The organism is Bacillus sp. BPN334, from assembly GCF_008368885.1.
Lineage (GTDB): Bacteria > Bacillota > Bacilli > Bacillales > Bacillaceae_G > Bacillus_A > Bacillus_A wiedmannii.
Genome location: NZ_QOZW01000004.1, coordinates 1 through 57,370, shown reverse-complemented (window position 1 = coordinate 57,370; position 57,370 = coordinate 1). Strand labels below are relative to the sequence as shown.

The following is a 57,370-nucleotide window of genomic DNA, read 5'->3' as shown; positions in this document are numbered from 1 at the left end:
GAAAGTACTTTCAGTCATTTTATATAGAAAGAGAGGGTGTTTCAATGCAAAAAGGTATACCGAAAGGATGGATCTTAAGTGGAAGTCATCCTGCTGAATATGAGATGGGTTTAGATTATGAAGTTGCCCATCAAGGAAAAGTATCTGCATACATAAAAGCAAAAGAGAATGTTACGCACGGAGGATTTTCAACATTAATGCAAATGTTCCGAGCCGATAGATATGTAGGTAAAAGATTACGTTTAACAGCATTTGTTAAGAGTGAGAACGTAAGAGATTGGGCAGGATTGTGGATGCGAGTAGACGGAAAAGATACAGAACCACTCGCTATGGATAACATGCAAAATCGCCCAATTAAAAATACGAATAACTGGCAATCGTATTCGGTTGTATTAGATATAAAAGAAGGAGCGCTTGGTATTGCATTTGGTGTCTTATTAGCAGGAGAAGGTTGTGTGTGGCTAGATAGTATTCGATTTGATGAAGTGGATGAAAAAATTCCTTCAACAGATTTGGCTGAAAACTTTTATGAAACACTCCTAGAAGAGCCGGTAAATCTGCAATTTGAAGAGATAGAAAAGTAAGGAGAAAAGATATGCTCAAATATGTAAAACTAATAAGTATTAGTTTAGTAGTATCGTCTTGTATTATGGGAATTAACTATTTCATTAGCTATCTTTGGTCAGGGCATATACCCTCTTTGACGTGGAGAACATATTTGATGTTTGTGTTTATATTTATGATGAGTTTTGGTTCAATGCAAAAAGAAGGGGAAGAGGATTATTAAAAATAGTCTTCTTCCCCTTTCTTTCATTAACACAAATGTTCATAATTGTTTTCGGAAATGCAGGTATGATCTTTAATATAATTTCACTATCGTTACAACTTGTAAGTTCGGGTGTAATTGTACCACACGAGATGCTTTCTAAAACATATGAAACAATCGGCGAATTATTTCCCGCAACATATGCAGCGAATGGCTATTATACAATAATATTTGGGGGAGTTAGTTTAGAAAAAAATATTATTTCATTATTAGTCATTATATTAGTTACACAATTGGTAGCAGTAATTACTGTATCTATAAAAGGAATAGTAAAGAGAAGAAGTCATGTAGTTAAAGAAGTATAAAATAAAAAAGGTATCCTGCGATTGGATACCTTTTTTATTTTAATATTTTGCAACTTCTGTCCACTTGTAGTTAAATTCACCGCCGAAGTCAGTTGTTACAAGCCCTTTAATAAATCCGCGTTGTAGGTAAGAACGACCTTGTTGGTATAAAGGAGCGACAGCACCGTCTTGTAATAGGATTTTTTCAGCTTGCTTCATTGCTTCAAAGCGAGCCTTTTCATCGCCAGCTAAATCTGTTTTCACTTTATGAATGAGCGCATCGTACTCTTTGTTAGAGTATTTATCGAAGTTATAAGCGCTATCTGTTGTAAATAAATCTAAGAATGTAATTGGATCAGCGAAGTCAGGGCCCCAGCCATCAATACCGATTTCATAGTCACCACTTAATAGTAGTTTCAGCTGTTGTTTACGTGGTTGTGGTTTTAACGTCACTGTTAATCCATCTAGATTCTTTTCTAGTTCACCTTTTAAATATTCACCAGTCTTTTTAGCTAAAGCATTATCACTTGTTAATAGTTCGATTGTTACTTTGTCAGTACCAAGTTCTTGTTTCGCTTTTCTCCAGTTTTCTTTTGCTGTTTTCACATCATCTTTGACTAGGTTTCCATTTTCTTTACGGAAGTCAGTGCCTTCTGGACTTTTCGCGAATTTCGTAGGAACCATTCCTTCAGCTGGAACAGCACCATTATTTAAAATTGTTTCTACGTATGCTTTTTTATTCATTGCTCCGTTAATAGCAAGCCGTGCATGTTGATTTTTTAATGTTTCATTTTTTTGATTGAGTCGTAAGAATTGAATACCAACTTCAGCGCGGTCCTTGAAGTTTGGATCGCCCTTATATTTATCAACAAACTCTGCAGTTAAAGCAACACGATCGATTTGTCCTGAATCGTATAAGTTAACTTCTGTAGACTTATCTTTAACGACATTGAAGTTGATTTCTTCTAATTTTACAGTTTTGGCATCCCAATAGTTAGGGTTCTTCTTCAATTGGAAGCTTTGCTCGTGTTTCCAGTTATCTAATGTGAAAGCACCGTTGTAAATTAAATGATTTGTTTCTAAACCATATTTATCGCCCTGAGATTTTAAGTAATCTTCATTAATTGGTAAGAATGTTGAGAATGTCGTTAAGCTTAAGAAGTAGGGAACAGGACGGTCTAGTTGTACTTCTAACGTTTTATCATCAAGAGCTTTGACCCCTAGTTGATCAATTGGTAATTGTTTCTGGCTTATTTGTTTCGCATTCTGTATATCGAAGAATAAGAATGCATATTCAGCTGCTGTATCAGGATTTACGGCACGTTGCCAAGCGAAGACAAAGTCCTTTGCTGTAACTGGAGTACCGTTTGACCATTTTGAATCACGCAGGTGGAATGTATATTTTGTTTTATCAGGACTAAGGTCAACCGACTCAGCAACACCAGGAATTGGTTTGTTATCTTCTCCCATTGCATATAAACCTTCAAAAACATTGCGCATTACGCTCATGGATTCCCCATCCGTTGCTTTTGCAACATCCATTGTTGGAATTTCTGAAGCGAATGATAAGTTAATTGCCTGCTTATCAGGTGCTTTATCATTTGCTTTCGCTCCGCTTGCATGATCTTTATTTCCCCCGCAAGCAGTTAGTAATAGACTTGCCCCTAAAACAGATGCAACAACAGGTACAACTTTTTTCTTCATTGTTCGTTCCTCCCTAAAAGTGTTGTTCGTAACGTCGTAATTTCCAAGTTTTGAAGTGTAGCTATAGAAGAAGAGAAAACCTATTATAGATATGTGTATGTAGTTAATCAGGTGTTCTATATGTATATACATGTTGAACTATAATCTATCGTTATATGTTTCAACGTAGTAGACGTTATATTTTGATGGTGAAATATTTCGTTTCTTTGATTATTTAGAATATTAACACTGGAAATAACTATATGTCAATAATAAAAATAGATTGTTAATTTCTTAGAATAATATATTAAAAAAGCAGATTTCCTCGTATTAGGGAATCTGCTTTTCATATGTTTTGCTAAAAAAATAATTGGTGTGGGCTAATAATCAGTGGAGGATGAAGAAAAACCCACTGATTAAAGTTGCGCTTTATTTTTCAATTTTTGCCCATTTGAAGTTTAATTGACCTGCAAAGTCTACTTGCACAATTCCTTTCACATAAGAACGTTCTAAATAAGATTCGCCTTTTTGGTAAAGAGGAGCGATAACAGAGTCTTTAAATAATATTTTCTCGGATGCTAGTAATGCTTCCCAGCGAGCTTTTTCATCACCGGCTAAAGTCGTTTTCACTTTTGCTATTGTTTCATCAAACTCCTTATTAGAGTAATGATCTAAGTTGTAAGGGTTATTCGTTGTAAATAGCTCAAGGAATGTAATTGGATCCGCAAAGTCAGGGCTCCAGCCGTCAATTCCAATTTCGTAGTCACCTTTTAATAAAAGTGAAACTTGTTGTTTACGTGGTTGCGGCTTTATATTTACTGTTAATCCGTCTAAATTCTTTTCTAGTTGTCCTTTTAAGAATTCACCAGTTTTCTTTTCAAGGTCACCGTCACTTGTTAATAGTTCTAACGTTATTTTTTCAGACCCAAGTTCTTGTTTTGCTTTTTTCCATAATTCTTGAGCAGATTTTGTATCAACCTTTGTTAAATCGCCGTTTGCAGCACGGAAGTCTGTTCCGTCAGGTCCTTTTGCAAAGTTTTTCGGCACGAGACTAGAGGTTGGGGTAGAGCCGTCATTTAATAACGTATTTACAAAGGATTTTCGATCAATTGTTTGATCGATTGCTTGGCGTGCAGAAACGTTTTGAAGTACTTTGTTTTGTTGATTCATACGTAGAAACTGTACCCCTACGTTTGGCCGTTCTTTAAAGTTAGCATCCTTTTTATATTTATCAACGAAGTCAGATGTTAGTTTGATACGATCTAATTGTTTTGACTCGAATAAATTTACTTCTGTAGATTTTTCTTTTACGACGTTAAAATTGATTTCTTCCAGTTTGACAGTATCTTTATCCCAATAGGTAGGGTTTTTCTTAAATTTAAAGCTTTGCTCATGCTTCCAATCGCTTAGTGTAAAAGCTCCGTTGTACAAGATTGTATTGTCTTCTAAAGCGTACTTATCACCTTGTGATTTAAAGAATTCCTCGTTAATTGGTAGAAATGTTGGGAACGCTGTTAAGCTAATAAAGTACGGAACAGGACGTTCTAATTCTACCTCAAACGTATGGTCATCAATTGCTTTTACACCAAGTTGATCGGCTGGAAGTTCTTTGTTGTTAATTTTTGTTGCGTTTTTAATATCAAAGAATAGAAATGCATATTCAGAGGCTGTTGCTGGATCGACAGCTCTTTGCCAAGCAAAGACAAAATCTTTCGCTGTGACAGGAGTGCCGTTTGACCATTTTGAATCTCGTAAATGGAATGTGTATTTCGTTTTATCGCCACTTACTTCATGAGATTTTGCAACGCCAGGGACAGGTTTGTTGCCTTCACCAAGATTATACAAACCTTCAAATACGTTTCTCATTACTTGACCAGAATCAGTATCTGTAGCACGGGCTGTATCCATTGTTCGTATTTCAGTAGGTGAAGATAAGTTTAAAACCTGTTTACTAGGTGCCTCGTCTTTTGCATTTGCTTCGTTTTTATAACTACCGCAACCAGTTAATAAAATACTTACTCCTACAACTGATGCAATACCGGGTACAAACTTCTTTTTCATTTGATTTTCCTCCTAAATAATTAAGTTTGGATGATGATGAGGGAAATGAAAAATAAAAAATCCCTCTTTTCATATTGAGAAAGAGGGATTTTTACGTACAAGTTATGCACCCGTATATAAACGAAGTCCCTCATTCTATCTTTCAAGCACAAAGCTTGCAGGAAGTGGCACAGTGTTCAAAATGAACCTGTTGCCGAGGTTTCAAAGGGCCAGTCCCTCCACCTCTCTTGATACAATGAGTAAACGAATGAATTTTATTAATTTTTGTGTTTCTTTGATAATTCAAAATCTTACACCTTGGATAATGAAGTGTCAACCAATTGAAATATAGTTTAAATTTTCAGTTTTATTAAGTGAAAAAAACCACTGCATATGGCAGTGGTTTTTCTACTAGAAGTTAAAGTTATCTGGATCTGGACCAACGCGACGCTCTTCATTTAGAGCTTGAATTGCTTTCATGTCATCAGCACTTAATTCAAAATCGAATATATTTGCATTTTCAATAATGCGATGTTCTTTAATAGATTTAGGGATTGTTACAACTTCATTTTGTAAATCCCAGCGTAAAATAATTTGTGCAGTTGATTTATTATATTTTGTCGCAATGTCTTTTAATGTTGAATTATCCAGTAGTTGTCCCTGCATTAATGGTGACCAAGCTTCAAGCTGGATGTTATGTTCTTTACAGAAAGCGTGTAGCTCTTCTTGTGCTAAACGTGGGTGGTATTCCACTTGGTTGACCATTGGCTTAATCTCAGCGATTTCAAATACGTCTTGTAAGTGGTGAATGTGGAAATTACTCACACCGATAGCACGAACACGGCCATCTTTATAAAGTTTTTCTAACGCTTTCCATGATTCAGTATATTTCCCTTTTACAGGCCAATGTACTAAATATAAATCTAAATATTCTAGACCTAATTTCTCTAATGTAGTTTCAAATGCTTGAAGTGTTGTTTCATATCCTTGATCGCTATTCCATACTTTTGATGTAACAAATAATTCTTCACGTGAAACACCTGATTCACGAATCGCTTGTCCAACGCCTTCTTCGTTTTGATAAATTGCTGCAGTATCAATGCTGCGATAGCCATTTTTAATTGCTGCTTTTACAGATTCAATTACTTCTGAACCATCTTCTACTTTAAAAACACCTAAACCGAACCAAGGCATTTTTACACCGTTATGTAATGTTGTATAGTCTTTTAAACTTGTTAAATTCATATTATTTCCCCCTAGCTTTTTTGTTTGTTGCTTCTACTGCTTTTTGAATTGCCTCTGAAAAATTATATTCATATAAAGCTTTGAGACCCTCAGCTGTGGAACCACCTGGTGTTGTCACTTGTTCGCGGAGGTTAGCTGGATCTTGCGTTTGTTCAAGCATAGAAGCAGAGCCGGAAATCATTTGAATGACAAGGTGTTTTGCGGTTGCTTCATCGACTCCATAACTTTTTGTTGCTTCAATTAAGCTTTCAGCAAAGTAATAAAGGAAAGCTGGTGCACTTCCAGTAACTGCAGTAAGCTGATGAACTTCTTCTTCAGTGCAAAGTTGCGAAGTGCCAATGCCTCTTAAAAGCAGTTGCAGGGTTTCTTGATGCATCTCGTTTACTGATCGTCCCATTGTATATAAGGAGATAGACTTTCCAATTTCAGCAGCTGTATTTGGCATAATCCAAGCGACAGGTGTTCCCCCGGGAAGTTTTTCTTCTAAATAAGATGGGCCAATGCCAGCAGCTACCGTTACGACAAGTTGATTCGATAGTAACGGAGATAATTCTGCTAATAATTCTTCATGTGCAGAAGGTGGCATTGCTAAAACAATCGTATCAACAGATGTAACATGCTGCTTCCAATCTGTTGTGATAGACACATTATATCGCGCTCGTAATTGTTCTAGCTTTTCTACGTTGCTGCGGTTAGAAACGATAATTTCTTCGATGTATTCTTTGCTTGTTTTAAGTAATCCGGAAAATATAGCTTCTGCCATACGACCAGCACCAATAAATAGAATTCGATGTTTAGTTAGCATATCCTTTATTCCTTTCTAGTGAAGATATGTTATAAAAAACGATACCATTTTTAAGAGAATTTTGTAAAAAGAAAAGACTTATCGTGAAAAGGATGAAAATGGAGGGAGGAGGGTTAATACAAATACGGTTATAAAAATTATTATACTTAAAAAATAGTTGTAATAAAAAATCCCTGAAGCATAATTGCTTCAGGGATTAATAGATTATAAGTTTATGCTTTTGTCATACCTAACAATACAGCGCCGCCGATAATTAAAACACTACCTAGTGCAATAAAGATCAATTGACGTTTTGTTTTCTTTTCACCTAAGAAGACAATCGCACCGAATGTTGAGATAACGATTCCAGTTTGAGATAATGGGAAGCTTGTTGCTACTCCGACACGTGGTAATGAAAGAAGTAAGAATAAGTTTCCAGTTCCCCATAGTAAACCAGATAAAGCATTACGGATTGCATATTTGTTAAATGGTTTATGTTTAGATGTCAATACAACCGCACCGACAAACATACCAACTGCTTGTGGTAAAATAGCAGACCAACCATCGATATTATACCAACGAATAATAATTACATATACAAGGTAACCGAAAGTAGAAACAATTAAAGTAAGAAGTCCTTTTTTCAATTGTCCTGGTGGCTGTGCATTTTCTTTGTCATCTAGTGATGTGAATACAACACCAACTACGATTAATAGGATTGCAATCGTTCCCAGAACAATCGTTGTTGTAGTAGTCCACTCACGGAAAGCGATAACTCCAAAGATAGAAGTTGCAACAAGTTGCATACCAGTAGAAATTGTTACGGTAGTTGAAACACCTAGTTTTTCAACTGTTTTTAATTGGTTTACTTGTCCTAAAGCCCAGAATAAACCTGAAATAAAACCAACAATCAAGACTGTCATTGTTAAAGCTGGTTGAGTAAATACATACATAATTGTTGCGAAGAATAGAGCACCGATTGTCATACCTACCGTTTGGCTATATGCACCACCACCCATTTTTACGCTTACTAATAAGATGTTTCCCCATGCAATTGCAGGAAGAAGCGCTAATAAAATGTCCATTACAAGACTCCCTTCGATTTCCTATACCAATATAATTACATATCGTTCTAACGATCGGTAATGCCCCACTAATAGAGTAGAAGATTACCGATCGCTAAAACAGGATGAAGAATTCACGATATAAATGCGTTTTCATTTCTTCATTTTTTGAAACACCTCCATATAATAACAGGAAATTGCCTATTTTAGAAAGTGAATTCAAATAAAATGTATATTTTAATAAAATATAAAATTCAGTTATTTCCCATTGGTATATTTTATTTCCTAAGAAATAATGAAGCAGCTTCGACAAAAGCTGCTTTAAGGGTTAGTAATTCTTTTATTAATAAGCTGAATACATAGCAGAAATAGGAGTGACATACTAATAGTGATAACTACTAGTGTCCAAGCGAGTTGCATATTACTTGCATCAATCGCCATATAAATTGCAGTTGGGATTGTCTGTGTTTTACCAGGAATATTTCCAGCAAACATGAGCGTAGCACCAAATTCCCCTAGTGCACGAACAAAGCTTAAAATCATTCCGCTTAGTAAGGCCGGAAATGCAAGCGGAAGTGTGACGTGTAGAAAAACTTGATATTCACTTGCACCAAGATCACGAGCGCTTTCTTCAATTTGTACATTTGCGATAGAAAATCCTGTTTTTGCTGATTGGTACATAAGCGGAAATGCAACAACTGTAGAAGCAATGATCGCAGCAGTAGATGTGAACATAATAGACTGCTGAAATATTGATTCTACCCACGTTCCAATGGGACTATTATTTCCAAAAATGATAATGAGAAAAAAGCCGATTACGGTTGGCGGAAGTACCATTGGTAATAAGAAAATAGTTTCTAATATTACTTTATATCTCCATGAGGAGCGTGCTAGCGCTCGTCCGATTATCGTTCCTAAAATTGTAACGATAATGGTGGCGCATGCAGCTACTCGTAAAGATAGAAAGATCGGTGACAAAATGGCATCAAAGCTCATGGCAATTATGATAGGACTGTAAATCCATATTTCTTAAAGATAGATTGTGCATCTTTTGACTGCAAATACTCATAAAATGAAGTCGCCTCTTTCTTATGCTTAGATTCCTTTATAACACCTAAAGGATAGTGGATTGGCTCATGCGAAGTCGCTGCTGCTGTCTCGCCAATCTTTACTTTGTTTGAAATAAGAGCATCGGTTTTGTATACAATACCAGCATCAACATTACCTGTTTCTACATATGTTAACACTTGGCGAACATCTTTTGTAAATACGATTTTATTTTGAATGTCATTCCATAGATTTTCATGTGTGAGAGAAGCCTTTGCGTATTTTCCCGCAGGTACTGATTCAGGTGTACCAAGTGCGATTTTCTTAATTTTTTCATCTTTTAAATCTTGAATTTTTGTAAGAGAACTATCTTTTGGGACAACTAGAACGAGTTCATTTCCAAGAAGATTTTTCCCTTCTTTTTCATTAATAAATCCTTTTTTAACAAGGGTTTGAAATTTATCTTCGGCTGCTGAGAAGAATAAATCAGCAGGCGCGCCTTGTTCAATTTGTTGTTGAAGTGCACCAGAAGCACCGAAGTTAAAAGAAAGTTTAATATTAGGTTCTTTTTCTTTATATTTTGTTTCAATTTCTTTTAGTGCATCTTGTAAGCTTGCAGCAGCTGATATAGTAAGTTCAACTGCTTTTCCTTCTTTAGCAGTTGATTTTTCTTTCTTTTCGCCGCTTGTACATGCAGCACTAAATATAAGAAGAAAAGAAAGTATAAGTGCTCCGATGGATCGTAATGTAAACTTGTTCATAAAAAAATCCCCTTTCGTTTTGACATATTTAATTATAACTAATTATAACTAGATATAACTAGTTATAATTGAATATAATTTGAACGATATAGTTGTTTTTTAATATAGGAGAAATATTCTTTTCTTTGTTACAATGAAGAAAGAAAGTGAGGAATCGTCTATGGATCATCATTCCTACACAACGGAAGAAGTAGCGAAGCGATTAAAAGTATCAAAATTAACTGTATACGATCTAATTAAAAAAGGGGAACTGCCTTCTTATAGAATCGGTAGACAGATGCGCATTGATGCAACGGATTTAGAACAATATATAAAGCAAATGAAAACAGGGAAAATAAAGGGAACTCCTGTAAAGAGTGAAGATAGTAGGGGCTTGGATACATGTATTATTAGCGGACAAGAACTAACGTTAGATATGTTGGCAAAACGTATAGAAAATCGCTTGCCAAGTTCAAATGTATTAAGGGCATATCAAGGTAGTTTAACGAGTTTAGTAAAGATGTATCAAGGAGAAGGAAGTATCGTTAGTCTGCATTTGTTTGATGGCGAAACGGGTACATATAATGTTCCGTATGTAAAACGTATTTTAGTTGGACAACCATGTACGATGATTAATTTATTAGCAAGGAACGTTGGGTTTTATGTGCAAAAGGGAAATCCAAAAAATATAAAAACATGGGCTGATTTATCTCAATCATCTATACGATTTGTAAATCGAGAAAAAGGTTCTGGCATTAGGGTGTTAGTGGATGAACAATTGCACATTCAAAAATTAAATAAAGAGCGTATTAGTGGATATGAATGGGAAGAGTCGAATCATCTTGGTGTTGCCACGCAAGTCGCAAATGGAAAAGCTGACGTAGGAGTAGGGTCAGAAAAGTTTTCACAGATTGTAAACGTAGACTTTATTCCAATCATGAAAGAACAGTATGATTTAGTGATTTTGAAGAATAAAGAAAATGAAGAGCTGATCGAAGTTGTGAAAGATATTCTGCAATCGGAAGAATTTCGTAATGAATTAAAAGCGATTGGCGGATACGATATGACGAAAACAGGTCAAATTATATATGAAATAAACTAAAAAGCTGCTTGTCTATAAGACAAGCAGCTTTTTCTATATATAAAGGGGTTTGGGGAAACAAAGTATTAAACAAGACTTTGAGCAAGTGTATAAATGAAGGCCGTAAGAAGAGTAGCTCCACTTGCAAGTCCGATAAAGTCTGATTTGTTGAAAGTAATGTTGTTCATTATAATCTCTCCTTATTTGTTTAATGTAGTTGCAACGGCTTTTGCATCGACAAGTGCGGATAGCACCATGCCCATTGTATTTAAAAATTTGTTTAATTTCATTTTGTTCATCATGCGTATCCGCTCCTTTTCGAATTGTTGTTGCCCTGCTTTATGTCTTAATTATAGGAAATATGATTGCCTGCAACTATCGAATTAGCTTACGGGAGACTTACATTTTTGTAAGAAAAAAAGACATTCATGTAAGAATGTCCGTTAAAGCATATTGATATGATGATGCTCTTCAATTGTTTTTAAAAAGCTGCGCATTGAATTTGTCATGTAGCTATCTTTACGGCGTATGAAAACCGTTGAAATACTACCGTATTTTTCAGGAATTGCATGACAATGTACCTTACCTGCTTTAGAAAGATGATGGACAGCAGACTGTGGTACGAGTGTAATTCCAAGGCCGAGTGCAACACTGTTTAATATTGTCTCTAATATATTAAATTCCATAATTCTTTTTGGGAGCAAACCTTCATCTTTAAGCCATCGTTCTAGTTTGGAACGGTATCCACATCCGTGGTTAAAAACGAGTAGGGGCGTTGTTGTAAATTCTTCTATATGAAAAGCTTTATTTTGTGTTACAAGCATTAATTTTTCTGTACTAACATCGTATTGTTCAATTAGTGGATGTTTAATAGGCCCTGATATAAAGGCGCCATCTAATTGATGATCAAGTACTTCTCTAATCAATGCTTCTGTTAGACCCGCTTGTAATGATAAATCGACATTCGGATAGCGTTTATAGTAAGAAGATAAAATGGTAGGTAATGTACTTACTGTTTCGACTGTACCGATTTTTAATATGCCAGAGGGAGTTTCACTATCTAAAAATACTTGTTTTAGCTCGTCAACATCTTGCAAAATTTTATTAACATAAACGAGCATTTTTCTTCCTTCAGCTGTTAAAGTCATGCCTCGTTTATGACGATAAAAGAGCGGTGTTTTTAGCTCGTTTTCCAGTTGTTTAATACGAGCAGTTACATTTGATTGTACGTAGTTTAATTCCTTTGCTGCACCGCTTACACTACCGCGGTCGGCAACGCTTTGGAAGATTTGTAAGTCTCTTAATTCCATAGTATGATCCTCCTTGATGTTAACTATCATTATAAATGATAGTTAACATCATTTTGAATCATTTTACGTGATATATTTTTTCTTTTACAATTCTCTTTGTGCAAATAGAAAGAAGTGGGGGAATTGTGTTGAGAAAAGGTCAAATGATAGTAGGGGCTTTAGCATGTTTAATTGCAAGTATGTCATGGGGGGCGATGTTTCCGGTTGCTGATCATGCGCTAGAATACATAGATCCATTTTATTTTTCGCTTATTCGCTATGGAGCGGTGGCGATCGTACTGATTGTATTGTTGTTAATGAAAGAAGGAAAGCAGGCATTTCGTTTAGAGGGAAGAGGAAAGTTACTCGTCTTTTTCGGAACGATGGCGTTTACTGTATATAATGTACTTATATTTTTAGGTCAAATGTTAATGGGGAAATCAGGCGTGATGGTTGCTTCTATTATGGAAGCACTGATGCCGATGATTTCTATTTGTATTCTATGGGGATATAAGCATGTAAAACCGAAAAAGTATATGATAACGAGCATGATGATTGCTTTTGTAGGAGCTGTATTCGTTATTACGAAAGGTGATATGAGTTTCTTTTTAACATTGAAAGATAACATGTTTTCGCTGGCCTTTATATTTGTTGGTGTTGTAGGTTGGGTTATTTATACGATGGGTGGTCAAACATGTAGCGATTGGTCAACATTACGTTATTCTACGTTGACGTGTGTATTTGGTACGACTGTCACAGCGATTATAACTGTCATCATTACATCGTTTGGATACGTATCGGTTCCGAGTATGGGAACGATTTCTATCGTGAAATATGATTTATTGTTTATGATGACATTACCAGGTATCGTAGCGTTACTTGCTTGGAACTATGGTGTGAAAATTTTATCGTCCATTAATGGGATTTTATTTATTAATTTTGTACCAATCACGACTTTAGTTATTATGATGATGCAAGGATATCGAATAACAATGTTTGATATTATAGGGACTTTACTTGTTATTGCATCACTTATTCGCAATAACGTTTGTCAGAGAAAAGAAGAAAATATAAACAAGCGAATTTTACAAGAAGAGCAATTACGTCAAGCTGTTTAATAGGCAATTGGAGGATTTCACATGTTAGAAAGTTTATTGTTTTTCTTCGCCGTCGGAGTTGCCTGCGAGCTTGCAGCAATTAACCGAAATGGTCGTAAAAAGATAAAACAACAAGCTGAGCTGATACAGCTTTTAAAAGAATTAAAAGAAAGAAAAATGTAAAAAGACGACCGGGCATAGACGGTCGTCTTTTTCTATATAAAGGGGAAAGGGGACACAAAGTTATACAAGCGTAGCAGCGTAAATAAAAGCAGTAAGAAGAAGAGAGCCGCTAGCTAATCCTAAAAAATCTAATTTGTTAAAAGTGATGTTATTCATGATGCATTCTCCTTACTTGTTTAATGTAGAAGCAACAGCTTTTGCGTCGATTAGAGCGGAAAATACCATGCCCATTGTATTTAAGAAATTGTTCGTTTTCATTTTGTTCATCATATTGATCCGCTCCTTTTCGAATAGTTGTTGTTTCTTTCTGACTTAATTGTATGAAATATTTTGGGAAGTAACTATCGAATTAGCTTACAAGAAAATTACACTTTTGTAAGAATTGAAATGTAACAATTAATACTTAAATTTATTACCAACTCCTAAAACTTAGTGTTATAATCGTTGTAAGAGAATGATTATAATTCGGATGTTCAGAAAGGAACGAAACAAATGTATAAACCAATTACATTTTTGTTGAAATATATATTTAAAACAGCTGGGAAAGTAGAAGTGCAAGGAAGAGAAAAGTTACCAGAAGGCGGCCCGTATGTTGTTGCGTGTACACATACAAGTTTTATGGATGTATTAATGTTAGCTACAGGGATGTATCCGACCCAAATTCATTACATGGCCAAAAAAGAATTATTTGAAGGGAAATTCAAAAATTGGTTCTTTAAAAATGTAAATGCATTCCCTGTAGATCGTGCGAATCCAGGACCGAGTACACTTAAAATTCCGTCACGCCTATTAAAAGAAGGGAAAGTAGTAGGGATCTTCCCGAGTGGTACGAGATCAACAGAAGACGTGTCATTAAAAGCTGGGGCTGTTACGATTGCACTGCGTTCTAATGTCCCGTTAGTACCGGCAGCTTATGTTGGTCCATCAAGTGTAAAAGAATTAATAAAAGGGAAAAAGGCACAATTAATTTTTGGCGACCCAATTCAAATTGATGCTGAAGAACAAATCGATCGAAAAACAGCTATGAAAATGATGACAGATCAATTAAATGAGAAGTTTGAGGAGCTAAAGGAAACTTTGCAATCAAATCAAAAATAAGAAAAGACGACCGGGCATAGACGGTCGTCTTTTCTATTACTATTTATAATAAAGGGGAAAGGGGACACAAAAGTTATACAAGCGTAGCGGCGTAAATAAAAGCAGTAAGAAGAACTGATCCGCTAGCTAGTCCTAAAAAATCTAATTTGTTAAAAGTGATATTGTTCATAATGAATTCTCCTTACTTGTTTAATGTGGAAGCAACAGCTTTAGCATCGATTAGAACGGAAAATACCATGCCCATTGTATTTGAAAAATTGTTTGATTTTATTTTGTTCATCATATGAATCCGCTCCTTTTCGAATAATTGTTGCCCTGTTTCTGACTTAATTGTATGAAAAAAAGCGGAGAGTAACTATCGAATTAGCTTACAGGAAAATTACACTTTTGTAAGAAAAACGAATGGAGATGTAATAATGAGAAGGTTTGACATATGTTCATGGAATTCATTAAGTTAAAAGTAGAGGTGAGTGTATGGCTAATATTAAAGATATTGCAAAAATGGCGGGAGTTTCAGTTACGACTGTTTCGAGAGTATTGAATGATCATCCGTATGTAAGTGAAGAAAAAAGGAAAGCGGTTATGGAGATAGTTGAGAAGTTGAATTACTCACAAAACGCAAATGCCGTTCATTTATCAAAAGGGAAAACGAATATTGTTGGTGTAATTTTACCGTATATTAATCATCCATGTTTTGATGCGATGGTGGGCGGGATGATGGAGGTGGCGTTAGCCCATAATTACAGAGTGCTACTTTGCCAAACGAATTATAATAAAAAAGAAGAAATGAAAAGTTTACATATGTTAAAAACAAAACAATTGGATGGCCTTATTATTTGTTCTCGTGCGAATGATTGGGAAACGATAGAGCCGTATGCTTCCTATGGGACAATCGTTGCTTGTGAAGATAATGATATTTCAAATATCTCAAGTGTATATACGAATCATTCGGCAGCTTTTCAATTAGGAATGGATTATTTGATTGAGAAAAGTTATAAAAAAATTGGTTATTGTACGGGAAGGAAATTAGGTCCGAGTAGTCAAAAACGTTTTGATGTTTATAAACAGCAATTGCAATCTATAGATGAAGAAGTGAAGGAAGAATGGATTTTCACAGAATGTTTTACATTAGAAGATGGTGTGAAAGTGGCTCATACATTAAAGGGGATGCAGCATCTTCCTGAAGCATTAATAGTAGCAGGAGATGAAGTAGCGATTGGGGTTATGACAGAAGCTGAAAAATTAGGTATTCAAGTTCCTGAGGATTTAGCGATTATTGGCTTTGATAATCAACCTATTTCGCAAGTGTTACAACTTACAACCATTGATCAAAATTTAAAGGAAATAGGTAAAAAGGCCTTTGAAATGTTTTACAGGCAAATACGTGATGAAAGTTCTAAACAAGAAAAGGTGGAAATTCCATATGAACTTGTGGAACGCTCTACCGTTTAGCTTCAATCCGTTATGTGTAAATCACATAACGGATTGTTTTTTTTGAAATATCTTTGACAGGAAACGCGTTTCATACTTTATAAAGGAGTTACACCGGTCTGTAATAATCCATGGATTCTTTTCAAAATAGTATTTGGAGGGATATGCATGAATGAACTTTTATTGAGTATGAAAAAGTATATAGAAGATGATGAAAAGGTTTTGGCTTTTGTCGTAGGGATATTTGAGAAGGATAATTTTACGCTATCGTATCAACATGGGATTTTTGCTGCTACTACTAGACGTCTTCTCTTTTATGGGAAATTTCCATACTATCCTGCAACATTTAAAGATTATTCATATTTGCATATAGATAGCATAGATTTTCGTCCGCATTTCGAATGTACTTGTAGTCATGAAACCATTCGAGCTAAGTATATTCAGAAGGGGAATGTGGAGCGATTTGTCCGTACAGTTAGAGCGAATATGAATAATTAATCACCCCTTTGTTTAAACATAATATCCCGATCTTTAAGAGTAAAAATGCGCAATAAAAACAACTTCTAAACCTCTAGGAGATAGTGATACAATGTCAAATGGGGGGAGGTATGAACTATGGTTAATCAACGTATAAAGGAAATAACACTAATTACAATTGGTTCATTATTATTCGCAATTGGTATTAATTACTTTGCAATTCCAAACCGTTTATCAGAGGGTGGAATTATTGGTGTAACGGTTGTTACGTACTATTTATTTGATTGGTCGCCGGGGATTGTGAACTTTGCTATAAATGCAATTTTACTAGTTATTGGTTATAAATTTTTTGATAAAAAAACGATGGTTTATACAATTTTAGGGATTGTAGAAACATCCTTGTTTTTATATGTTACGGAACATATTGAGTATCATGTAAATAGTGATACGTTATTAGCGGCTCTATTCGCTGGCTTATTTGTCGGTGTCGGATTAGGCTGTATGTTCAAAGCTGGAGGTACATCAGGAGGATCAGCAATTTTAGCTCAGTTAGCAAATCAATATTTAGGGTGGAGCGTTGGTAAAGGCGTACTTATTATTGATATTGTTGTAATTGCTGGTTCAGTATTTATCATAGGACAAGAAAAAGCAATGTACACACTTGTTGCAGTATTTATCGGAGCGAAAGTGATTGATTTCATTGTAGAAGGAATGGATACAAAAACAGCTGTTACAATCATCTCAAATCAACCAGATTTAATACGTGAAACTATTACGAAAAACATGACACGCGGTGTCACTGTATTAGAAGGACGCGGCGGATATACTGGTAAAAATAAAGAAGTGTTATATGTTGTTATAAATAAACAAGAGCTTGTTAAGTTAAAGCAAGTTATTAGTCGAGTAGATGAAGATGCTTTCGTTGTTATTCATGATGTACGTGATGTACTTGGCGGTGGCTTTAAAGCGAGCTAAAAGGTGAACGAGTAAATTCGTTCACCTTTTTTAATTCTTACAAAAATGTAAGTGTAATGTAATGAGATTCAATAGTAGATTTTATTCCTTCTTTTTAAAATGGATGTATATATATCCTGCAGAGGAGGAAGATTGATTATGAAGAAAAAAATGATCACTACTATAATAGCGATGATAGTGATAGTAGTAATGTTACTGCCTACGAAACTTGGACCAGTTATCGATAAATATAATCCACTTTATAAGACGAAAGAATACTATACGGTCGTGAATACAATTGGTCAGCATATTGGTGATGAGTGGTATGAATATGAATTTATTGCATTTGACGAACGTGGAAGAGAACAAAAAATAAAGAAGACTGTTAAGCATATGTTAAAGAGAGATGAAGCGTTAAAGGTGTATGCAAAAGGACGCTACGGAGAGGCGATTGAAGAAATTGAAGCTGTAAATATTCCTATTAATGCGAAGAGTAAACTTTTAACGATGAGATAGCGGGTTATACCCCCGCCTATTTTTTGTCGAAAATAAAAATACTAGGTAGGGGTATTTTAGAGTTCATGAAAAAGCCTTAGTCCGTATGGACTAAGGCTCTTTTTATTATATAAAGGGGAAGGGGGTACATTGTAGTAGCATGAGTGAAAGGTATAAGAAGAGTAGCTACTAGCAATGTAATTTGGTTATGTGAGTGTTCTTCTTATTTGGCTTGCTTTCTAACTTTATTGTACGAGATATAGGTAAGAGAAACTATCGAATTACATTACACATAGCTTACAAACATGTAAGTCTTCTGTAATGTAATTCGATGGTTAAAAGATAGTGAATTTCATATAGTGTAATTAGAAAGTCTCACTGTATTACTTTCTGTTTGTAATATTAATGAAGAATGAAAAACCAACTACTTTTTAATAGCCCTCATCTTTATTTGGATGAGGCTCTTTTTATAAACCTTACAACATTGTAAGGTTTACGTAAGTTAATTCGATAGTAAATTTGTCATATTTTTTGCATAATAGATACAAATAGATAAAATAATTAGGGATATAGTAAGAAGGGAGAAAATTGGGATGCGTAAAGAAGAAGTAGTGAAGTTTCCAATTAAAGATTTCTGTAGCTACTTTACTGTTGCCGTAGTATGTATTGGATTATTTGATATCATAACAAACTTAATTGTTAAATAATATAGATGATAAAACAAGAAGGGGGATCCTTTCTTGTTTTTTTTTATGGGGGAATAAAGATGAAATGGATTGATAGTCATATACATGTTGATCAATATAAGGATGAAGAAAAAAGCAGGTTACTTAAAGATGTGGAAAATAGTGAAGAGATAAAGGGGCTTATTGCGGTATCTATGAATTATCAATCATGTAAAGAAACTTTATCTTTAGCAAAGCGATATCCTTTTGTACATCCAGCAATAGGTTTTCATCCGGAGCAACCGATTCATAAAGAAGAATGTGAGCAAATTTATAAATTAATTGAAGAGCATGTAGAAGACATAGTTGCGATTGGTGAAGTAGGCTTACCGTATTATTTAAGAAAAGAAGATGAGCGCATTACTATCGATTCATATATACCAGTGTTACAACGATTTGTTGAACTAGCTAGTAAATATGATTTACCCATTATATTGCATGCAGTGTATGAAGATGCTGATATTGTATGTGATTTACTGGAGAAATATAAAGTTTCACGTGCACACTTTCATTGGTTTAAAGGAAGTGAAACAACAATGAAACGGATGATGAGGAACGGTTATTATATTTCTATTACGCCAGATGTTTTACATAAGGAGAAAATTAGAAAAATTGTTTCGTATTATCCACTTGAATATATGATGGTAGAAACAGATGGACCGTGAAAATTTCAAGAGGATGTTATGACGCATCCGATAATGATTCGAGAGGTATTAAAGGAAATTAGTGTTATAAAAAACATATCTGTTGATAAGGTTGCGAAAACGATATATGAAAATACGATTCAATTTTACCCCGCATTAACGGGCAGTAAGACTCCCACCTCAAAATTCGACGAATGCGGAGGCGTTAGGTGGGAAATCAACTGCCCGTAAAAACCCGATTGGTGAGGGCTGATAATCAGTGGGGGATGGACAAAACCACCACTGATTAAAGTTTCACTTTATTTGAAAGGATAGGAGCGTTACTCTTGTCCTTTTTATTATGAATAATTTTTCTAATATTTTCTATAATTTATGAAAATAATCAATGGGTTATTAATAACATGCCACGTTTTGGTTTTATATTAGGATTCTAATTTTTTTGCACGTCTTAATAATAAAAGAAAGACAATGATGAAGAAACCAAGTATAAGGAAGAACCCATATTGTTTTACATAATCCATTACGTCACTTACGCTTGTTGGTTTTTCAACGTGAATGCCGTCTTTATTAGTAGTAATATGAATATCTTGCATTTTCACTTCATTTGCTTCTTTTTGTAAATCAATCCATTCTATATTTGGAATGCTTTCTAGATCCTTTAATACTTCTTTTAATGGTTTCACACCTAAGTAAGGATGATAGAATGCACCAATAACTCCATCGGATAATTTAGCAACAGATACAGCATTAGCTTTCATCTTTGCAATAGCTTGTGGCTTATCTTCTTCAATAAAGCCAACTGTTTCAGGCATTAATTTCATTCCATGTAAGAAGGATGGTGTGCTTCTGTATGCTGGAGAGTGCATGGATTTCCAAGTTGTATCACTTAACTGTAGTTGTCCTACATAAGTTGAAAAGTACTTTGATAATATTTCATATCCTTTTTGAGACATCGTGTAATGGGGTGCTTCAAAAGCGACAGGATACAGTTTGGCATCTACAAGTTCTTGAATGCCTTTTTCAATATGCTCAGTCGTATATTTTTCTTCAAACTCTTCCCCTTTTTTTACATATGCATTATATGCTTCGATATTAGGAAAGTCATCTTTTGTTTTTGGTTTTTCATGCTTCGGTTGACGAATTGGTTGATCTGTTTTTACGTCCCAAAATTCAAAACCTTCCCCAGTTTCACTGTCATAAAATTGGTGCGTATAACCATGCATAATAATTGCTGCACCATCATCTTGCATAGAGCGTAAAAGATCGACTAGTTCGGGTTTATCTTTTAAATGCAGTGTTTTACCTGTATCTGGATCTGTATATACAGGAATAACGGTAATCATGTAGGGAATCTTTTTCTCTTTTAGTAATTCAGCAATTTCTTTTAATTGATTTGTATCTGCGGCTGGATGAACATCCTCAAGGCGTAAATAAGTCTCTACTTTATTTGTCGTTGGCTTTTGACCAAAGTAAGAAAATAACATTTCGCCGACATAATGAGACATCCAGTTAAAGAGATTTGACGTTGCAACGTAATAAGATGTTTCGTGCCGAACGATTAGTGGGCTTTTGCTATTTGAGCTTAAAGCGTTAGCAAGAACAGTTCCGTTTGTATCAAAAGATTGAACCAATCGTTCCTCTTCTAAAGTGTTTTTTAGTTTATTACTTGGATATTCGATTTTATTAACTCGTATATCATCAGCCTTTAGGGTAATGAAAGAAAAGCGATTAGATAATTGTTCAACATTTTGTCCTAAAACTAATACTGGACCTGAGAAATTTTCTAGAAGTTGCTTTGTTTCAATAGGAAACTCCTCTTTTTGTTCACCGATATAAACAATATGTGTATAAGAAGATGAATTAGTAATTTCATTAACCCTTTTTAAACTTTTCGTAGTTATATCGTTTGTAAAATGTCCTAATTGGGTATTAAGGATTTGAATATTATTTGTAATTTTATCGTCTTGTGTACTGTATAAAACAAGTACTTTTGGTTTTGACGGTGTTTGTGCAGAGGTGTGGATAGGGATAAGTAGTAAAACGCTGAACAAGAGTATTATGCACTTTTTCATTTGGTCTGCTCCTATTCTATATGTAGAGTTCAATTTACAATTATATACAAAAAACACGTTGTAGTCTATGAAAGTTACATTTTTGTACGTATTTACCAGCTGTTTTTTCACAAAATCGGTCTAAAGCATGATGATAATATATATAGTTATTTGCTATGATAAAAGAGTAAGAGAATGATAGAATGTGGGTAATTGTAAAGGGAAGAAGGCTGAAAGGGGACAAATTTCAGCGGAGAAAGAGGTAGTGGTAGTGAAGAAATTCTTTGTAGGATTTTTAGTTGTTCTTGGGGTGTATTTATATTTCCAAGGAAAGTCTGAAGGAATGGGCAAGTTAGTGAATGAGACAAGCTATGTTGACTCAGAAGAAGCAAAACAGATGAAACAAATTATTATAGAGGAAGCAAAGAAAGTCAATCTTCCAGAATGGATACCTCTTACAATTGCCGAACATGAAAGCCGGTTAAATCCAAGAAGTGTTGGAGATAACGGAACTTCATTCGGATTGTTTCAATTGCACCGTGGCGGTGGCCTTGCACCAGATCATTTAACTGATGAAGAGTTGAAAGATCCGCGCATAAATGCGCAAATTGCAATGCCGCATTTAATGAAAGGATATAAGCGTGGGGTGCAAAAAGGTTTGACTGATTTTGCATTACTAAAATATGTAGCAAATACATCTGGATGGCCAGGGAATTTAGGGCCGGAGTGGACGGATAATAATATGAAGTATAACGTCGGGTTAGAAGATGTGTACTATCGAAATAAAGGTGTAATTAAAGAGTAGGTTTTTGAGACCTACTCTATTTTTTTGTGGATAATCGCGTCGTTTTGTTTTGTGAAATACTCCGCTAGTTGTATTTTCACTTCTTCTAGTTTTGTGGAAACTTGTGGTATTTTATATCCTACATATAACGGTGAAACGACAAATCTAGGAACAACTTTACAAATGATTTTTCCGTTTGTGTGATAGAAGAATAAGTTATAACTACTACATCCTTTATGGAAATCTGTCAGTATGTAACGTACAGTTTGCTGAATATAATTTGCCAGTTCATCTATGCATTCAACATCTTCAATGATGATATTAAATTCAGTAAAACCGATAATAGGGCGATCTGAAATATTGAGTTCAATGCGTTCGTTTTTTTGTACAATGACTCCTCGGAAGTTTTCCTGTTCTACGTTACCGAGATAGTCTACATATTTCATTCCGATAATCTGCATGTGTGCATGATGCAAACTTCCGCCGGAGAATGGACCATGATTTTTATATAAAATCACAGATGTGAATTCTTCATTCTTCTGCAAATCTAACCAATGTTTAATGGAAAAACGAATTAGCGATTTCATATGTTCTTCTGTATATGTCGCAATATGTTCTTCACAATTATCTGTTTCGATTAGCACCGTTTGAAATGTATCTTTTAATGTAGGAAATTTGTTTTTTAGCCAAATAATTGATCCTTCAGTTGCTAAAATATCCGTTAAATTTTCTCTGTCACAAAAAGGACATGCCGCGCTTCTATTCCGGATGCTTTCTGGTTTTTGTTTGCCGATATCGTTTAAAAAGTATAGTTGTTGTGTATCCATTTGTATATATGCCCCTTTAAAATATGTGTAAAAATCCCGCTTAATACATTCGGGAAAAGGAGAAGGAAATCCTTTAAAAGGAATGGGAAAAATAAAAGACAAGATATCCTCATTAAGATAGGGTACCTTGTCTTTTATTTTTTCTTTAATAATGTGTATGGATAATATAGATCATTTTTATTGTGCTTCTTTTTTCTATTTTTTATTGTGTATAAGGCAATTGCTGAACTTGCGATTACAATAATGGCTTTCTTCATATTCATTTACCCCTTTTTTATTGTTGGTTTAATTCTTGGCTAACTGCTTTTGCATCAACTAGAGCGTGTAAAATCATTTTTACCATGTTCATCATATTCCTTCACTCCTTTTTATAGTTCGTTTAGTTCTTTTACAACTGCTTGTCCGTTCACTAATACTTCAAAGATTGCTTTCACAATTTCTTTCATCATGATTGTTTCCTCCTTTTGTTGTCTCTCTTGTTTACATCTTTATTGTATAGGGAGGCATCTTTCCGTACTATCGCTTTCCATTACGTGAACATAACAGTTTTGTAAGATTTGATGTCACTTATTGAAATGTTTAGTCTATCTTCATTATTTTCAGAAAAATGACTATTCAAACATGAAATGGGAAAGTATAATAAAGAAGTAAGTATTAAATTCCGTACGAAAGAGGTGAATGAGATGAAACGTTCTTTAGCTGCACGTGCCAAATTTTTAGATTATATCTATTTTTGTCGTGCGATTTTTCATGATGTAGTTGTTAACGGGATACGTCTGTCCTTTTTTAACAACTGCATAGTAGCTATTGAACGATAGAAATCTCTTCACCCATTTTTAATAAACGTGTGAAAAGGGAGCTATTTGGCTTCCTTTTTCTATGTCGAAAACCATGGGGAATGTTTCTTTCCCATGGTTTTTTATATTGAAAGGAGTACGGAAAATGACAATTTGTAGTGTAAATAATGTAACGAAATCTTTTGGTGGAAACATCATATTTGAAAATATATCGCTTGAAATAAAGAATGGTGAACGTGTTGGATTAGTTGGTCGTAACGGTAGTGGGAAGACAACAATCTTTCAGCTTCTAACTGGAATGGAAAGTTTAGATGCAGGAGCCATTCATATGAAGAAAGGTACACGTATTGGTCATGTGGCACAAATTCCGAAATTTGATGAGGGTATGACTGTATATGATGTATTGAGTTCGGCTTTTAAAGCTGAAAAGGAATTAGAAAGAGAAATGCGTACTTTAGAAAAAAATATGGCGGAAGAACAGGAAACGTTTGCTTTACAAAAATTAATGGAGAGATACGGAGTAATCCAAGAAAAATTTGCGTTTCTCGGTGGTTATGAAATAGAAGCGAATATGATGAAGGTAGCAAATGGTCTACAGGTGATAGAACTATTTCCTCGATCATTTCTGGAGTTAAGTGGTGGGGAACAAACAAAAGTAAGCCTTGCGTACATGCTATTGCAGAAACCAGATTTACTTCTATTAGATGAACCAACTAATCATTTAGATTTATTCGCCGTAGAATGGCTAGAGCAATTTTTAAAAGAATACAATGGAACGGTTATGGTCATTTCACATGATCGCTATTTTCTTGATGAAGTTGTAACGAAGATTTTTGATTTAGAAGATGGAGAGATTCACGTGTATCATACGAACTATTCTCAGTTTGTTGAGGAAAAGGAAGAACGGTTGCTTCAGGAGTTTCAGGCTTATCAAGAACAGCAAAAGAAAATAAAGAAAATGAAAGAAGCAATTAAGCGACTACGTGAATGGGCAAATCAGGCGAATCCTCCGAATGAAGGATTGCATAAGAGAGCGAGAAGTATGGAACGTGCACTGGAACGTATAGAGAAACTAAAGAAACCTATTTTAGAACGAAAACAAATGGGACTTCAGTTTGAAGGGCAAGAGAGAAGTGGGAAAGATGTTGTTGTAATGAAAGAAGTGAGTAAAGGGTTTGCTGACCACCCTTTATTTAACGAAGCGAATTTACATGTTCGTTTTCAAGAGCGTGCGGCGATCGTTGGTCGTAATGGTACAGGAAAGACAACGCTACTAAAGTTATTATTAGAAGAAATAGAGCCAGACGTTGGAGAAATCCGGATTGGTAGTAGTGTGAAAATCGGTTATTTATCACAACATGCGTACGGAAATATGAAGAGTAGTGTATTAGAGGCTTTCAGGGAATATGTAGCTGTAACAGAGGGAGAAGCGAGACATATATTAGCTAAGTTTTTATTTTATGGTCCAGCGGTGTTTAAGAAAGTAACGCAACTGAGCGGTGGAGAAAAAATGAGGTTAAGACTTGCGCAACTTATGTATCAAGATATCAATTTTTTAATTTTAGATGAGCCGACAAACCATCTCGACATTGAATCAAGGGAAGTTTTAGAGGAAGCTCTTGAGCAATATAATGGAACGATTTTAGCTGTTTCACATGATCGTTATTTTTTAAATAAGTTATTTGAAAAGACGTATTGGATTGATGAGCATAAATTATTTGAGTTTGCAGGGAACTACGCATGGGCTCGTCAAAAGTGGGAAGAAAAGCTCGAGAAACAAGTAATAAAGCAGCAACGCCAAGGAAGAAAAAGTATGGAAACAGCTCCTGTAAAAAAGAAAGAAGTTAGGAATGTTGAGGATATTGAAACGGAGTTAATGCATGTAGAAGAGGATATATATATGCTTGAGTGTAAGATGGAACATGTAGTTGATGTTGAAATGCTTGAACAATTGTATGAAGAAAAAACGAAGAAAGAGTTGTTACGAGCGGAGTTATATAATGAGTTAGAGAATATTGTGGAGTAAAAAGTAGAAAGCGAATCCTTTCAGCTTTGCTGAAAGGATTCGCTTTTTTTATACTGATATTTTACTTTAAGAGAAAAATAAAAATTGTGTTTCACGTGAAACAGTAAATTTGATACATCTTTGTTCCGTAATTTACATAGATTGTAAAACATAAATGATATTAGGGATTTTTTGGATCGGTTACTTATTTCCCGAGACATAAGTATGTGAAACGGCGGATCAGGATTGAAAATAAAAAAGCAGAGTTACAGCTTTACGCGCTGAACTCTGCTTTCTTTTTGTGTCGTATCTTCCCTTGTTGAAATGATAATGGCGATCCCGAGCATAATAAAAAAAGCTAAAAAGAGGACGAACTTTGGGAAGAATGGGAATAGTAATAGAGCCCCGACTATCATAATTGTTAATAATACGTAGTGCAGGACGTATTGGAATAGGTTGTCCATGTTTTCGCCCCCTTTTTGGTAATTGGTTATTAGTATTCTATGTTTCATACTGAACGAATAGAATTGAATTTTTAATTTTTTAATACGAAATAAAAGAGAACGATTGACATGTTTAAAGGAAAGGAATAATCTTGAAATTAATTCATACTATTTTTATAGGAAAAATAAAGATAGTTACAGGGAGGAGGCCTATGTTCCTGCATCGATAAAAATTAGGAAGGTAAAGGTGAGAGGGCAATGAAAAATGCTTTTAAAGGAGCACTTGCTACATTTCTTAGTGTGTCAGTATTACTAGCCGGATGTGGTCAAGAGGAAGCAAGTACAAATGAAGCCGGGAACGTACTAAAAGTAAAAGATGAATTTATTAAGGCGAGCGACAAATCAAAAAGTCCTACAAAAGTAAATGAAAGAAAAGATATTTTTGTAGTTGGAATGCCGATCCCTGGAGGGATATTCCTTCCGCACTTTATGGAGAATGGATGGGATGGTAATATAACGCAAGCTATCTTTGCGCCTCTCGTTGGACTGGGTAAGGAAGGGAAACCAATTCCCATTTTGGCGAAGAAGTGGGATATTTCGGAGGATCAGCTTACATATACATTCCATTTGAAAGATGATTTGAAGTTTAGTGATGGTACACCGTTAACTGCGGAGGATGTAGCATTTACATTAACGTTATTACATGATCCAACTTATAGTGGTGCGACTGATATAAGCCAAACAGCAATAAAAGGTGGGCAAGCATATAAAGAAGGAAAAGCGAATTCTATTGAGGGGATTCAAGTCATTGATCCGAAAACAATTACGATTACGACTGAAAAGGTAAATGCTCAAACGCTATCATTAATCGGTGGAGAAGTTATATCTAAAGCGTATTACGGGAAAGAGTATAAACAAGGACACTTGGAGTATTTAAAAGAGTTGTATGGGAAGCCGGTGGGAGCAGGAGCTTATAAGTTAGATAAATATATTCCTGGTCAAGAGGTTCGATTTGTAGCAAATGAAAATTATTTTGAAGGAAAACCGAAGATTGAGCACTTTATTTATAAAATTACAAAGGGTGATACGAAGTTACAACAATTTCAAGCAGGAGAAGTAGATTATGATGGTTTTACGACAAACGTGGAGACCATTGAGCAATTAAAAGATTTAGGTTTTGCTAATATTAATGTGTATACAGGAAGCTCTTATGGCTACATTAAAATGAATTATAAGAAGCCATACTTTAAAGATAAACGTGTCCGCCAAGCATTTATTTACGGATTAGAGCGTCAAAAGGTTATTGATACGTATTTCCAAGGATATGCGTCACTCGTTAATGTACCGATTACGCCAGTTTCATGGGCGTATACAGAAGAGGGCATTAATAAATATGAGTATAATTTAGAGAAGGCGAAGAAATTACTGGATGAGGCTGGATGGAAAGCAGGTTCGGATGGAATTCGTGAAAAAGATGGACAAAAATTGAAAGTAAGTTATTTTGCCTCATCAGCAAGTAAAATAAATGATGTAATGATTCCTGTGATGAAAGAAGATTATAAAAAGTTGGGTGTAGAGTTTAACCCAGAATATATGGACTTTAATACGATGATTTCAAAAGTGATAAAAGGTGATTATGATTTAGCAATGGTATCTACGCCAATGATTGATGATCCGAGCGGAACGATTGAAGAGTTTGTTTCAACAAGTAAACGAAATTATGATGGATATTATAATCCGAAAGTAGATGAATTAGCTAAGCAAGCATTAGAAACGTTGGATATTGAAAAACGAAAAGAAATTTATAAAAAGTTATATCAAGAGTTAAGTGAAGACCCGCCTGTAATCTTCTTGAATAATAGCAAAGTGGTGTCTGCACATCATGCACGAATTCAAGGATTACAAGAAGATAACTATAACGGTATTTTATTAAGTTTACCTAAATTAAAGATAGAATAATAATTTTTAAAAAATTCTCAAAATATTTATTTAGAAAGAATTGACAAAATATAACGGACGATATAAGCTAATAACCATAAAGTCTACCGGAAAGGTCGGAATAGGATTGTTACCCCTCAAAAACATCTATTTTTTACGATTAAAACCGACTTTTCCGATTGGCTATAAATATGCTGTGGGAGGCATACATAAGCTAATAAGTTCGAAGGGTATAACTATTAAACAGTTAGGGGTGGGGACAATGAAGAAAAAGACAAAAAAATGGGCTGGTGTATTTTCGGTATTACTGAGTAGTTCGCTTGTGTTATCTGCTTGTGGGGGACAGGAAGATACGGCTTCTACAGAACCGGTAAAAAAGCAGGATTTAAAAGACGCTAAGATTGAATCAATTCCAGCTACAGATAAAAAGAAAAGTCCAGAGAAAGCAAATCAGCGAAAAGATACTTTTATTACAGCCATTTCTAAGCCAGGGGGAGTTTTCCTTCCGTATTTTCAAGATAATGGTTGGGATGGAAATGTAACGTCTGTTATTTTTGCGTCACTGGTAACAACAGACAAACAAAGTAAACCTATTCCGGACCTTGCAGAAAAATGGGATATTTCTGCTGACCAGTTAACATATACATTCCATTTACGTAAAAATTTAAAATTTAGTGATGGTTCGTCTTTAACAGCGGATGACGTAGCATTTACATTAACACTACTTCATGATAAAGCGTATGAAGGTGGATTGGATATTGCTCAGTATGCTGTTAAAGGCGGGAAAGAATATAAAGAAGGAAAAGCAACTTCTATTGAAGGAATTCAAGTTGTTGATCCACAGACAATTAAAATTACAACTGAAAAAGTTAATTCACAGGCGCTAACGAATTTAGGTGGCCCAGTGCTATCAAAAGCTTATTATGGAAAAGATTATAAACAAAATACAAGTTTAGACTATTTAAAAGCATTATATGGGCAACCAATTGCAGCGGGTCCATATAAATTTGAAAAATATGTTCCAGGTCAAGAAGTACGCTTTGTTGCTAACGAAAATTATTATGCAGGTAAACCAAAAATCAAAAACTTTATTTATAAAATCACATCAGGTGATACTGGATTCCAATTATTCCAAACAGGTGAACTGGACTATAGTGGATTTAGAGCAAATCCTGAGAATATAGACCAATTAAAAGGATTAGAGTTTGCAAATATTAATCTTGAATCATCAAGTGATATTGCTTATATCTATGTAAATAATAAGAAATCGTATTTGAAAGATAAAAAGGTACGCCAAGCACTTACTTATGGATTAGACCGTAAGAAGTATGTGGATACAGCTTTACAAGGATATGGCTCTGTTGCTAACGTACCAATTGCGCCAGTTTCATGGGCATATACAGAAGAAGGTATTAATAAATATCCACACGACGTAGAAAAGGCTAAAAAATTATTGGATGAGGCTGGTTGGAAAGTAGGTTCTGACGGGGTTCGTGAAAAAGATGGTCAAAAATTAAAATTAACATACTACGCATCAAATACAGGTAAAACAAATGATATCTTTATTCCGATTGCAAAAGAAAGTTACAAAGAAATTGGTGTTGAATTAAATCCAGAATTGATGGACTTTAATACGATGCTTTCAAAAGTAGGAAAAGGTGACTACGATTTAGCAGCAGTTTCAACACCAGGAATTAGTGATCCAAGTGAAGTTGTAAGTGAGTACTTATCAACTAATCCAAAAAGTGATACGGGTTATAATAATCCGAAAGTAGATGATTTGATTGTAAAAGGTATAGGAACGACAGATATTGAAAAACGTAAAGCGATTTATAAAGAGCTGTATAAAGAGTTAAGTGATGATCCACCAGTTATTTTATTAAACTATCGTAAACTACTTTATGCTCATAATGCACGTATAAAAGGAATTGATCCAGAAAAGTACGATAGCATTAGTTCCAATTTACCAGTGTTATCTATTGAACAATAAGGGTTGACCTAAATAATAGAAGACGTTTTTTCACACAGCAATGGAATGGTAGCTGTTTTGAAAAAATGTTCTTCTATTTTTAAGTAAATAGGATTGGGGAGACAAAAGGTGAAAACATATATCATTCGTAGGTTCCTTCAAATGATCCCTACATTGTTTGGTACATCTATTATTATTTTTTTCTTATTTGCACTTTTGCCGGGAGATTATATTGATTCAAATCCAAAGTTAACACCAGAGAGAGCCCAAGAATTAAGGGAATTATACGGCTTAAATAAACCAATTATTGAAAGGTATTTTCATTGGTTAGGGAATGCTTTGCATGGTGATTTTGGATTTTCTTTACAGTATCAAGAACCTGTAACTTCATTACTTAATAAATTTATTTGGAATACATTTATCGTTGCTGTTGCCGCTTTATTTTTCACTTGGATTATCGCTCTTATTATTGGGGTTATTTCTGCAACAAAGCAGCACTCTTGGTTTGATAGATTGGTAACAATCGGTGTCTTTGCAGCAATGTCATTTCCATCATTCTTTATAGGACTATTTTTAATTAAATTATTAGCAGTTGATTTAAAATTACTACCTATTGGTGGCATGATTGATATTGGGAGTAACTCAACAGGGATAGCATACATATTAGAAGTATTACGTCATATGATTCTACCTGTATTTATTTTAACGCTTCTTGGTGTAGGATCATTAACACGATATTTTAGAACCAGCATGTTGGATGTTGTTAGGCAAGATTACATTCGTACTGCTCGTGCAAAAGGCTTAAAAGAAAGAACCGTTATTTATAAACATGCATTGAAAAATGCAATTTTACCAGCAATTACATTACTCGCTTTTGAATTACCAGGTTTATTTTCAGGGGCTATTATTATTGAACAGATTTTTAACTGGCCAGGGATTGGGAGTGTTCAATTAGAAGCATTAAACTTCCGTGATTATACGGTATTAATGGCTTTTACGATGTTTCTTTCGTGTTTAACAATTATGGCTAATTTCTTAGCAGATATTGTATATGCGTTTGTTGATCCAAGAATTCGATTGAAGTAAGGGGGGAAAGATATGGAGACTATTACACCACTAATAAAGAAAAAGAAAGAACGGAAAAAGGGTAACGAATCATCACCATGGCGCCAAGCGTATAAAAAAATTAAGAAAAATAAGATGGCATTGTATGGCCTATACGTTTTAATATTTATGTTTTTATTTAGTTTTATCGGTCCGATCTTTTCACCGTATGCTGATGGGAAAGTACAAGTAACACAAATTAATAAACCACCCAGCTTGTCACATTGGCTTGGAACAGACCAGTTGGGACGAGATATTTTAACTAGACTTATGCAAGCAGGACGTATTTCATTAACAATTGGTTTAGCGTCGATGCTACTATCCGTTATACTAGGTGCTCTATTAGGAGCAATTGCTGGTTTTTATCGAGGGGTTGTGGATCATCTAATTATGCGTGTTGCGGATGTGTTAATGTCCATTCCGGGATTACCGCTACTTATTATAATGGGAGCAATTTTATCAGAATGGAAATTACCATCGGAATACCGTTTATATGTTGTAATGATTATTTTAAGTTTAGTAGGATGGCCAGGACTTGCCCGGCTTGTGAGAGGACAAATTTTAACATTGCGGGAGCAAGCCTTTATGCAAGCAGCAGATGTATTAGGATTAAAGGATTCTCGGAAAATTATTCATCATTTAATTCCTAACGTCTTTCCGTTGCTTATTGTTGTAGCAACTTTGGGTGTTGCAGGTTCAATTTTAAGTGAATCCGCACTAAGTTACTTAGGCCTCGGCGTCGTTCCACCTACACCATCATGGGGGAATATGATTAGTGCAGCTAACTCGTTAATTGATTTCCAAAAGCGTCCGTGGTTATGGATTCCGCCTGGTTTTGCAATTTTTATAACAGTTGTATCCATTAATTTACTTGGTGATGCACTTCGTGATGCGTTAGATCCAAAGATGAGACGGTAGGTGAGAAGGTATGAGTAAAGCGGTAGTAGAGCTGAAAGACTTACAAACACACTTTCAGACAGAAGAAGGGACAGTAAAAGCTGTGAATCATGTTAGCTTTACAGTTCGAGAAGGTGAAACTGTTTGTGTTGTAGGCGAATCAGGTTGTGGGAAAAGTGTAACAGCTTTATCTATTATGGGACTTATTGCTGAATCAGGCAGTGTAGTAGGTGGAGATATTTTATATGAAGGAAAAAGTCTTTTAGGAATGAAAGAGAAAGAGCTTCGTAGTTTACGAGGTAATGATATTGCGATGATTTTCCAAGAACCGATGACATCGCTGAATCCAGTCTTCACTGTAGGGGAACAAATCGTAGAGACGTTAAGGGAGCATGAATTACTTAGTAAGAATGAAGCGTATAAGAAGGCAATTGAGTTAATTCGTAAAGTCGGCATAGCTCGTGCGGATGAAATCGTCCATTCATATCCGCACGAACTGAGTGGTGGTATGTTACAACGTATTATGATTGCTGTTGCACTTAGTTGTAATCCGAAGTTATTAATTGCGGATGAACCGACAACGGCTCTTGATGTTACGATTCAAGCTCAAATATTAGACTTATTAAGACAAGTAAAAGAAGAATTTAAAACATCCATTTTATTAATTACACATGATTTAGGCGTTGTAGCAGAAATGGCTGATTACGTTGTCGTTATGTATGGTGGGAAAGTAATTGAAGAAGCACCAGTACTAGAAATATTCCAAAATCCGAAACACCCGTATACGAAAGGCTTGCTGAAATCAAAACCAGTGATGGGGAAACGAATAGATAAACTATATTCTATTCCAGGGCAAGTTCCTAATTTAGTCGGTTTGGATGAATTTTGCTACTTCAGCGGTCGTTGTGAGCATTGTATGGAAATATGTAAAGAAGAAGCGCCAAATCTGAATGTACATGATGAGAATCATAAAGTAGCTTGCTGGTTATATGAGGAGCGTGCGGGACAATGAGTGAACCATTATTAGAAGTAAAAAATTTAAAAACATATTTCCCAATTAAAGGCGGCATATTTAGTAGAACGATTGGACATGTGAAAGCAGTTGATGGAGTAAGTTTTACTATTAATAAAGGTGAAGTTTTCGGTCTCGTTGGTGAATCAGGAAGCGGAAAAACGACGATAGGAAAAACAATTTTACGTCTCGTTCAAAAAACGGAGGGAGAAGTGAAGTTTAAAGGACACGATGTTCATTCTCTATCAAAAGAGGAATTGAGAAAACATCGTCCTAATATGCAGCTTGTGTTTCAAGATCCATTTAGCTCATTGAATCCGAGAATGAGGATTGGAGAAGCACTTGGCGAGCCGATGTTGGCTCACGGACTAGCGACGAAAGAAAATGTTCGTGAAAAAGTGACAGAAGTATTAGAGTTATGTGGCTTAGCCCCATATCATATTGACCGGTATCCTCATGAGTTTTCTGGTGGACAACGTCAGCGTATCGTTATCGCAAGAGCTATGGTATTAAATCCGGAATTTATAGTAGCTGACGAACCTGTGGCAGCACTAGATGTATCTATTCAAGCACAGATCATTAATTTATTTAGTGAGTTACAGGAGAAAAAGGGACTATCTTATTTGTTCATTTCACATGATTTAAGCGTAGTAGAGCACTTATGTACGAAAATTGGAATTATGTATTTAGGAACGATTGTGGAAACAGCGCCGCGTGATGAGTTATTTGCGAACCCACTGCATCCGTATACAAAAGCATTGTTATCAGCTGTGCCAATACCAGATCCAACAGTGAAGCGAGAGCGGATTATACTAGAGGGTGATATTCCAAGTCCAGCAAATCCACCTTCGGGTTGTCGCTTTCATACACGTTGCCCGTTTGCAACAGATATTTGTAAACAAACGGTACCAGAATTCCGTAATGTTGGTGAAGAGCATTTTGTTGCTTGTCATCATGTATAAAAGAAAAGGACCCTTTCAAATTGAAAGAGTCCTTTTTTTATTTACTAGATGAAGTTTGTTGCAATACAAATTTCTCGATTGCGTGAGCAACACCATGCTCATTATTTGTTAATGTTACGACATCACATAATTTTTTTACATCTTCTTCAGCGTTTCCCATTGCAACTGATAAGCCAGCTACTTGTAACATTGGCACATCATTAAAGTTGTCCCCAATCGCAATAGTATCTTCAATTGGTATATTGAAATAAGCAGCCATTTCTTGTAGACCGTTCCCTTTATGACCATGCTTATCCATAATTTCTAAATTAGTAGGAGCTGATGCCGTAACTGAAATATCAGTGTCTTCTTGTAACATGCTTAATAGCTGTGCACGATGCGCTGCATTAAATGTCAAAATGAAGAATTTAGATATTTCTAATTCTGGATTATTTACAACATCTTCTATTTTTTGGAAATCAGTAATTAAGTTTGATTTCTTTTGTTTTTCTGTAATTCTTTCAAGTTCTTCAAGTGTAACATCTAGTGCATGCTTGTTTTCTTCGAACGCTTGCATGACTTGATCTTGCCATGTATATGGAGAATAAACTCCTTTATTCGTATATAGCTTATAAGGAAAACCTTCAGATTCTAGTAATTTTGCAAGCTTGTATACTTTATCGTTTTGTAAACAACGCGAGTTAATTACTTTTCCATCCACATAAACAATTGCCCCATTGCTCGCTCCAACTGGAAGAGATAGTTTATATTCTTCCAATAATTTCAAAGCATCCTCTTTTGCACGACCAGAACAAATCATGACTATATGACCAGCCTCTTTTGCAGTTTGGATAGCTTGTAAGTTCTCTTTGGAGATTTCAAGATTAGATGATAGTAGCGTACCATCCATATCTAATGCGATTAATTTCAAAATGACCACCTCTTTGCTTTTATTATACATAGTTATATAGAGGAAACATATAAACTTATCTTGGAAAGATCGTATTTTATCTCGCGTGAACCGTCAGTAAAAATTTGATAGGCGCCATCTTATTACTTTGAATATGCACTTTAATTTGTAACAAAAATAGAGGTATGTATGAGGGTGTTTCGTTATATGACTGTAATGTTACAATAACATTACAAATGTCAGTTTAGTAGAAAGTGCATTAAAACGGGGTTTTTAAGGGTGTTTATAAAAAAACGTAAAAAAAGTGTAATAAAATTTACGTAATTATATTGCAACGTAGCAATAGTTATGTTACATTAATGTTACAAACGTTACGTTAATAACTTTAATGTAACGCTAACATAAAAACTATGAAATAAACATTTCTTAGAAATTACATATAGATAACTTATTAAAAAGGAGGATACATAAAATGAAAGAGCAAGTATTACAAGTAACAAAAGGTGACTTCGTAGGATCAGCAAGTGGAGCAGTAGTATTAACAGCATTAATCGTATTTCTATCAAGCGTATTAGTATAATAGAAGTTTTGTAATAAAAGAAAAAGAGAGGAGAATGAAAGATATGAAAGAGCAAGTATTACAAGAACAAAAGGTATGAAAGAGCAAGTATTACAAGTAACAAAAGGTGACTTCGTAGGATCGGCAAGTGGAGCAGTAGTATTAACGGCATTAATCGTATTTCTATCAAGTGTATTAGTATAATAGAAGTTTTGTAATAAAAGAAAAAGAGAAAGAGAGGAGAATGCAAAATGAAAGAGCAAGTATTACAAGTAACAAAAGGTGACTTCGTAGGATCGGCAAGTGGAGCAGTAGTATTAACGGCATTAATCGTATTTCTATCAAGTGTATTAGTATAATAGAAGTTTTAAATCATACAAAATGAAAGGAGAATGAGGAATATGAACAGTGAACAAGTGTTACAAGTAACAAAAACAGATTTATTAGGATCATTAGGTGGAGCGGTAGTATTAACATCATTTATTTTATTCCTTGCAAATGTATTAGTATGAGACATATAAATACAATCATTCAAAAAAAATAAAGACTCTAGCATATTAGTAAGTAGTTAATATGTTGGGGTCTTTTTTGTTTTCCTCTCATATATATCTTCAAGTATTAATATTCCCTCCGTCATGTAAAGAGAAAAAAGTCGAATTTTATATGTAAGAAAAAAAGAGGAATTTGACAGAAAAGATAGAAAATTTTAAAGGTCAGAATTTGTTAGCTTGCTAACTAATTTCTATTAATTGATGTTGGAAGCGTTTTCGGTTGGTTTTAAGTATGGACCATTTAATCTATTTACAGGGGGATGAGAATTTTATGAAACAAAAATCTATGGATACGCTAGCTGCACAAATGGAGGACTTTTTTCCGGTACGTGATGTAGATCATTTGGAATTTTACGTAGGAAATGCAAAGCAATCAAGTTATTACCTTGCGAGAGCATTCGGTTTCAAAATTGTGGCTTACTCTGGATTAGAAACTGGTAACCGTGAAAAGGTATCTTATGTTCTTGTGCAAAAAAATATGCGTTTTGTTGTGTCTGGAGCTTTAAGTAGCGATAATCGTATCGCAGAATTTGTAAAGACACATGGTGATGGTGTAAAAGATGTTGCTTTACTTGTTGACGATGTTGACAAAGCATACTCGGAAGCTGTGAAACGTGGTGCCGTCGCGATTGCTCCACCTGTGGAATTAACAGACGAGAACGGTACATTGAAAAAAGCAGTTATTGGTACGTATGGTGATACAATTCACACGCTTGTAGAGCGTAAAAATTATAAAGGAACATTTATGCCAGGATTCCAACAGGTGGAGTTTAATATTCCGTTTGAAGAGTCAGGTTTAATTGCTGTAGACCACGTAGTTGGTAATGTTGAGAAAATGGAAGAATGGGTTAGCTATTATGAGAATGTTATGGGCTTTAAACAAATGATTCATTTTGATGATGACGATATTAGTACAGAGTATTCAGCATTAATGTCGAAAGTTATGACAAATGGAAGTCGTATTAAGTTCCCTATTAACGAGCCAGCAGATGGAAAGAGAAAATCGCAAATTCAAGAATATCTAGAATTCTATAATGGAGCAGGTGTACAACATCTTGCTTTATTAACAAGCGATATTGTTAAAACAGTGGAAGCGCTTCGTGAAAATGGCGTGGAGTTTTTAGATACACCTGATACTTATTATGATGAGTTAAGTGCGCGAGTTGGGAAAATTGATGAAGAAATTGATAGGTTAAAAGAATTAAAGATTTTAGTAGATCGCGATGAGGAAGGATACTTACTACAAATCTTTACGAAACCAATTGTAGATCGTCCAACTTTATTTATTGAAATTATTCAACGTAAAGGTTCTCGCGGATTTGGAGAAGGGAACTTTAAAGCATTATTTGAATCAATTGAAAGAGAACAGGAACGTCGCGGAAACTTATAAGATTTGTATCCACCAGCAAAAGTCTCTTTGCTGGTGGAAATTTCATTTTTATAGGGAGGAATCATGATGAAATTTGTTACATTTCGTCTTCCTTCGAAAGAAATGCGAGCTGGATGGCTTGAAGGTGACAAAGTAATTGATATCAATCTTGCTAGTGATGGAAAATTACCTTCTTCTATGTTCGCCTTTTTAGAGAAAGCGGATGAGTATGTAGAAGTATTGCGTAATATAGAGAATCCAGAAAAGGGTATATATTCCTTAGAGGAAGTGCAATTAGCGGCGGCAATTCCTAATCCGAGTAGTATTCGGGATTTTTACGCGTTTGAACAGCATGTAAAAACGGCCCGCGGCCGGAGAGGGCTAGAGGTTGTACCTGAATGGTACGATATCCCGGTTTTTTATTTTACGAACCATCGTGCTGTAATTGGTCCGGATGATTTTGTAATTGGTCCGAAGAAATCTAAAAAGCTTGATTATGAGTTAGAGATCGCTTGTGTAATTGGGAAAGAAGGAAGAAATATTTCTCGTGAGCAAGCAGAGGAATACATTTTTGGTTATTGTATTATGAACGACTGGAGTGCAAGGGACTTACAAGCAACAGAAATGAAGGTAGGACTTGGTCCAGCAAAAGGAAAAGATTTTGCAACTTCATTAGGAGCGCACCTTGTTACGAAAGAGGAATTGGATGTTTATCGTAACGGTGACCGTTATGAGTTAGAGATGACTGCTCATGTAAATGGAAAGCTATTATCAAAGGGGAACTTCCAAGATATTTACTATACATTTGCTGAAATGATTGAACGTGCTTCGGAAGACGTTACGTTATATCCAGGCGATGTGATTGGTTCTGGGACAGTAGGAACAGGTTGTGTTTTAGAATTGGGTACGGAAGAGTGGCTGCAAGATGGGGATGTTGTAGAACTTACGATTACTGGTTTAGGTACGTTACGTAATACGGTCAAAAAAGAAATGGAAGCAGGTGATGGGCATGTTTTATCGTCACATGGGGGAGCTACCTCATAAACGACATGTACAATTCCGTAAAAAAGATGGGTCGCTTTATCGCGAACAGGTAATGGGAACAAAAGGTTTTTCTGGTACGCAATCTATTTTGTACCATCATTATATGCCAACGGAAGTAGGTCATGCGGCATTATCTCATTCTTGTCAGTTGCAGTATGAAGAAGATGTAGCTCTTGCTCATCGTCATTTTCGCACAAAAGAAAATAAAAAAACTGGCGATGCAGTAAGCGGAAGAAATTTTATGCTTGGGAATGAGGATTTATTAATTGGAATAGTGGCTCCAACAGAAAAAATGGACTATTTCTACCGTAATGGTGATGGTGATGAAATGTTATTTGTTCATTATGGAACAGGGAAAATTGAAACGATGTTTGGAACGATTCACTATCGAAAAGGTGATTATGTAACAATCCCAATTGGAACGATTTATCGTGTTATTCCAGATGAAGGAGAGACTAAATTTCTTGTTGTAGAGGCAAATAGTCAAATCACAACGCCGCGTCGCTATCGGAATGAATATGGACAATTGTTAGAGCATAGTCCGTTTTGTGAGAGAGATATTCGTGGTCCTGAAAAATTAGAGACGTATGATGAAAAAGGTGAGTTTGTCGTAATGACAAAGTCGCGAGGGTATATGCATAAACATGTTTTAGGGCACCATCCGTTAGATGTTGTTGGTTGGGATGGCTATTTATATCCGTGGGTCTTTAATGTAGAGGACTTTGAACCAATCACAGGTCGTATTCATCAGCCACCTCCAGTACATCAAACGTTCGAAGGTCACAATTTCGTTATTTGTTCTTTCGTACCACGTTTATACGACTATCATCCAGAATCTATTCCGGCACCATATTATCATAGTAACGTGAATAGTGATGAAGTACTGTACTATGTAGAAGGAAACTTTATGAGCCGGAAAGGTGTGGAAGAAGGTTCTATTACACTTCATCCGAGCGGAATTCCTCATGGGCCGCATCCTGGTAAAACAGAGGGAAGTATAGGGAAGAAAGAAACACTTGAACTAGCTGTTATGATAGACACGTTCCGTCCGCTTCGTATTGTAAAGCAAGCACATGAAACAGAAGATGAAAAATATATGTATAGCTGGATTGAAGAAGGGTCACATACTATGAAATAGGTAAAAAGAGGCATGCTCAATAAGTGAGCATGCCTCTTTTGTGGAATCGACATGTATAATAATACCAAAAAAAAATACGGAAAGATATATAGAAACAACGATAAGGATATTGTATGTTCCGAAAGATTTCTACTTATTTCGACAAAAGTATTGACTGGGGAAAGTACAATGAGTAAAATAAAAAAGCGAATTAAAAATTTTCAGAAAATTTAAAACTTGGAGGAGCATGCTATGAAGCAAATTTTTCAAAAGAAGCCTATTGCAAAGCTAATGCAAGAGAGTAAGCAAAAGACGTTAGCAAGAACATTGGGTGCATTGGATTTAACTATGCTTGGAATCGGGGCAATTGTTGGAACAGGTATTTTTGTTCTAACGGGCGTGGTAGCAGCAAAACATTCTGGACCAGCTATTATATTATCATTTGCGATAGCCGCGTTAGCCTGTGCCTTTGCTGCATTTTGTTATGCTGAATTCGCTTCTTCAGTTCCTGTCTCAGGCAGTGTGTATACGTACACATATGCGACGATGGGAGAGGTATTCGCATTTTTAATTGGATGGGACTTAATGCTTGAGTATTTACTCGCTACATCTGCTGTAGCAAACGGTTGGTCCGCTTATTTTCAATCTTTATTAAAGGGATTTGGGATCCATATTCCTACCATTCTCTCCTCGGCCCCTGGTACAGGAAAGGGTGGAATAATTGATTTGCCTGCGGTTCTAATTATTTTAGTGATGACAGTTCTTTTATCTAGAGGTGTTCGTGAAAGTGCACGAATAAATAACATTATGGTGTTTATTAAATTAGCGGTTGTTCTCATCTTTATCTTTGCTGGTTTTAATTATGTAAAACCTGAAAATTGGACACCTTTTATGCCGTTTGGCTTAGATGGTGTAATGGCTGGAGCTGCGACAGTGTTCTTCGCATTCATAGGATTCGATGCAGTTTCAACGGCAGCAGAAGAAGTGAAACGTCCACAACGTGATTTACCAATTGGCATTATTGCATCTTTATTAATTTGTACGGTTCTTTATATTGTTGTTTCACTTATTTTGACAGGAATTGTTCCATACGGACAGTTAAATATATCAGATCCAGTTGCTTTTGCACTTCAATTTATTGGACAAGATAGTTTAGCGGGAGTAATTTCAGTAGGAGCAATTACAGGAATCACAACAGTAATGTTAGTTATGATGTATGGGCAAGTACGTGTTTCGTATGCAATGAGTAGAGATGGATTATTGCCGAAGCGCCTTGCTAAAGTCCATCCAAAATTTAAAACACCATTTTTAAATACATGGACAACAGGAATTATTGCAGCACTTATTTCAGGATTAATAGATTTAAATGTGTTAGCGCATCTTGTAAATATGGGGACTTTATCAGCCTTTGCACTTGTAGCTGTTGCTGTTATTGTAATGAGAAGAACTCATCCTGATTTACCAAGAGCATTTAAGGCACCGCTTGTACCATTTTTACCAGCATTAACGGTGATTTTTTGTTTATATTTAATGCTTCAGTTATCCGGAACTGCTTGGATTAGTTTTGGGGTATGGATGGTTATCGGTATTGCGGTTTACTTCTTATATAGCCGAAAACATAGTGCTTTAAATAATAGTAAAGACGAAGAAGATGCAGCAAATTTATAAGTTGAAAAATCCATTCTAATTCTGTTAGGATGGATTTTTTATTCTGAAAATTTACATTTTTCTGATTGTGTATATAATATAATTGTTGGGGAACTGAGGGGTGAATGTATGAAAAATACGTGGCGTGAGTTAAGGGAGATGGACCGAAACATATGGATTCGGTTTATTGGCGAAACGTTAAATGGAATTGCAATGATGATGTTGATGCCTTTTTTTGCACTATATTTAAAAGATAAGGTGGATTCGTTATTGGAAGTAGGGGTTATTATGGCACTTTCTCCGATTGCCGCAAGTTTCGGTTCTCTTCTTGGTGGGAGGATTGCTGATATATATGGAAGAAAGCCAATAATGATCTTTTCAATGGTGAGTAATGCTTTGTTCATGCTAGGTTTTTTATTTATAGAAGGATTTATTCCTTATGCTATTTTATCTATTTTTTTAGGACTCAGTAATTCATTATTCCATCCCGCTGCATCAGCGATGGTTGCGGATGTAACAGCACCTGAAAAAAGAACCGAGGCATACGGTTTATTGCGGATGGGGTACAATATAGGTGCTGCAATTGGCCCGATAATGGGTGCTTCAGTAGTTATGTTGTCGAAGAACCTTGTGTTTATTATTGCCTCGTCTACGATGTTATTTTATGCATTACTTGTATTCATTCTTATTCAAGAGACAATGCCAAAGGGCGCGAATAAAGAAGAGAATAAAGAAAAGGAATCAGGGGCGGTTTGGAAAATTGTAATGAGAGATAAGGCACTAATGATTTATTTGTTAGCAGGTATCATTATTTCGATGGGATTTTCTCAAACAGAAGGTATGTTGCCGCTGCACTTTGATAATGAAATGAAAGGCATTTTTGGAACTAACAATCCATATCCATATTTAATGGCTTTAAATGGACTATTAGTTGTGTTGTTCCAATTTCAAATTTCAAAATGGGCCACAGATAAACCTGTCGGAAAGACGATGTTATATGGTGCATGTTTGTTCGGGATTGGTTTGTTCTTTATAGGATGGTTACCGAAGTGGTTTGGAGAATTTGATGCAAATGCTACGATTATTTTAATAACGTTGCTGTTCGTTTATGCCATATATACGTTAGGTGAGATGATTATGTCGCCTGTACAGATGACGTTTGTAGCGAATTTGGCTCCTGAGCACTTGAGAGGGACTTATATGGGAGCTGCAAGTTTGCAGTGGATTACAGGAGGCGCATTCGGTCCACTTCTTGGTGGTTTTTTATTGGATCGATTACTTGGCCACTTTCTATTTACAATTTTAGCTGTAGGATGTGTAGTTGCAGGTATTGTATATGTTTCTTTAGATCGTCTCGTTGAGCAAAGGCAAAAAGGCAAACTGACCAAACAATCTTCTTAATGAGTAGATGACATACACAAAAAGGGGATTTCTACATATTTTAGGTACATAACTAGATTGGATTACAATTTTATCCCACTATTTGTGGGCAGTAAGACTTCCACCTCAAAATTCGGCGGGAGATAACTGCCCGATTGGTGCGGGCTGATAATTAGTGGGGATGGCCCCTCGTTAATGAAAGTTTCACTGTATTTTAGAATTTAATTTTGTATATTTATGAAGAAAGTTAAGTAGAAAAAGTATAGAAAACCAATAAGTGGTGTCATTTAATTATTTGTGGAAGTTACATTTTATTTCAAATAGGAACTACCTATTTTTATAAAAAGTGCTAAAATAGAAAAATGAAAACAATTGGTTAGGGTGATTTCAGTGACAAAAATTAAATTAGGTTTATTATATGGTGGAAAATCAGCTGAGCATCAAGTTTCGCTACAAACGGCTCTTGCTGCTATTAAAGCATTAAATCAAGATAAATTCGAGATTCATCCAATTTATATTACAGAACAAGGTCAATGGGTGCGCGGTGAGCGTATTGAAGGTGAAGTAACAGATGTTGAAGTTCTAAAAATGAGCGGCGCAGAAAATGCGATTTCTCCGCTATCATTAAGTACAGAAATCATTCCATCTGCAGCTTCTGAAGAAAATGCTATTGACGTTATTTTCCCATTATTACATGGACCAAATGGTGAAGATGGAACGGTTCAAGGATTATTAGAATTAATGAACATTCCTTATGTAGGAAATGGTGTTCTAGCATCAGCTGCTGGTATGGATAAAGTTGTTATGAAAAACATCTTCGCAGAAGCTGGATTGAAACAAGCGAAGTATGCATCGTTTATTCGTAGTGCATGGGAAAAAGATTGTGAAACAGCATATGAAAAAGTAGAAGAAGTTTTAGGATATCCTTGCTTCGTAAAACCAGCAAACCTTGGTTCAAGTGTTGGTATTAATAAGTGTAAAAATCGTGAAGAGCTTGAGAATGCATTTGAAGAGGCATTCCAATTTGACCGCAAAATTATTGTAGAAGAAAATATCGTTGGACGTGAAGTAGAAGTTGGTGTATTAGGTAATGATGAACCGAAATGTTCAGTTGTAGGTGAAATCGTACCGAAAAAGGACTTCTATGATTATAAGTCGAAATATATCGATGGCGATACAGCATTAATTATTCCGGCTGAAATGACAGAAGAAGAGTCTAATGTCATTAAGCGAGATGCAATTATTGCATTCCAATCGTTAGATAGTGCTGGCTTAACAAGAGCTGATTTCTTCTTAACGAAAGATGGAGAAGTATATATTAACGAAGTGAATACGATGCCAGGGTTTACGCCGTTTAGTATGTTCCCTCTACTATGGCAACATACTGGATTACCGTATCCGGAATTAATTGAAGAGCTAATTCGTTTAGCGATTGAGCGTCACGAAGAAAAACAAAAAATTAAATATACAATCTAACAAAAAAGGAGGAAGCACTATTCGCAGGAATAGTGCTTCCTCTATGTAAGGAGTGTTCTCATGATAAATCGAACGTTAAAACAAGTAGAACAGATGGTAAATGGTACGGGATTAGCAGAGCAATATGAGGGAATTACTATACAAGGAGTGTCTATTGATACGAGAAAAATCGAAAAAGGCAACCTATATGTTCCGATTCAAGGTGAACGTTTCGATGGACATGCTTTTGTAGATAAAGCCGTTGAAAATGGAGCTGTGGCGACATTATGGATGAAAGATGTAGCAAATCCACCTAAGAATCTTCCCGTTATTTTTGTAGAAGACACGCTATCGGCATTACAAATGTTAGCGAAAAACTATCGCGATCAATTGGATGTGAAAGTTATTGGTGTGACAGGGAGTAATGGTAAAACATCTACAAAAGATATTGTAACAAGTCTTCTTGCAACTAAATTCAAAGTTCAAAAAACAGAAGGCAACTTTAATAACCATATCGGGTTACCTCTTACTATTTTAAACTTAGAAGAAAATACAGAAGTAGCTGTATTAGAAATGGGTATGTCAAGCCAAGGGGAAATTGAATTCTTATCTAAGTTAGCTCGTCCAAATGCAGCTATCATTACGAACATTGGTGAGGCACATTTAATGGACTTAGGCTCTCGTGAGGCAATTGCTGAAGCGAAATTAGAAATTGTGACAGGATTACAAGAAGGTGGAGTGTTCGTATATAACGGAGATGAGCCATTATTAACAAATCGTGTTCCTGAAATGAATTTAATAGCTGAAACAGTTACTTTTGGCGATGCTAGAGCAAATGATTACTATCCAACGACTGTAACATTACAGGCAACTGGGACACATTTTAAAATGAATAGAGAAGAAAATATTTCATTTTACTTACCAGTATTAGGAAAACACAATGTGTACAATACGCTTGCTTCAATGGCAATTGCGAAATATTTTGGTGTAACGTGGGAAGAGATGAAAGAAGGTTTAGTAACACTTCAAATGACAGGCATGCGTATGGAAATTGTAAAAACAAATAGTGGATTAACAATTATCAATGATGCTTATAATGCAAGTCCGACAGCTATGGAAGCAGCATTCCACTTAATGAACGGTTTAGATGGATTTGCTAAGAAGATCGTTGTACTCGGTGATATGTTAGAGCTTGGAAATCAAGAAGTACAGTTTCATTATGAAGTCGGTAAATTAATCGATCCAGCAAAAATTGCATATGTGTTCACATATGGTAAATTAGGGGCTCAAATTGCTGAAGGAGCAAAAATTAATTTCCCTATTGAGCGTGTAAAAGCGTATGATAATAAAGAAGAGCTAGTAAAAGAGTTACAAGCAGTAGTTGATGTTAAAGATGTTGTATTAATAAAAGCATCTCGCGGCATGAAATTGGAAGAAGTAATTACGATGTTGAAATAATTGGTGTATATAAATAGGGATGATAGATGCGAAAATAGAAGAAACTTATAATAAGCGCTTACAGTAAATATAAAAAAATAAAAGTGAAGAAAAAAACTCTGAATATGAAAATAAGGTAACAGTTGGGTTTGCTTTTTGCACATACAAAACTTATAATTGATAAAGTGTAATAACGTTTAGAAGTATTTTCGCGAAGAATATACGCCCGTTTATATACGTGAGCATTCAGGAAAAGGGCTTTTCCGCAAATTCGGAAAACGCCTTTTTTTAAATGATAAGTATAGGATAGAAAAGGAGAAGTAACATTGACAACATTTCGAGAATTAGGATTAAGTGAGTCTTTACTACAATCTGTTGAAAGTATGGGCTTTGAAGAGGCTACGCCGATTCAAGCTGAAACAATTCCACATGCATTGCAAGGTAAGGATATTATTGGGCAAGCGCAAACAGGTACAGGGAAAACAGCAGCATTCGGATTACCACTATTAGATAAAGTGGATACAAATAAAGAAGCAGTTCAAGGTATTGTTATCGCGCCAACGCGTGAATTAGCAATTCAAGTTGGAGAAGAGCTGTACAAAATTGGTAAACATAAACGCGTTCGTATTTTACCAATCTATGGTGGTCAAGATATTAACCGCCAAATTCGTGCTCTAAAAAAACACCCACACATTATTGTTGGTACGCCGGGTCGTATTTTAGATCATATTAACCGTAAAACACTTCGCTTACAAAACGTAGAGACAGTTGTTCTTGACGAAGCGGATGAAATGTTAAACATGGGCTTCATTGAAGATATTGAAGCGATTTTAACAGATGTGCCAGATACACATCAAACATTATTATTCTCAGCGACAATGCCAGATCCAATCCGTCGTATTGCTGAGCGTTTCATGACTGAGCCTCAACACATTAAAGTAAAAGCAAAAGAAGTAACAATGCCAAACATTCAGCAGTTCTATTTAGAAGTGCAAGAAAAGAAAAAGTTTGACGTATTAACACGCTTATTAGATATTCAATCTCCAGAGCTTGCAATCGTATTCGGTCGTACAAAGCGTCGTGTTGATGAATTATCAGAAGCATTAAACTTACGTGGTTATGCAGCAGAAGGTATTCACGGTGACTTAACACAAGCGAAGCGTATGTCTGTATTACGTAAATTTAAAGAAGGTGCTATTGAAGTTCTTGTTGCAACAGACGTTGCTGCACGTGGTCTTGATATTTCAGGCGTAACACATGTATATAACTTCGATATCCCACAAGATCCAGAATCATACGTTCACCGTATCGGTCGTACTGGCCGTGCAGGTAAAAAAGGTATTGCAATGTTATTTGTAACACCACGTGAATCAGGACAATTAAAAAATATCGAGCGCACTACAAAACGTAAAGTTGATCGTATGGAAGCACCGACACTTGACGAGGCATTAGAAGGTCAACAACGTTTAATCGCTGAAAAACTTCAAAGCACAATTGAAAATGATAATTTATCATACTACAAGCGTATTGCAGAAGAAATGTTAGAAGAGAATGATTCTGTAACAGTAGTAGCTGCTGCTTTAAAAATGATGACAAAAGAGCCAGATACAACTCCAATCGCTTTAACATCAGAACCACCAGTTGTTTCAAGAGGTGGCGGTTCTAAAAAACGTGGCGGTAACGGAGGCGGATACCGTGATGGTAACCGTAATCGTAGTCGTGACGGACGCGGCGGTGGCGATGGTCGTAACCGTGATCGCAATCGTGATGGTGGTAGCCGTGGTGGCGATGGCCGTAACCGTGATCGCAATCGTGATGGTGGTAGCCGTGGTCGTAAAGGTGAAGGTCAAGGTCGCCCTGGATCTTCAAATGGACGTGGCGAAAGAAAACATCATAGCCGTCCACAAGCTTAATAAAAAAGAGAATGCCCTTTGCTGGCATTCTCTTTTTTTATTTCTGTAATTGTACATACTACATAATAACTTGTGTAGAAAAGAGGTGCTACATGCTTGTAAGACTTGGGTATGTTGCGATGAGTGTACATTTAAAGAATGCATCTCCATCTCAAACGATGACATATGCGCAGTTTCAACGAATTGATGATCGGGAGGCTGCAATTCGTAAACTCGAAAGAATTGCTAATTCGAATTTAGAAAATTGTTTACGGTTATTAAAGCATAATAAAGGGCATGATATATCTTTCTTTCGGCTTAGTTCCAAACTTGTTCCTTTGGCGAATCATGAGGAGTTGTTAGAGTGGAACTATATTCGCCCCTTAAAAGAAAATTTAAAAGTGCTAGGTGATTACGCTATTCGAATGAATATGCGTATTGATTTTCATCCAGATCATTTTGTTGTGCTGAATTCACCTGAGAAGAATATTTTTAAACAATCTGTAAAGACATTGCAGATGCATAAAAAATTATTAAAAGGTATGGGAATTGCACATAAGCAACGATGCGTATTACATGTGGGTGGAGGTTATAACGATAAGGAACTCGCATTAGAACGATTTATAGAAAATTGGTCAAGTGTTCCAAGAAGTATCCAAGAGATGATCATATTAGAAAATGATGATACGACTTTTTCTTTAGAAGAAACATTGTATTTAGGTGAAAAATTAGATATTCCAGTCGTGTTTGATTTGCATCACCATATGATGAATAATGATCGAGAAGATTGGCATGAAGATTGGGCGCGTGTTGTACATACGTGGGAATCGTCTTTGTTACCGGTGAAAATGCACATTTCTAGTCCTAGAGAGGGAAAAGACCCGAGAGCACATGCGGACTTTATTAATGTAGATACTTTTTTATCTTTTTTAAAAAAGATAAAGGGAAGTGTTTCGCAAATTGATTGTATGATTGAAGCGAAGAAGAAGGATGAGTCTTTATTTCAATTAATGAGAGATTTAAGTAAACAAACAGATGTAGAAATTGTCGATGGTGCGAGCTTTTATATTAAATAAGCTCTGCACCATCGAATTTTTTTGTTAATAAAGGGGTGCAAATACCGCCAATGATCAATCCTGTTAAATGGCTTATAGGGTTAGCAGAGGGATTGAAGAAAGTGAATAGTAGTAATATACATATCATGATTGAAAAAATAGCGATGTCTCTTGGATTGGAAGAACGATATCGACTATACAATAGAAATAATTGTGCACCTAGCAATCCGAAAATACCACCAGATGCTCCGGCATGAATATATTCAAGAGGCATAATGAGATAAGAAGAAATATTTCCAAGAATACCAGAAAGGAAAAAAATAATAATGAAAGAAAAGTGTCCTAGTTGTTTTTCAATAGAAGAGCCAAGCACAAATAAACAAATACTATTAGAAAGGAAATGTTGTAAGTCTACATGTACAAGTAAGGAAGTTATGAGACGCCACCATTCTCCTTTAGCGATATATTCATTGTAGGATGCCATAGGAAAGAGAAGGAAGTCGCTTGACATAATCATGACTAATTGTATGAGAAGTAAAGCGATGACGATTGGTTGTAAGGAAATGCGGGCAGAAGGTATTAGCATGTTGTGAGTATCACTCCTTTTGCATCAGAAAGATTCTCTGTTATTCTTACAATATGAAAAAAGAAAGCTAAATAGAAGAAGGGGATTTTGAAATGATTGTAGGAATTGGAATCGATATTATTGAATTGAATCGAATTGAAAAAATGCTAGATGGAAAACTTAAATTTATGGAGCGTATTTTAACTGAAAGTGAACGTAATGTTGCTAAGGAGCTGAAGGGAAGTCGCCTTACAGAGTTTGTAGCTGGAAGATTTGCAGCGAAAGAGGCGTATTCAAAAGCGGTAGGAACTGGTATTGGAAAAGAAGTAAGTTTTTTAGATATTGAAGTAAGGAATGATGATAGAGGTAAGCCGATTCTCGTTACAAGTACAGAGCATATTGTTCATTTATCAATTAGTCATAGTAAGGAATTTGCTGTTGCTCAAGTTGTTTTAGAAAGCTCGTCACGCTAGTCTGCATATTTTATATCTTTGTCTCATATATTTGATGTAGCGATAAGGAAGGTACATCTTCCATTCATTTATAGGGGCAAAGGGGCTGAAGTGATGAAAAGGCGTCTGTTTTTAGTTCTTGTCGGTTTATTAACCGTTTTTGTGTTGGCGGGTTGTATGGAAAAGAAACAAGATGATGTTGTGAGAGATTTAGAGGCGAAAGTAAAAGGGATGAAAAGTTATCAAGCTGAAGCGAAATTATCTATTAAAACAGGAAATGAGCCTCAGGAGTACAAGGTAGAAATATGGCATAAGGAACCTTCTTTTTATCGTGTGAATTTGCAGAATGCGAAAAAAGATCAAAGCCAAATTATTTTAAGAAATGAAGAAGGGGTATTTGTATTAACGCCAGCACTTAATAAGAGTTTCCGTTTCCAAAGTGATTGGCCGCAAAATAGTAGCCAGGCTTACTTGTATGAATCCCTTGTGAGAGATATTTTACAGGATAAGAAAAACCTTACTTTTGAAAAAACAGATAAGTATTATATTTTTAAAACAAAAACAAACTATCAACATCAAAACATGTTGCCGAAACAAGAGATTACATTGAAGAAAAGTGATTTAACACCAGTTTCGGTGAAGTTAATGGATAATGATCAAAATGTTCTTGTGAAAGTAGATTTCTCAAAAGTGAAATTTGATGCGAAATTTGATAAAGGTGCATTTGATACGAAACAAAATATGTCTAGAGCGCAAGTAGATGTTCAAACAACAGCGAAAGAAGACAAACCATTTGCTATTTTGTATCCGCGTGATACGCCGCAAGGTATGGTTTTGAAAGATGAAAAAGAGTTGAAGACAGACAGTGGCAAGCGTGCGATACTCACATACACTGGAAGTAAGAAATCCTTTACTTTGATACAAGAAAAGGCAAAAGTTGCAGAGGCTTCGTCAGCGATAAGTGTGAGCGGAGAATTGGTTGATCTTGGTTTCACGATTGGTGCATTGACGAAAGAATCTGTAACGTGGTCGCATAACGGAGTAGAATATATGCTCGTGTCTAAAGGTTTAGAGCCGAAGGAGCTATTAATGGTTGCTCGTTCAGTTACAGAGAAGCAAGTGAAGTAAACTTCTTAGACGTGGTGATATATGTGCACCACGTCTTTTCTTAGTTTGAAGGGTGGATTTCATAAAAGAAGCATATAAAAGAATAAGCTTCGCATATCGTGTATAAGGAAGTGTATTTATGGAAGAAGCACCATTTTACCGTGACACTTGGGTGGAAGTGGATTTAGATGCGATCTATAACAATATTACACACATTAAAGATTTCATTCCAAGTGATGTAGAGATTTTTGCTGTAGTCAAAGCGAATGCATATGGACACGATTATGTACCGGTAGCTAAAACGGCATTAGAAGCAGGGGCGACAAGGTTAGCGGTTGCCTTTTTAGATGAAGCTCTAGTGCTTCGAAGGGCTGGTATTACTGTACCGATTTTAGTGTTAGGTCCTTCCCCGCCTCGTGATGTCAATGTAGCTGCTGAAAATGATGTAGCGTTAACTGTTTTTCAAAAAGAATGGGTAGATGAAGCGATCAAACTTTGGGATGGTTCATCTACAATGAAATACCACATTAATTTCGATAGTGGTATGGGGAGAATTGGAATACGCGAACGAAAAGAATTAAAAGGGTTTTTAAAGAGTTTAGAAGGTGCGCCGTTTTTAGAATTAGAAGGAGTTTATACACATTTTGCAACAGCGGATGAGGTGGAGACTTCTTACTTTGATAAGCAATATAACACATTTTTGCAGCAGTTAAGTTGGTTGAAAGAGTTCGGAGTGGATCCTAAGTTTGTCCATACAGCTAATAGTGCTGCAACGCTACGTTTTCAAGGGATTACATTTAATGCAGTACGAATTGGCATTGCGATGTATGGGTTATCCCCGTCTGTAGAAATACGCCCTTTTTTACCGTTTAAATTAGAACCGGCGCTATCGCTGCATACGAAAGTTGCTCATATTAAACAGGTGATTAAAGGGGATGGGATTAGTTATAACGTCACTTACCGAACGAAAACGGAAGAATGGATTGCAACTGTTGCGATTGGATATGCAGATGGATGGCTTAGAAGATTACAAGGGTTCGAAGTGCTTATAAATGGTAAAAGGGTACCGATTGTAGGTCGAGTAACAATGGATCAATTCATGATACACCTTCCTTGTGAAGTGCCGCTTGGTACGAAAGTTACACTCATTGGAAAACAAGGTGATGAGTATATTAGTGCTACTGAGGTTGCTGAATATTCCGGGACTATTAATTATGAAATTATTGCAACGATAAGCTTCCGTGTGCCGAGAATATTCATACGGCACGGCAAGGTTGTAGAAGTAATCAATTATTTGAACAATATATAGAATGTAGTATGATTTGCTGCTTGTCATTTGAGAGGACTGTTCATTGGTTAAGAATAAGCTCATTTTGATGAGAAGCTTTTTACTTATCATTACTTTTAACATAATTTAACGTGAATTTTGCAGGGGAACTCTTTCGTTTCTTGTTTGTAATAAGATAAAAATAAAAGAATATGAATGTTTTGTTTGTGAATTGGAAAACATAAGCAAGGAATAAGGAAGTCTTTGCAACAGGCTCCATACAATGGTATTATTACAATAGGTGTCATATATATATTTGGGTGTGTAGTTGACGGTGGAGGTGTATTTTTGTGTCCGAATCAAGTGTAACTACTGAAATCGTGGTTCGGTTGCCAAAGCAAATGGTAACGGAATTGGACGGAATTGGAAAACAAGAGAATAAGAATCGCCATGAACTAATTTGCCAGGCAACACAACTGTTATTGCGTCAACATAAGACGAAGAAACGCTACCAACATGAATCAATGCGACGTGGGTACATTGAAATGGGAAAAATTAATCTTGGTATTGCATCGGAAGCTTTCTTAGCAGAGTATGAAGCAGCTCATACAGTAGAACGCTTAGTTAGCGGGGGGTAATATTTTGATTGTAAAACGCGGCGACGTGTATTTTGCAGACCTTTCCCCAGTTGTTGGTTCTGAGCAAGGAGGCGTTCGTCCGGTTCTTGTCATTCAAAATGACATCGGAAATCGTTTTAGTCCAACGGTGATTGTAGCGGCTATTACTGCACAGATTCAAAAAGCTAAATTACCCACTCATGTGGAAATTGATGCGAAAAAGTACGGTTTTGAGAGAGATTCTGTTATTTTACTTGAGCAGATTCGAACAATCGATAAGCAGCGCTTAACGGACAAAATCACTCACTTAGATGAAGTGATGATGATTCGTGTAGATGAAGCGCTACAAATTAGTTTAGGACTAATAGATTTTTAAATCGGCAGTTTAAGTTGCTCTCTTTACAGGGCAACTTTTTTTTATTATAGAGGAGGTTACGGTTGTATATGGAGATGGTAGATAATCGACAAGCGTTAATGAAAATGTTAGTGAAGGAATTAGGCTTTACCGAAAAGCAAGTTCGTCATGTTATTCAATTAACAGAAGAAGGTAACACAGTTCCATTTATTGCTCGTTACCGAAAAGAATGGACAGGCTCTTTAGATGAAGTGCAAATTCGTACAATTTTAGAGAGATGGCAATATATGATGCAGCTTGAAGATAGGAAAGAAGAGGTTCTTCGTCTTATTGATGAGAAGGGGAAACTGACAGGAGAGTTACGTCAGCAAATTGTTAAAGCTGTAAAGTTGCAAGAAATAGAAGATTTATATCGTCCATATAAAGAGAAAAGAAGAACGAAAGCAACGATTGCAAAAGAAAAAGGACTAGAGCCGTTAGCTGAATGGTTATTGTTATATAAGAAAGAAGATCCAAATCAGAAGGCAGTGGAGTTTATTAACGCAGAGAAAGAAGTGCAATCTGCAGAAGAAGCATTACAAGGTGCCCAAGACATTATTGCAGAAATCGTTTCAGATGAAGCAGCTTATCGTAGTTGGATTCGTAATGTTACTTTTAGAAAAGGTGTTATGTCTTCGTCCGTAAAAGATGAAGAGAAAGATGAAAAGAATATATATGAAATGTATTACAGTTATGAAGAACCGTTGCAGAAAGTAGTACCGCATCGTGTATTAGCGATGAATCGCGGTGAGAAAGAAGATATATTGAGAGTTTCTGTTGTTCCACCAGTAGATGAGATAGTAACTTTCTTATATAAGAGAGTAATTCGTGATAACGATTCTAAAAGTGCACATTATGTAAAGTTAGCAATTGAGGATGGTTATAAACGATTAATTCAATCCTCCATTGAAAGAGAGATTCGAAAAGAATTAACAGAAACAGCTGAGGAACAAGCGATACATATTTTCTCTGAGAACTTACGTAATTTGTTATTACAACCTCCAATGAAAGGAAAGGTTGTGTTAGCTTTAGATCCTGCATATAGAACGGGTTGTAAATTAGCTGTTGTAGATGATACGGGGAAGGTTCTATATATTGATGTTATTTATCCGCATCCACCTGTTCGTAAATATGAAGATGCAAAAACGAAAGTTCTTTCCATTATAGATAAATATCAAGTTGAAATGATTGCGATTGGGAATGGTACAGCTTCTAGAGAGTCGGAAGAATTTATAGTTGATGTATTGCAAAATGTGAAACAAGAAGTCTTCTATATTATTGTGAACGAAGCTGGTGCGAGCGTGTATTCGGCCTCCGATTTAGCTCGTGAGGAATTTCCGAATTTACAGGTTGAAGAAAGAAGTGCTGTTTCTATTGGGAGACGTCTGCAAGATCCACTTGCTGAACTTGTGAAGATTGATCCTAAATCAGTTGGGGTTGGACAATACCAACATGATGTATCTCAAAAGAGATTGAATGAATCATTAACATTTGTAGTAGAGACGGCAGTTAACCAAGTCGGTGTGAATGTAAATACAGCTTCAGTTGCGTTATTGCAATATGTTTCGGGTTTATCGAAAACTGTTGCGAAAAATATTGTGGCAAAGCGTGAAGAAGAAGGGAAATTTACAAAACGAACAGACTTAAAGAAAATACCGCGTTTAGGTGCGAAGACATATGAACAATGCATAGGTTTCTTACGTATATTAGAAGGGGCAAATCCGTTAGATCGAACGGGTATTCATCCAGAACAATATAAAAATGTTGAATTGTTATTGAAGAGTCTAGGGTTATCAAAAGATGACGTAGGACAATTGCAATTACAAAAGAGCTTAGAAGAAGTGGAGATTTCTAAGTTATCGCAAGAAACGGGAGTTGGGGAGCCGACATTAGTTGATATTATAGATGCGCTCATTAGTCCAGAGCGAGACATGAGGGATGAGTTGCCTAAACCGCTTCTGAAAAAAGGGATTTTGAAATTAGAAGATTTAAAACGTGGTATGGAACTGGAAGGAACAGTTCGTAACGTTGTTGATTTTGGTGCTTTTGTTGATGTAGGTGTAAAACAAGATGGTTTAGTACATATTTCTAAACTAAGCAAACAGTATGTGAAGCATCCGTTAGATATTGTATCTGTCGGACAAATCGTCAAGGTATGGGTAGATGATATTGATACGAAAAAAGGTCGCGTTGCACTATCCATGTTGCCGATTGAATAGTAAGAGAAGAGAGCAGATGAAACTGCTCTTTTTTTATGGGATAAAACGTGTAATGGATTATGAGCTTTGATGTATTTTGCTATAATAAAACCAGCATTCATTTAGTAATTTAATTTGATACCGGTTTTTTTCAAAATATGCGCGTTGCATTTGTTTTTTTAGCCACGTAGGCATAGGAATCCCTCCTTGTTTAATCCTACTCTCAAAAATCTAAGGTACTATTGATGAGAGGTTGGTGAGTGGATTTCTATTCATGCTATATTTTTAGAAACCACGCTTCTTGAATGAGGATGGGTATATGTACTATTTAATATATGTATAAGGGAGGAGAAAAGTGTAAAAATATTTTTTAGTTTAGGAGGAATGAGAGTGGATGAGCAAGAAATACAGCGTCTGGTGGAAGAAGTATCACTACAATACTTCGGAATGCCATTTTTACATAGAGCTATGTTCAACAGTAGGTTGCGAACAACTGGTGGACGTTATCTATTGAATACACACAATATTGAACTGAATTATCTATATTACGAAATGTATGGGAAAGAAGAGTTAGTCGGAATCATTAAACATGAGCTTTGTCATTATCACTTACATATTACAGGAAGGGGCTATAAGCACCGGGATAGAGATTTTCGTGAATTGTTAAAAGAAGTTGATGCGCCACGCTTCTGTAAACGAATAATTAATGAAGAGAAGGAAAAAAAGGTTTATACGTATGAATGTATGGGCTGTTCGCTTCAATATGTAAGAAGACGTCAAATAAATACAAAAAGATATGTCTGCGGAAAGTGTAAAGGGAAACTGAACCTGATAAAGAAAATATCTTGACAGTGAAAACGCAATCCAGTATATTATAAACATGTCACGTTTGTACAAGATGTTGTGAAAAAACATCTTGACTTACGATAAGAAATTTTATAAGATACAAATTGTCTTTATTATTCCGCAGTAGCTCAGTGGTAGAGCTATCGGCTGTTAACCGATCGGTCGTAGGTTCGAGTCCTACCTGCGGAGCCATACAGAGAAGTACCCAAGTGGCTCAAGGGGCTCCCCTGCTAAGGGAGTAGATCGCTAACGCGGTGCGAGGGTTCGAATCCCTTCTTCTCTGCCATACATACTGGCCCGTTGGTCAAGTGGTTAAGACACCGCCCTTTCACGGCGGTAACACGGGTTCGAATCCCGTACGGGTCACCACTTCGGAGGATTAGCTCAGCTGGGAGAGCACCTGCCTTACAAGCAGGGGGTCGGCGGTTCGATCCCGTCATCCTCCACCATATAAATTATATAAATAGTATCATCGCGGGGTGGAGCAGCACGGTAGCTCGTCGGGCTCATAACCCGAAGGTCGCAGGTTCAAATCCTGTCCCCGCAACCAAATGGTCCCGTGGTGTAGTGGTTAACATGCCTGCCTGTCACGCAGGAGATCGCCGGTTCGACCCCGGTCGGGACCGCCATTTTAACTTCTGCTATTTGGCAGTTGTTTTTTGTTGGACATTATGTTACAATAACATTTGTCTTTGAAAAGAAGATAAATATTTCGATGGGCTATAGCCAAGCGGTAAGGCAACGGACTTTGACTCCGTCATGCGCTGGTTCGAATCCAGCTAGCCCAGCCATTTACGAGCCATTAGCTCAGTTGGTAGAGCATCTGACTTTTAATCAGAGGGTCGAAGGTTCGAATCCTTCATGGCTCACTTTTGTTTTTTCCGCGCGGTCGTGGCGGAACGGCAGACGCGCTAGGTTGAGGGCCTAGTGGGGGAAACCCCGTGGAGGTTCAAGTCCTCTCGGCCGCATCAAAAAATCTTTTTTAAAAAGTACTTGCATTTGAAAATGTAGTATGATAAGATAATTGAGTCGCCAAAATACAACGACGAAAAAACATCATGAATAAGCGCCCGTAGCTCAATTGGATAGAGCGTTTGACTACGGATCAAGAGGTTAGGGGTTCGACTCCTCTCGGGCGCGCCATAACGGGAAGTGGCTCAGCTTGGTAGAGCACCTGGTTTGGGACCAGGGGGTCGCAGGTTCAAATCCTGTCTTCCCGACCACGCGGGTGTAGTTTAGTGGTAAAACAAGAGCCTTCCAAGCTCTGGTCGAGAGTTCGATTCTCTTCACCCGCTTTTAGTTCTTTGAAAACTGAACGAAACAAACAACGTGAAACGTCAATTTTTATTTTTAGATGCTAGACAAACTAACTTTATTGGAGAGTTTGATCCTGGCTCAGGATGAACGCTGGCGGCGTGCCTAATACATGCAAGTCGAGCGAATGGATTGAGAGCTTGCTCTCAAGAAGTTAGCGGCGGACGGGTGAGTAACACGTGGGTAACCTGCCCATAAGACTGGGATAACTCCGGGAAACCGGGGCTAATACCGGATAA

The 57,370-nt window shown here is 36.0% G+C and carries 58 protein-coding genes, 12 tRNA genes, 1 rRNA gene, 1 pseudogene and 1 riboswitch (1 of these 73 cut by a window edge); of the genes and pseudogenes, 54 read left to right on the top strand and 18 right to left on the bottom strand.

Annotation, left to right across the window (positions count from 1 at the left end; all coding sequences use genetic code 11):
• The 3 genes in view from DN393_RS03975 to DN393_RS03965 are tightly spaced (at most 35 nt apart) and all read left to right on the top strand, a layout consistent with a single transcriptional unit that may run on beyond the window.
• On the top strand, positions 1–584 hold the 3' portion of the coding sequence (locus DN393_RS03975) for a helix-turn-helix transcriptional regulator (RefSeq protein WP_088048221.1). It extends 316 nt beyond the left edge of the window; 584 of the gene's 900 nt are visible here — the last part of the coding sequence; its start codon lies beyond the left edge, outside the window; it ends in the stop codon at positions 582–584.
• An 11-nt stretch (positions 585–595) separates the two neighbouring features.
• Complete coding sequence (locus DN393_RS03970) at positions 596–787, top strand: hypothetical protein (RefSeq protein WP_064474400.1); 192 nt, start codon at positions 596–598, stop codon at positions 785–787.
• A 35-nt stretch (positions 788–822) separates the two neighbouring features.
• On the top strand, positions 823–1,131 hold the full coding sequence (locus DN393_RS03965) for an ABC-2 transporter permease (protein WP_064474399.1): 309 nt from the start codon (positions 823–825) through the stop codon (positions 1,129–1,131).
• A gap of 39 nt (positions 1,132–1,170) precedes the next feature.
• Here the strand turns inward: DN393_RS03965 and DN393_RS03960 are convergent, their stop codons facing one another.
• The 7 genes from DN393_RS03960 to modA all read right to left on the bottom strand — a co-directional run bounded on the left by DN393_RS03960 (position 1,171) and on the right by modA (position 9,734).
• Entirely contained in the window at positions 1,171–2,814 is a 1,644-nt protein-coding gene (locus DN393_RS03960; protein WP_149173328.1) for a peptide ABC transporter substrate-binding protein, read from the bottom strand.
• Positions 2,815–3,222: 408 nt separating this feature from the next.
• A complete protein-coding gene (locus DN393_RS03955; protein WP_103656050.1) occupies positions 3,223–4,854 on the bottom strand; it encodes a peptide ABC transporter substrate-binding protein in 1,632 nt (543 codons plus the stop codon).
• Positions 4,855–4,986: 132 nt separating this feature from the next.
• A riboswitch (SAM riboswitch) is annotated at positions 4,987–5,091 on the bottom strand.
• Positions 5,092–5,244: 153 nt separating this feature from the next.
• Entirely contained in the window at positions 5,245–6,078 is an 834-nt protein-coding gene (locus DN393_RS03950) for an aldo/keto reductase (protein WP_064474396.1), read from the bottom strand.
• 1 nt (position 6,079) lies between these two features.
• On the bottom strand, positions 6,080–6,883 hold the full coding sequence (gene proC / locus DN393_RS03945; protein WP_088048223.1) for a pyrroline-5-carboxylate reductase: 804 nt from the start codon (positions 6,881–6,883) through the stop codon (positions 6,080–6,082).
• 212 nt (positions 6,884–7,095) lie between these two features.
• Positions 7,096–7,947 carry a GRP family sugar transporter gene (locus DN393_RS03940; RefSeq protein WP_000353549.1) on the bottom strand — a complete coding sequence of 284 codons (852 nt, stop codon included), beginning with the start codon at positions 7,945–7,947 and terminating at the stop codon, positions 7,096–7,098.
• A 300-nt stretch (positions 7,948–8,247) separates the two neighbouring features.
• Positions 8,248–8,922 carry a molybdate ABC transporter permease subunit gene (modB, locus tag DN393_RS03930; RefSeq protein ID WP_046956647.1) on the bottom strand — a complete coding sequence of 225 codons (675 nt, stop codon included), beginning with the start codon at positions 8,920–8,922 and terminating at the stop codon, positions 8,248–8,250.
• A 5-nt stretch (positions 8,923–8,927) separates the two neighbouring features.
• Positions 8,928–9,734 (bottom strand): molybdate ABC transporter substrate-binding protein, encoded by an 807-nt coding sequence (gene modA / locus DN393_RS03925; RefSeq protein WP_098110821.1) that lies wholly within the window; start codon positions 9,732–9,734, stop codon positions 8,928–8,930.
• Between the two features lie 133 nt (positions 9,735–9,867).
• Here modA and DN393_RS03920 point away from each other — a divergent pair, with 133 nt between their 5' ends.
• On the top strand, positions 9,868–10,815 hold the full coding sequence (locus DN393_RS03920) for a helix-turn-helix transcriptional regulator (protein WP_098110820.1): 948 nt from the start codon (positions 9,868–9,870) through the stop codon (positions 10,813–10,815).
• Positions 10,816–10,880: 65 nt separating this feature from the next.
• Here DN393_RS03920 and DN393_RS03915 read toward each other — a convergent pair whose 3' ends face one another.
• Together DN393_RS03915 and DN393_RS03910 are read right to left on the bottom strand one after the other, a co-directional pair.
• Positions 10,881–10,982 carry a DUF3948 family protein gene (locus DN393_RS03915; protein WP_001060020.1) on the bottom strand — a complete coding sequence of 34 codons (102 nt, stop codon included), beginning with the start codon at positions 10,980–10,982 and terminating at the stop codon, positions 10,881–10,883.
• A gap of 255 nt (positions 10,983–11,237) precedes the next feature.
• On the bottom strand, positions 11,238–12,104 hold the full coding sequence (locus DN393_RS03910; protein ID WP_064474392.1) for a LysR family transcriptional regulator: 867 nt from the start codon (positions 12,102–12,104) through the stop codon (positions 11,238–11,240).
• A gap of 128 nt (positions 12,105–12,232) precedes the next feature.
• Between DN393_RS03910 and DN393_RS03905 the strand changes: the two genes are divergently transcribed.
• Together DN393_RS03905 and DN393_RS03900 are read left to right on the top strand one after the other, a co-directional pair.
• Entirely contained in the window at positions 12,233–13,201 is a 969-nt protein-coding gene (locus DN393_RS03905; RefSeq protein WP_064474391.1) for a DMT family transporter, read from the top strand.
• A 21-nt stretch (positions 13,202–13,222) separates the two neighbouring features.
• Positions 13,223–13,363 (top strand): YrzO family protein, encoded by a 141-nt coding sequence (locus DN393_RS03900; RefSeq protein ID WP_000894064.1) that lies wholly within the window; start codon positions 13,223–13,225, stop codon positions 13,361–13,363.
• Between the two features lie 60 nt (positions 13,364–13,423).
• Here the strand turns inward: DN393_RS03900 and DN393_RS03895 are convergent, their stop codons facing one another.
• A complete protein-coding gene (locus DN393_RS03895) occupies positions 13,424–13,519 on the bottom strand; it encodes a DUF3948 family protein (protein ID WP_001060007.1) in 96 nt (31 codons plus the stop codon).
• 336 nt (positions 13,520–13,855) lie between these two features.
• On the opposite strand from DN393_RS03895, the gene DN393_RS03890 reads away from it, so the two are divergent.
• On the top strand, positions 13,856–14,461 hold the full coding sequence (locus DN393_RS03890; protein ID WP_000277789.1) for a lysophospholipid acyltransferase family protein: 606 nt from the start codon (positions 13,856–13,858) through the stop codon (positions 14,459–14,461).
• A gap of 73 nt (positions 14,462–14,534) precedes the next feature.
• On the opposite strand, the gene DN393_RS03885 is transcribed toward DN393_RS03890, so the two are convergent.
• Positions 14,535–14,630 carry a DUF3948 family protein gene (locus DN393_RS03885; RefSeq protein WP_001060010.1) on the bottom strand — a complete coding sequence of 32 codons (96 nt, stop codon included), beginning with the start codon at positions 14,628–14,630 and terminating at the stop codon, positions 14,535–14,537.
• 305 nt (positions 14,631–14,935) lie between these two features.
• On the opposite strand from DN393_RS03885, the gene DN393_RS03880 reads away from it, so the two are divergent.
• The 5 genes and pseudogenes from DN393_RS03880 to DN393_RS03860 all read left to right on the top strand — a co-directional run bounded on the left by DN393_RS03880 (position 14,936) and on the right by DN393_RS03860 (position 19,418).
• Positions 14,936–15,913: a LacI family DNA-binding transcriptional regulator gene (locus DN393_RS03880; RefSeq protein ID WP_098110819.1), complete on the top strand. Its 978-nt coding sequence runs from the start codon at positions 14,936–14,938 to the stop codon at positions 15,911–15,913.
• A gap of 147 nt (positions 15,914–16,060) precedes the next feature.
• Positions 16,061–16,390: a PH domain-containing protein gene (locus DN393_RS03875; RefSeq protein ID WP_064474389.1), complete on the top strand. Its 330-nt coding sequence runs from the start codon at positions 16,061–16,063 to the stop codon at positions 16,388–16,390.
• A 117-nt stretch (positions 16,391–16,507) separates the two neighbouring features.
• Positions 16,508–17,344, top strand: a complete 837-nt coding sequence (locus DN393_RS03870) for a YitT family protein (RefSeq protein ID WP_064474388.1) — start codon at positions 16,508–16,510, stop codon at positions 17,342–17,344.
• A gap of 138 nt (positions 17,345–17,482) precedes the next feature.
• Complete coding sequence (locus DN393_RS03865; protein ID WP_048563001.1) at positions 17,483–17,839, top strand: YxeA family protein; 357 nt, start codon at positions 17,483–17,485, stop codon at positions 17,837–17,839.
• Between the two features lie 745 nt (positions 17,840–18,584).
• Positions 18,585–19,418: pseudogene (locus DN393_RS03860) on the top strand (TatD family hydrolase).
• Positions 19,419–19,609: 191 nt separating this feature from the next.
• On the opposite strand, the gene DN393_RS03855 reads toward DN393_RS03860, so the two are convergent.
• A complete protein-coding gene (locus DN393_RS03855) occupies positions 19,610–21,259 on the bottom strand; it encodes a DUF2334 domain-containing protein (protein WP_064474387.1) in 1,650 nt (549 codons plus the stop codon).
• A 250-nt stretch (positions 21,260–21,509) separates the two neighbouring features.
• Between DN393_RS03855 and DN393_RS03850 the strand changes: the two genes are divergently transcribed.
• On the top strand, positions 21,510–22,043 hold the full coding sequence (locus DN393_RS03850) for a transglycosylase SLT domain-containing protein (protein WP_064474425.1): 534 nt from the start codon (positions 21,510–21,512) through the stop codon (positions 22,041–22,043).
• 11 nt (positions 22,044–22,054) lie between these two features.
• Here the strand turns inward: DN393_RS03850 and DN393_RS03845 are convergent, their stop codons facing one another.
• A complete protein-coding gene (locus tag DN393_RS03845) occupies positions 22,055–22,849 on the bottom strand; it encodes a DUF4931 domain-containing protein (protein WP_064474386.1) in 795 nt (264 codons plus the stop codon).
• 134 nt (positions 22,850–22,983) lie between these two features.
• Complete coding sequence (locus DN393_RS03840; RefSeq protein WP_064474385.1) at positions 22,984–23,112, bottom strand: hypothetical protein; 129 nt, start codon at positions 23,110–23,112, stop codon at positions 22,984–22,986.
• Between the two features lie 420 nt (positions 23,113–23,532).
• Here DN393_RS03840 and DN393_RS31385 point away from each other — a divergent pair, with 420 nt between their 5' ends.
• Positions 23,533–23,667: an RAxF-45 family protein gene (locus tag DN393_RS31385; RefSeq protein WP_046956655.1), complete on the top strand. Its 135-nt coding sequence runs from the start codon at positions 23,533–23,535 to the stop codon at positions 23,665–23,667.
• A gap of 124 nt (positions 23,668–23,791) precedes the next feature.
• Positions 23,792–25,672, top strand: a complete 1,881-nt coding sequence (gene abc-f / locus DN393_RS03835; RefSeq protein ID WP_149173327.1) for a ribosomal protection-like ABC-F family protein — start codon at positions 23,792–23,794, stop codon at positions 25,670–25,672.
• 245 nt (positions 25,673–25,917) lie between these two features.
• Here the strand turns inward: abc-f and DN393_RS03830 are convergent, their stop codons facing one another.
• The gene (locus tag DN393_RS03830) at positions 25,918–26,115 is read right to left on the bottom strand and encodes a hypothetical protein (protein ID WP_000369259.1); all 198 of its coding nucleotides are present in this window, start codon (positions 26,113–26,115) and stop codon (positions 25,918–25,920) included.
• A 237-nt stretch (positions 26,116–26,352) separates the two neighbouring features.
• Between DN393_RS03830 and DN393_RS03825 the strand changes: the two genes are divergently transcribed.
• The 6 genes from DN393_RS03825 to DN393_RS03800 all read left to right on the top strand — a co-directional run bounded on the left by DN393_RS03825 (position 26,353) and on the right by DN393_RS03800 (position 33,976).
• Positions 26,353–28,053 (top strand): ABC transporter substrate-binding protein, encoded by a 1,701-nt coding sequence (locus tag DN393_RS03825; RefSeq protein WP_149173326.1) that lies wholly within the window; start codon positions 26,353–26,355, stop codon positions 28,051–28,053.
• Positions 28,054–28,294: 241 nt separating this feature from the next.
• Entirely contained in the window at positions 28,295–30,022 is a 1,728-nt protein-coding gene (locus tag DN393_RS03820; protein WP_064474382.1) for an ABC transporter substrate-binding protein, read from the top strand.
• A gap of 108 nt (positions 30,023–30,130) precedes the next feature.
• Positions 30,131–31,087 (top strand): ABC transporter permease, encoded by a 957-nt coding sequence (locus tag DN393_RS03815; protein WP_149173325.1) that lies wholly within the window; start codon positions 30,131–30,133, stop codon positions 31,085–31,087.
• 12 nt (positions 31,088–31,099) lie between these two features.
• A complete protein-coding gene (opp4C, locus tag DN393_RS03810; RefSeq protein ID WP_064474380.1) occupies positions 31,100–32,023 on the top strand; it encodes an oligopeptide ABC transporter permease in 924 nt (307 codons plus the stop codon).
• 10 nt (positions 32,024–32,033) lie between these two features.
• Positions 32,034–33,014 carry an ABC transporter ATP-binding protein gene (locus DN393_RS03805; protein ID WP_000030797.1) on the top strand — a complete coding sequence of 327 codons (981 nt, stop codon included), beginning with the start codon at positions 32,034–32,036 and terminating at the stop codon, positions 33,012–33,014.
• Positions 33,011–33,976 carry an ABC transporter ATP-binding protein gene (locus DN393_RS03800; RefSeq protein ID WP_098101587.1) on the top strand — a complete coding sequence of 322 codons (966 nt, stop codon included), beginning with the start codon at positions 33,011–33,013 and terminating at the stop codon, positions 33,974–33,976. Before DN393_RS03805 ends, DN393_RS03800 begins: the two co-directional genes overlap by 4 nt.
• Positions 33,977–34,013: 37 nt before the next feature.
• Here the strand turns inward: DN393_RS03800 and DN393_RS03795 are convergent, their stop codons facing one another.
• A complete protein-coding gene (locus DN393_RS03795) occupies positions 34,014–34,886 on the bottom strand; it encodes a Cof-type HAD-IIB family hydrolase (protein ID WP_142315334.1) in 873 nt (290 codons plus the stop codon).
• Between the two features lie 451 nt (positions 34,887–35,337).
• On the opposite strand from DN393_RS03795, the gene DN393_RS03790 reads away from it, so the two are divergent.
• The 13 genes from DN393_RS03790 (at position 35,338) to uvsE (ending at position 48,392) form a co-directional block, all read left to right on the top strand.
• Positions 35,338–35,445 (top strand): DUF3948 family protein, encoded by a 108-nt coding sequence (locus DN393_RS03790; RefSeq protein ID WP_000664237.1) that lies wholly within the window; start codon positions 35,338–35,340, stop codon positions 35,443–35,445.
• Positions 35,446–35,520: 75 nt separating this feature from the next.
• Entirely contained in the window at positions 35,521–35,628 is a 108-nt protein-coding gene (locus DN393_RS03785) for a DUF3948 family protein (protein WP_000664237.1), read from the top strand.
• Between the two features lie 47 nt (positions 35,629–35,675).
• The gene (locus DN393_RS03780) at positions 35,676–35,783 is read left to right on the top strand and encodes a DUF3948 family protein (protein ID WP_000664237.1); all 108 of its coding nucleotides are present in this window, start codon (positions 35,676–35,678) and stop codon (positions 35,781–35,783) included.
• Between the two features lie 42 nt (positions 35,784–35,825).
• Positions 35,826–35,936 carry a DUF3948 family protein gene (locus DN393_RS03775; protein ID WP_001083700.1) on the top strand — a complete coding sequence of 37 codons (111 nt, stop codon included), beginning with the start codon at positions 35,826–35,828 and terminating at the stop codon, positions 35,934–35,936.
• Positions 35,937–36,246: 310 nt separating this feature from the next.
• On the top strand, positions 36,247–37,365 hold the full coding sequence (gene hppD, locus DN393_RS03770) for a 4-hydroxyphenylpyruvate dioxygenase (protein ID WP_000810916.1): 1,119 nt from the start codon (positions 36,247–36,249) through the stop codon (positions 37,363–37,365).
• A gap of 66 nt (positions 37,366–37,431) precedes the next feature.
• Entirely contained in the window at positions 37,432–38,388 is a 957-nt protein-coding gene (locus tag DN393_RS03765) for a fumarylacetoacetate hydrolase family protein (RefSeq protein WP_064475238.1), read from the top strand.
• Positions 38,354–39,526: a homogentisate 1,2-dioxygenase gene (locus DN393_RS03760; protein WP_064475237.1), complete on the top strand. Its 1,173-nt coding sequence runs from the start codon at positions 38,354–38,356 to the stop codon at positions 39,524–39,526. The genes DN393_RS03765 and DN393_RS03760 overlap by 35 nt, the downstream gene beginning before the upstream one ends.
• A 231-nt stretch (positions 39,527–39,757) precedes the next feature.
• Positions 39,758–41,173: a branched-chain amino acid transporter BcaP gene (locus tag DN393_RS03755; RefSeq protein WP_000809356.1), complete on the top strand. Its 1,416-nt coding sequence runs from the start codon at positions 39,758–39,760 to the stop codon at positions 41,171–41,173.
• 108 nt (positions 41,174–41,281) lie between these two features.
• Positions 41,282–42,553 (top strand): MDR family MFS transporter, encoded by a 1,272-nt coding sequence (locus DN393_RS03750; protein WP_064475236.1) that lies wholly within the window; start codon positions 41,282–41,284, stop codon positions 42,551–42,553.
• A gap of 369 nt (positions 42,554–42,922) precedes the next feature.
• Positions 42,923–44,008, top strand: a complete 1,086-nt coding sequence (locus DN393_RS03745) for a D-alanine--D-alanine ligase (RefSeq protein ID WP_000161438.1) — start codon at positions 42,923–42,925, stop codon at positions 44,006–44,008.
• 60 nt (positions 44,009–44,068) lie between these two features.
• Positions 44,069–45,445: a UDP-N-acetylmuramoyl-tripeptide--D-alanyl-D-alanine ligase gene (gene murF, locus DN393_RS03740; RefSeq protein ID WP_064475235.1), complete on the top strand. Its 1,377-nt coding sequence runs from the start codon at positions 44,069–44,071 to the stop codon at positions 45,443–45,445.
• A gap of 305 nt (positions 45,446–45,750) precedes the next feature.
• Positions 45,751–47,337, top strand: coding sequence for a degradosome RNA helicase CshA (gene cshA, locus DN393_RS03735; RefSeq protein ID WP_000206596.1), 1,587 nt, complete (start codon positions 45,751–45,753; stop codon positions 47,335–47,337).
• Between the two features lie 92 nt (positions 47,338–47,429).
• Positions 47,430–48,392 (top strand): UV DNA damage repair endonuclease UvsE, encoded by a 963-nt coding sequence (gene uvsE, locus DN393_RS03730; RefSeq protein ID WP_088048235.1) that lies wholly within the window; start codon positions 47,430–47,432, stop codon positions 48,390–48,392.
• On the opposite strand, the gene DN393_RS03725 is transcribed toward uvsE, so the two are convergent.
• Positions 48,385–48,957: a rhomboid family intramembrane serine protease gene (locus DN393_RS03725; RefSeq protein ID WP_064475233.1), complete on the bottom strand. Its 573-nt coding sequence runs from the start codon at positions 48,955–48,957 to the stop codon at positions 48,385–48,387. The two genes, uvsE and DN393_RS03725, sit on opposite strands and share 8 nt — an antisense overlap.
• Positions 48,958–49,049: 92 nt before the next feature.
• Here DN393_RS03725 and acpS point away from each other — a divergent pair, with 92 nt between their 5' ends.
• The 6 genes from acpS to DN393_RS03695 all read left to right on the top strand — a co-directional run bounded on the left by acpS (position 49,050) and on the right by DN393_RS03695 (position 54,992).
• Positions 49,050–49,409, top strand: coding sequence for a holo-ACP synthase (gene acpS / locus DN393_RS03720; protein ID WP_000635044.1), 360 nt, complete (start codon positions 49,050–49,052; stop codon positions 49,407–49,409).
• Between the two features lie 156 nt (positions 49,410–49,565).
• Entirely contained in the window at positions 49,566–50,516 is a 951-nt protein-coding gene (locus tag DN393_RS03715; protein ID WP_149173330.1) for a LolA family protein, read from the top strand.
• 118 nt (positions 50,517–50,634) lie between these two features.
• A complete protein-coding gene (gene alr, locus DN393_RS03710) occupies positions 50,635–51,804 on the top strand; it encodes an alanine racemase (RefSeq protein ID WP_000390587.1) in 1,170 nt (389 codons plus the stop codon).
• Positions 51,805–52,112: 308 nt separating this feature from the next.
• Positions 52,113–52,400 (top strand): antitoxin EndoAI, encoded by a 288-nt coding sequence (locus DN393_RS03705; RefSeq protein ID WP_000004570.1) that lies wholly within the window; start codon positions 52,113–52,115, stop codon positions 52,398–52,400.
• Positions 52,401–52,404: 4 nt separating this feature from the next.
• On the top strand, positions 52,405–52,755 hold the full coding sequence (gene ndoA / locus DN393_RS03700) for a type II toxin-antitoxin system endoribonuclease NdoA (protein ID WP_000635963.1): 351 nt from the start codon (positions 52,405–52,407) through the stop codon (positions 52,753–52,755).
• Positions 52,756–52,823: 68 nt separating this feature from the next.
• Positions 52,824–54,992 (top strand): Tex family protein, encoded by a 2,169-nt coding sequence (locus tag DN393_RS03695; RefSeq protein WP_064475232.1) that lies wholly within the window; start codon positions 52,824–52,826, stop codon positions 54,990–54,992.
• A 57-nt stretch (positions 54,993–55,049) separates the two neighbouring features.
• On the opposite strand, the gene cmpA is transcribed toward DN393_RS03695, so the two are convergent.
• On the bottom strand, positions 55,050–55,166 hold the full coding sequence (gene cmpA, locus DN393_RS03690) for a cortex morphogenetic protein CmpA (RefSeq protein ID WP_001143642.1): 117 nt from the start codon (positions 55,164–55,166) through the stop codon (positions 55,050–55,052).
• A 189-nt stretch (positions 55,167–55,355) separates the two neighbouring features.
• Here cmpA and DN393_RS03685 point away from each other — a divergent pair, with 189 nt between their 5' ends.
• From DN393_RS03685 to DN393_RS03620, 14 genes are all read left to right on the top strand, one after another.
• On the top strand, positions 55,356–55,820 hold the full coding sequence (locus DN393_RS03685; RefSeq protein ID WP_149173324.1) for a SprT family protein: 465 nt from the start codon (positions 55,356–55,358) through the stop codon (positions 55,818–55,820).
• A 114-nt stretch (positions 55,821–55,934) separates the two neighbouring features.
• Positions 55,935–56,009 (top strand) — tRNA-Asn (locus DN393_RS03680).
• A 3-nt stretch (positions 56,010–56,012) separates the two neighbouring features.
• Positions 56,013–56,103: transfer RNA gene (locus DN393_RS03675), tRNA-Ser, on the top strand.
• A gap of 8 nt (positions 56,104–56,111) precedes the next feature.
• A tRNA-Glu gene (locus tag DN393_RS03670) sits at positions 56,112–56,186 on the top strand.
• Positions 56,187–56,190: 4 nt separating this feature from the next.
• A tRNA-Val gene (locus DN393_RS03665) sits at positions 56,191–56,266 on the top strand.
• A gap of 24 nt (positions 56,267–56,290) precedes the next feature.
• A tRNA-Met gene (locus DN393_RS03660) sits at positions 56,291–56,367 on the top strand.
• 3 nt (positions 56,368–56,370) lie between these two features.
• A tRNA-Asp gene (locus DN393_RS03655) sits at positions 56,371–56,446 on the top strand.
• An 87-nt stretch (positions 56,447–56,533) separates the two neighbouring features.
• A tRNA-Gln gene (locus DN393_RS03650) sits at positions 56,534–56,608 on the top strand.
• 5 nt (positions 56,609–56,613) lie between these two features.
• Positions 56,614–56,686: transfer RNA gene (locus tag DN393_RS03645), tRNA-Lys, on the top strand.
• A gap of 16 nt (positions 56,687–56,702) precedes the next feature.
• A tRNA-Leu gene (locus tag DN393_RS03640) sits at positions 56,703–56,785 on the top strand.
• A gap of 98 nt (positions 56,786–56,883) precedes the next feature.
• Positions 56,884–56,960: transfer RNA gene (locus DN393_RS03635), tRNA-Arg, on the top strand.
• A 3-nt stretch (positions 56,961–56,963) separates the two neighbouring features.
• Positions 56,964–57,040 (top strand) — tRNA-Pro (locus tag DN393_RS03630).
• Position 57,041: 1 nt separating this feature from the next.
• Positions 57,042–57,112: transfer RNA gene (locus DN393_RS03625), tRNA-Gly, on the top strand.
• Between the two features lie 77 nt (positions 57,113–57,189).
• A 16S ribosomal RNA gene (locus tag DN393_RS03620) occupies positions 57,190–57,370 on the top strand; the annotation flags it as partial.

What these genes read in the sequence shown, in the direction of transcription:
- DN393_RS03885 (WP_001060010.1), bottom strand. Translation starts at nt 14,630, where the DNA reads ATGAACAATATCACTTTTAACAAATTAGATTTTTTAGGACTAGCTAGC.
- uvsE (WP_088048235.1), top strand. Translation starts at nt 47,430, where the DNA reads ATGCTTGTAAGACTTGGGTATGTTGCGATGAGTGTACATTTAAAGAAT.
- DN393_RS03890 (WP_000277789.1), top strand. Translation starts at nt 13,856, where the DNA reads ATGTATAAACCAATTACATTTTTGTTGAAATATATATTTAAAACAGCT.
- DN393_RS03920 (WP_098110820.1), top strand. Translation starts at nt 9,868, where the DNA reads ATGAAGAAAGAAAGTGAGGAATCGTCTATGGATCATCATTCCTACACA.
- acpS (WP_000635044.1), top strand. Translation starts at nt 49,050, where the DNA reads ATGATTGTAGGAATTGGAATCGATATTATTGAATTGAATCGAATTGAA.
- DN393_RS03845 (WP_064474386.1), bottom strand. Translation starts at nt 22,849, where the DNA reads ATGGATACACAACAACTATACTTTTTAAACGATATCGGCAAACAAAAA.
- DN393_RS03895 (WP_001060007.1), bottom strand. Translation starts at nt 13,519, where the DNA reads ATGAATAACATCACTTTTAACAAATTAGATTTTTTAGGATTAGCTAGC.
- proC (WP_088048223.1), bottom strand. Translation starts at nt 6,883, where the DNA reads ATGCTAACTAAACATCGAATTCTATTTATTGGTGCTGGTCGTATGGCA.
- DN393_RS31385 (WP_046956655.1), top strand. Translation starts at nt 23,533, where the DNA reads ATGAAACGTTCTTTAGCTGCACGTGCCAAATTTTTAGATTATATCTAT.
- DN393_RS03865 (WP_048563001.1), top strand. Translation starts at nt 17,483, where the DNA reads ATGAAGAAAAAAATGATCACTACTATAATAGCGATGATAGTGATAGTA.
- DN393_RS03800 (WP_098101587.1), top strand. Translation starts at nt 33,011, where the DNA reads ATGAGTGAACCATTATTAGAAGTAAAAAATTTAAAAACATATTTCCCA.
- DN393_RS03785 (WP_000664237.1), top strand. Translation starts at nt 35,521, where the DNA reads ATGAAAGAGCAAGTATTACAAGTAACAAAAGGTGACTTCGTAGGATCG.
- DN393_RS03965 (WP_064474399.1), top strand. Translation starts at nt 823, where the DNA reads ATGTTCATAATTGTTTTCGGAAATGCAGGTATGATCTTTAATATAATT.
- DN393_RS03820 (WP_064474382.1), top strand. Translation starts at nt 28,295, where the DNA reads ATGAAGAAAAAGACAAAAAAATGGGCTGGTGTATTTTCGGTATTACTG.
- DN393_RS03775 (WP_001083700.1), top strand. Translation starts at nt 35,826, where the DNA reads ATGAACAGTGAACAAGTGTTACAAGTAACAAAAACAGATTTATTAGGA.
- hppD (WP_000810916.1), top strand. Translation starts at nt 36,247, where the DNA reads ATGAAACAAAAATCTATGGATACGCTAGCTGCACAAATGGAGGACTTT.
- DN393_RS03875 (WP_064474389.1), top strand. Translation starts at nt 16,061, where the DNA reads ATGAATGAACTTTTATTGAGTATGAAAAAGTATATAGAAGATGATGAA.
- DN393_RS03715 (WP_149173330.1), top strand. Translation starts at nt 49,566, where the DNA reads ATGGAAAAGAAACAAGATGATGTTGTGAGAGATTTAGAGGCGAAAGTA.
- DN393_RS03725 (WP_064475233.1), bottom strand. Translation starts at nt 48,957, where the DNA reads ATGCTAATACCTTCTGCCCGCATTTCCTTACAACCAATCGTCATCGCT.
- DN393_RS03760 (WP_064475237.1), top strand. Translation starts at nt 38,354, where the DNA reads ATGTTTTATCGTCACATGGGGGAGCTACCTCATAAACGACATGTACAA.
- DN393_RS03900 (WP_000894064.1), top strand. Translation starts at nt 13,223, where the DNA reads ATGTTAGAAAGTTTATTGTTTTTCTTCGCCGTCGGAGTTGCCTGCGAG.
- alr (WP_000390587.1), top strand. Translation starts at nt 50,635, where the DNA reads ATGGAAGAAGCACCATTTTACCGTGACACTTGGGTGGAAGTGGATTTA.
- DN393_RS03805 (WP_000030797.1), top strand. Translation starts at nt 32,034, where the DNA reads ATGAGTAAAGCGGTAGTAGAGCTGAAAGACTTACAAACACACTTTCAG.
- cmpA (WP_001143642.1), bottom strand. Translation starts at nt 55,166, where the DNA reads ATGCCTACGTGGCTAAAAAAACAAATGCAACGCGCATATTTTGAAAAA.
- DN393_RS03910 (WP_064474392.1), bottom strand. Translation starts at nt 12,104, where the DNA reads ATGGAATTAAGAGACTTACAAATCTTCCAAAGCGTTGCCGACCGCGGT.
- DN393_RS03870 (WP_064474388.1), top strand. Translation starts at nt 16,508, where the DNA reads ATGGTTAATCAACGTATAAAGGAAATAACACTAATTACAATTGGTTCA.
- abc-f (WP_149173327.1), top strand. Translation starts at nt 23,792, where the DNA reads ATGACAATTTGTAGTGTAAATAATGTAACGAAATCTTTTGGTGGAAAC.
- DN393_RS03765 (WP_064475238.1), top strand. Translation starts at nt 37,432, where the DNA reads ATGAAATTTGTTACATTTCGTCTTCCTTCGAAAGAAATGCGAGCTGGA.
- murF (WP_064475235.1), top strand. Translation starts at nt 44,069, where the DNA reads ATGATAAATCGAACGTTAAAACAAGTAGAACAGATGGTAAATGGTACG.
- modB (WP_046956647.1), bottom strand. Translation starts at nt 8,922, where the DNA reads ATGAGCTTTGATGCCATTTTGTCACCGATCTTTCTATCTTTACGAGTA.
- DN393_RS03695 (WP_064475232.1), top strand. Translation starts at nt 52,824, where the DNA reads ATGGAGATGGTAGATAATCGACAAGCGTTAATGAAAATGTTAGTGAAG.
- DN393_RS03755 (WP_000809356.1), top strand. Translation starts at nt 39,758, where the DNA reads ATGAAGCAAATTTTTCAAAAGAAGCCTATTGCAAAGCTAATGCAAGAG.
- DN393_RS03685 (WP_149173324.1), top strand. Translation starts at nt 55,356, where the DNA reads ATGAGAGTGGATGAGCAAGAAATACAGCGTCTGGTGGAAGAAGTATCA.
- DN393_RS03855 (WP_064474387.1), bottom strand. Translation starts at nt 21,259, where the DNA reads ATGAAAAAGTGCATAATACTCTTGTTCAGCGTTTTACTACTTATCCCT.
- DN393_RS03750 (WP_064475236.1), top strand. Translation starts at nt 41,282, where the DNA reads ATGAAAAATACGTGGCGTGAGTTAAGGGAGATGGACCGAAACATATGG.
- DN393_RS03940 (WP_000353549.1), bottom strand. Translation starts at nt 7,947, where the DNA reads ATGGACATTTTATTAGCGCTTCTTCCTGCAATTGCATGGGGAAACATC.
- DN393_RS03960 (WP_149173328.1), bottom strand. Translation starts at nt 2,814, where the DNA reads ATGAAGAAAAAAGTTGTACCTGTTGTTGCATCTGTTTTAGGGGCAAGT.
- DN393_RS03955 (WP_103656050.1), bottom strand. Translation starts at nt 4,854, where the DNA reads ATGAAAAAGAAGTTTGTACCCGGTATTGCATCAGTTGTAGGAGTAAGT.
- DN393_RS03950 (WP_064474396.1), bottom strand. Translation starts at nt 6,078, where the DNA reads ATGAATTTAACAAGTTTAAAAGACTATACAACATTACATAACGGTGTA.
- opp4C (WP_064474380.1), top strand. Translation starts at nt 31,100, where the DNA reads ATGGAGACTATTACACCACTAATAAAGAAAAAGAAAGAACGGAAAAAG.
- DN393_RS03915 (WP_001060020.1), bottom strand. Translation starts at nt 10,982, where the DNA reads ATGAACAACATTACTTTCAACAAATCAGACTTTATCGGACTTGCAAGT.
- DN393_RS03790 (WP_000664237.1), top strand. Translation starts at nt 35,338, where the DNA reads ATGAAAGAGCAAGTATTACAAGTAACAAAAGGTGACTTCGTAGGATCA.
- DN393_RS03780 (WP_000664237.1), top strand. Translation starts at nt 35,676, where the DNA reads ATGAAAGAGCAAGTATTACAAGTAACAAAAGGTGACTTCGTAGGATCG.
- DN393_RS03830 (WP_000369259.1), bottom strand. Translation starts at nt 26,115, where the DNA reads ATGGACAACCTATTCCAATACGTCCTGCACTACGTATTATTAACAATT.
- DN393_RS03970 (WP_064474400.1), top strand. Translation starts at nt 596, where the DNA reads ATGCTCAAATATGTAAAACTAATAAGTATTAGTTTAGTAGTATCGTCT.
- modA (WP_098110821.1), bottom strand. Translation starts at nt 9,734, where the DNA reads ATGAACAAGTTTACATTACGATCCATCGGAGCACTTATACTTTCTTTT.
- DN393_RS03880 (WP_098110819.1), top strand. Translation starts at nt 14,936, where the DNA reads ATGGCTAATATTAAAGATATTGCAAAAATGGCGGGAGTTTCAGTTACG.
- DN393_RS03825 (WP_149173326.1), top strand. Translation starts at nt 26,353, where the DNA reads ATGAAAAATGCTTTTAAAGGAGCACTTGCTACATTTCTTAGTGTGTCA.
- DN393_RS03840 (WP_064474385.1), bottom strand. Translation starts at nt 23,112, where the DNA reads ATGAATATGAAGAAAGCCATTATTGTAATCGCAAGTTCAGCAATTGCC.